This is a genomic window from Paenibacillus sp. 4624 (genome assembly GCF_050435065.1).
In the GTDB taxonomy this organism is placed as follows: Bacteria; Bacillota; Bacilli; order Paenibacillales; family Paenibacillaceae; genus Paenibacillus; species Paenibacillus amylolyticus_D.
Map to the genome: position 1 here is coordinate 1 of NZ_JBNDJR010000021.1, position 55,961 is coordinate 55,961.

The 55,961-nt window shown below is 46.0% G+C and carries 69 protein-coding genes and 1 other annotated feature (1 of these 70 running past the window's edge); of the genes, 68 read left to right on the forward strand and 1 reads right to left on the reverse strand.

What is annotated here, in order from left to right:
- The first annotated feature begins 241 nt into the window (after positions 1-241).
- The 8 genes from ABIE27_RS29015 to pssA all read left to right on the forward strand — a co-directional run bounded on the left by ABIE27_RS29015 (position 242) and on the right by pssA (position 10,214).
- Entirely contained in the window at positions 242-1,426 is a 1,185-nt protein-coding gene (locus tag ABIE27_RS29015; RefSeq protein ID WP_123067447.1) for a GNAT family N-acetyltransferase, read from the forward strand.
- A gap of 501 nt (positions 1,427-1,927) precedes the next feature.
- Positions 1,928-2,389: a CtsR family transcriptional regulator gene (locus ABIE27_RS29020; RefSeq protein ID WP_090924702.1), complete on the forward strand. Its 462-nt coding sequence runs from the start codon at positions 1,928-1,930 to the stop codon at positions 2,387-2,389.
- Positions 2,390-2,420: 31 nt separating this feature from the next.
- Entirely contained in the window at positions 2,421-2,939 is a 519-nt protein-coding gene (locus tag ABIE27_RS29025; RefSeq protein ID WP_090924701.1) for a UvrB/UvrC motif-containing protein, read from the forward strand.
- Between the two features lie 28 nt (positions 2,940-2,967).
- On the forward strand, positions 2,968-4,038 hold the full coding sequence (locus ABIE27_RS29030) for a protein arginine kinase (protein WP_123067449.1): 1,071 nt from the start codon (positions 2,968-2,970) through the stop codon (positions 4,036-4,038).
- Between the two features lie 195 nt (positions 4,039-4,233).
- Entirely contained in the window at positions 4,234-6,696 is a 2,463-nt protein-coding gene (locus tag ABIE27_RS29035; protein WP_123067450.1) for an ATP-dependent Clp protease ATP-binding subunit, read from the forward strand.
- A gap of 287 nt (positions 6,697-6,983) precedes the next feature.
- On the forward strand, positions 6,984-8,351 hold the full coding sequence (radA, locus tag ABIE27_RS29040; protein WP_123067451.1) for a DNA repair protein RadA: 1,368 nt from the start codon (positions 6,984-6,986) through the stop codon (positions 8,349-8,351).
- A gap of 13 nt (positions 8,352-8,364) precedes the next feature.
- A complete protein-coding gene (gene disA, locus ABIE27_RS29045; RefSeq protein WP_123067452.1) occupies positions 8,365-9,441 on the forward strand; it encodes a DNA integrity scanning diadenylate cyclase DisA in 1,077 nt (358 codons plus the stop codon).
- A gap of 41 nt (positions 9,442-9,482) precedes the next feature.
- Positions 9,483-10,214 carry a CDP-diacylglycerol--serine O-phosphatidyltransferase gene (gene pssA, locus ABIE27_RS29050; RefSeq protein ID WP_429352088.1) on the forward strand — a complete coding sequence of 244 codons (732 nt, stop codon included), beginning with the start codon at positions 9,483-9,485 and terminating at the stop codon, positions 10,212-10,214.
- A gap of 154 nt (positions 10,215-10,368) precedes the next feature.
- On the opposite strand, the gene ABIE27_RS29055 is transcribed toward pssA, so the two are convergent.
- Positions 10,369-10,764 carry a DUF1573 domain-containing protein gene (locus ABIE27_RS29055; RefSeq protein ID WP_090924695.1) on the reverse strand — a complete coding sequence of 132 codons (396 nt, stop codon included), beginning with the start codon at positions 10,762-10,764 and terminating at the stop codon, positions 10,369-10,371.
- Between the two features lie 173 nt (positions 10,765-10,937).
- Here ABIE27_RS29055 and ABIE27_RS29060 point away from each other — a divergent pair, with 173 nt between their 5' ends.
- From ABIE27_RS29060 to ABIE27_RS29355, 60 genes are all read left to right on the forward strand, one after another.
- The gene (locus ABIE27_RS29060) at positions 10,938-12,023 is read left to right on the forward strand and encodes a PIN/TRAM domain-containing protein (RefSeq protein WP_123067454.1); all 1,086 of its coding nucleotides are present in this window, start codon (positions 10,938-10,940) and stop codon (positions 12,021-12,023) included.
- Between the two features lie 102 nt (positions 12,024-12,125).
- Positions 12,126-12,818, forward strand: a complete 693-nt coding sequence (gene ispD / locus ABIE27_RS29065) for a 2-C-methyl-D-erythritol 4-phosphate cytidylyltransferase (protein WP_429352089.1) — start codon at positions 12,126-12,128, stop codon at positions 12,816-12,818.
- Positions 12,815-13,291, forward strand: coding sequence for a 2-C-methyl-D-erythritol 2,4-cyclodiphosphate synthase (gene ispF, locus ABIE27_RS29070; RefSeq protein ID WP_123067456.1), 477 nt, complete (start codon positions 12,815-12,817; stop codon positions 13,289-13,291). Before ispD ends, ispF begins: the two co-directional genes overlap by 4 nt.
- 33 nt (positions 13,292-13,324) lie before the next feature.
- Positions 13,325-14,779 carry a glutamate--tRNA ligase gene (gene gltX / locus ABIE27_RS29075; RefSeq protein ID WP_429352090.1) on the forward strand — a complete coding sequence of 485 codons (1,455 nt, stop codon included), beginning with the start codon at positions 13,325-13,327 and terminating at the stop codon, positions 14,777-14,779.
- A 529-nt stretch (positions 14,780-15,308) separates the two neighbouring features.
- Entirely contained in the window at positions 15,309-15,962 is a 654-nt protein-coding gene (gene cysE / locus ABIE27_RS29080) for a serine O-acetyltransferase (RefSeq protein ID WP_090924690.1), read from the forward strand.
- 65 nt (positions 15,963-16,027) lie between these two features.
- Positions 16,028-17,428, forward strand: a complete 1,401-nt coding sequence (gene cysS / locus ABIE27_RS29085; protein ID WP_123067242.1) for a cysteine--tRNA ligase — start codon at positions 16,028-16,030, stop codon at positions 17,426-17,428.
- Positions 17,425-17,946 carry a Mini-ribonuclease 3 gene (locus tag ABIE27_RS29090; protein WP_429352091.1) on the forward strand — a complete coding sequence of 174 codons (522 nt, stop codon included), beginning with the start codon at positions 17,425-17,427 and terminating at the stop codon, positions 17,944-17,946. Before cysS ends, ABIE27_RS29090 begins: the two co-directional genes overlap by 4 nt.
- 51 nt (positions 17,947-17,997) lie before the next feature.
- On the forward strand, positions 17,998-18,744 hold the full coding sequence (gene rlmB, locus ABIE27_RS29095) for a 23S rRNA (guanosine(2251)-2'-O)-methyltransferase RlmB (protein WP_123067243.1): 747 nt from the start codon (positions 17,998-18,000) through the stop codon (positions 18,742-18,744).
- A 5-nt stretch (positions 18,745-18,749) separates the two neighbouring features.
- Positions 18,750-19,271 (forward strand): NYN domain-containing protein, encoded by a 522-nt coding sequence (locus tag ABIE27_RS29100; protein ID WP_123067244.1) that lies wholly within the window; start codon positions 18,750-18,752, stop codon positions 19,269-19,271.
- A gap of 172 nt (positions 19,272-19,443) precedes the next feature.
- Positions 19,444-20,088, forward strand: a complete 645-nt coding sequence (sigH, locus tag ABIE27_RS29105) for an RNA polymerase sporulation sigma factor SigH (RefSeq protein ID WP_024633601.1) — start codon at positions 19,444-19,446, stop codon at positions 20,086-20,088.
- A gap of 310 nt (positions 20,089-20,398) precedes the next feature.
- Positions 20,399-20,548 carry a 50S ribosomal protein L33 gene (rpmG, locus tag ABIE27_RS29110; protein ID WP_072735843.1) on the forward strand — a complete coding sequence of 50 codons (150 nt, stop codon included), beginning with the start codon at positions 20,399-20,401 and terminating at the stop codon, positions 20,546-20,548.
- A gap of 21 nt (positions 20,549-20,569) precedes the next feature.
- Positions 20,570-20,761, forward strand: coding sequence for a preprotein translocase subunit SecE (gene secE, locus ABIE27_RS29115; RefSeq protein WP_024633600.1), 192 nt, complete (start codon positions 20,570-20,572; stop codon positions 20,759-20,761).
- Positions 20,762-20,783: 22 nt separating this feature from the next.
- Positions 20,784-21,317 (forward strand): transcription termination/antitermination protein NusG, encoded by a 534-nt coding sequence (gene nusG / locus ABIE27_RS29120; protein WP_024633599.1) that lies wholly within the window; start codon positions 20,784-20,786, stop codon positions 21,315-21,317.
- A 68-nt stretch (positions 21,318-21,385) separates the two neighbouring features.
- Positions 21,386-21,811, forward strand: coding sequence for a 50S ribosomal protein L11 (gene rplK / locus ABIE27_RS29125; RefSeq protein ID WP_017692062.1), 426 nt, complete (start codon positions 21,386-21,388; stop codon positions 21,809-21,811).
- A gap of 94 nt (positions 21,812-21,905) precedes the next feature.
- On the forward strand, positions 21,906-22,598 hold the full coding sequence (gene rplA, locus ABIE27_RS29130; protein ID WP_123067245.1) for a 50S ribosomal protein L1: 693 nt from the start codon (positions 21,906-21,908) through the stop codon (positions 22,596-22,598).
- A gap of 68 nt (positions 22,599-22,666) precedes the next feature.
- Positions 22,667-22,813 (forward strand) — a sequence feature (ribosomal protein L10 leader region).
- 23 nt (positions 22,814-22,836) lie between these two features.
- Positions 22,837-23,340, forward strand: a complete 504-nt coding sequence (gene rplJ, locus ABIE27_RS29135; RefSeq protein WP_123067246.1) for a 50S ribosomal protein L10 — start codon at positions 22,837-22,839, stop codon at positions 23,338-23,340.
- Between the two features lie 70 nt (positions 23,341-23,410).
- Complete coding sequence (gene rplL / locus ABIE27_RS29140) at positions 23,411-23,773, forward strand: 50S ribosomal protein L7/L12 (protein ID WP_090924684.1); 363 nt, start codon at positions 23,411-23,413, stop codon at positions 23,771-23,773.
- A gap of 104 nt (positions 23,774-23,877) precedes the next feature.
- Entirely contained in the window at positions 23,878-24,480 is a 603-nt protein-coding gene (locus tag ABIE27_RS29145; protein ID WP_123067247.1) for a class I SAM-dependent methyltransferase, read from the forward strand.
- Between the two features lie 413 nt (positions 24,481-24,893).
- Positions 24,894-28,439 carry a DNA-directed RNA polymerase subunit beta gene (rpoB, locus tag ABIE27_RS29150; protein WP_429352092.1) on the forward strand — a complete coding sequence of 1,182 codons (3,546 nt, stop codon included), beginning with the start codon at positions 24,894-24,896 and terminating at the stop codon, positions 28,437-28,439.
- Positions 28,440-28,552: 113 nt separating this feature from the next.
- Positions 28,553-32,167 carry a DNA-directed RNA polymerase subunit beta' gene (gene rpoC, locus ABIE27_RS29155; RefSeq protein WP_123067249.1) on the forward strand — a complete coding sequence of 1,205 codons (3,615 nt, stop codon included), beginning with the start codon at positions 28,553-28,555 and terminating at the stop codon, positions 32,165-32,167.
- Between the two features lie 202 nt (positions 32,168-32,369).
- The gene (locus tag ABIE27_RS29160; protein WP_090924680.1) at positions 32,370-32,618 is read left to right on the forward strand and encodes a ribosomal L7Ae/L30e/S12e/Gadd45 family protein; all 249 of its coding nucleotides are present in this window, start codon (positions 32,370-32,372) and stop codon (positions 32,616-32,618) included.
- Between the two features lie 150 nt (positions 32,619-32,768).
- Entirely contained in the window at positions 32,769-33,191 is a 423-nt protein-coding gene (gene rpsL, locus ABIE27_RS29165; protein ID WP_017692070.1) for a 30S ribosomal protein S12, read from the forward strand.
- Between the two features lie 86 nt (positions 33,192-33,277).
- On the forward strand, positions 33,278-33,748 hold the full coding sequence (rpsG, locus tag ABIE27_RS29170) for a 30S ribosomal protein S7 (RefSeq protein WP_123067250.1): 471 nt from the start codon (positions 33,278-33,280) through the stop codon (positions 33,746-33,748).
- Between the two features lie 48 nt (positions 33,749-33,796).
- Positions 33,797-35,875, forward strand: a complete 2,079-nt coding sequence (gene fusA, locus ABIE27_RS29175) for an elongation factor G (RefSeq protein WP_123067251.1) — start codon at positions 33,797-33,799, stop codon at positions 35,873-35,875.
- Positions 35,876-35,970: 95 nt separating this feature from the next.
- The gene (gene tuf / locus ABIE27_RS29180; RefSeq protein ID WP_123067252.1) at positions 35,971-37,161 is read left to right on the forward strand and encodes an elongation factor Tu; all 1,191 of its coding nucleotides are present in this window, start codon (positions 35,971-35,973) and stop codon (positions 37,159-37,161) included.
- Positions 37,162-37,594: 433 nt separating this feature from the next.
- Positions 37,595-37,903, forward strand: a complete 309-nt coding sequence (gene rpsJ / locus ABIE27_RS29185; protein ID WP_017692074.1) for a 30S ribosomal protein S10 — start codon at positions 37,595-37,597, stop codon at positions 37,901-37,903.
- A gap of 48 nt (positions 37,904-37,951) precedes the next feature.
- Positions 37,952-38,575, forward strand: coding sequence for a 50S ribosomal protein L3 (gene rplC, locus ABIE27_RS29190; protein ID WP_123067253.1), 624 nt, complete (start codon positions 37,952-37,954; stop codon positions 38,573-38,575).
- Between the two features lie 25 nt (positions 38,576-38,600).
- Entirely contained in the window at positions 38,601-39,224 is a 624-nt protein-coding gene (rplD, locus tag ABIE27_RS29195; RefSeq protein WP_110899280.1) for a 50S ribosomal protein L4, read from the forward strand.
- Positions 39,224-39,514: a 50S ribosomal protein L23 gene (gene rplW, locus ABIE27_RS29200; RefSeq protein ID WP_090924675.1), complete on the forward strand. Its 291-nt coding sequence runs from the start codon at positions 39,224-39,226 to the stop codon at positions 39,512-39,514. Before rplD ends, rplW begins: the two co-directional genes overlap by 1 nt.
- Positions 39,515-39,545: 31 nt before the next feature.
- On the forward strand, positions 39,546-40,376 hold the full coding sequence (gene rplB / locus ABIE27_RS29205; RefSeq protein WP_111271026.1) for a 50S ribosomal protein L2: 831 nt from the start codon (positions 39,546-39,548) through the stop codon (positions 40,374-40,376).
- A gap of 71 nt (positions 40,377-40,447) precedes the next feature.
- Positions 40,448-40,726, forward strand: a complete 279-nt coding sequence (gene rpsS / locus ABIE27_RS29210; protein ID WP_056697694.1) for a 30S ribosomal protein S19 — start codon at positions 40,448-40,450, stop codon at positions 40,724-40,726.
- Between the two features lie 35 nt (positions 40,727-40,761).
- Positions 40,762-41,094, forward strand: coding sequence for a 50S ribosomal protein L22 (rplV, locus tag ABIE27_RS29215; RefSeq protein WP_090924674.1), 333 nt, complete (start codon positions 40,762-40,764; stop codon positions 41,092-41,094).
- A 15-nt stretch (positions 41,095-41,109) separates the two neighbouring features.
- On the forward strand, positions 41,110-41,775 hold the full coding sequence (gene rpsC / locus ABIE27_RS29220; RefSeq protein WP_090924673.1) for a 30S ribosomal protein S3: 666 nt from the start codon (positions 41,110-41,112) through the stop codon (positions 41,773-41,775).
- A gap of 2 nt (positions 41,776-41,777) precedes the next feature.
- A complete protein-coding gene (rplP, locus tag ABIE27_RS29225) occupies positions 41,778-42,212 on the forward strand; it encodes a 50S ribosomal protein L16 (protein WP_076292170.1) in 435 nt (144 codons plus the stop codon).
- Positions 42,202-42,399 carry a 50S ribosomal protein L29 gene (gene rpmC / locus ABIE27_RS29230; protein ID WP_017692083.1) on the forward strand — a complete coding sequence of 66 codons (198 nt, stop codon included), beginning with the start codon at positions 42,202-42,204 and terminating at the stop codon, positions 42,397-42,399. Before rplP ends, rpmC begins: the two co-directional genes overlap by 11 nt.
- Positions 42,400-42,447: 48 nt before the next feature.
- Positions 42,448-42,714, forward strand: a complete 267-nt coding sequence (gene rpsQ / locus ABIE27_RS29235; RefSeq protein ID WP_056697701.1) for a 30S ribosomal protein S17 — start codon at positions 42,448-42,450, stop codon at positions 42,712-42,714.
- Between the two features lie 36 nt (positions 42,715-42,750).
- The gene (rplN, locus tag ABIE27_RS29240) at positions 42,751-43,119 is read left to right on the forward strand and encodes a 50S ribosomal protein L14 (protein ID WP_024633579.1); all 369 of its coding nucleotides are present in this window, start codon (positions 42,751-42,753) and stop codon (positions 43,117-43,119) included.
- A gap of 41 nt (positions 43,120-43,160) precedes the next feature.
- A complete protein-coding gene (rplX, locus tag ABIE27_RS29245) occupies positions 43,161-43,514 on the forward strand; it encodes a 50S ribosomal protein L24 (RefSeq protein WP_017692086.1) in 354 nt (117 codons plus the stop codon).
- Positions 43,515-43,546: 32 nt separating this feature from the next.
- Positions 43,547-44,089 (forward strand): 50S ribosomal protein L5, encoded by a 543-nt coding sequence (gene rplE / locus ABIE27_RS29250; protein WP_111271027.1) that lies wholly within the window; start codon positions 43,547-43,549, stop codon positions 44,087-44,089.
- A 74-nt stretch (positions 44,090-44,163) separates the two neighbouring features.
- The gene (locus ABIE27_RS29255; protein WP_013312154.1) at positions 44,164-44,349 is read left to right on the forward strand and encodes a type Z 30S ribosomal protein S14; all 186 of its coding nucleotides are present in this window, start codon (positions 44,164-44,166) and stop codon (positions 44,347-44,349) included.
- 32 nt (positions 44,350-44,381) lie between these two features.
- Positions 44,382-44,780, forward strand: a complete 399-nt coding sequence (gene rpsH, locus ABIE27_RS29260) for a 30S ribosomal protein S8 (RefSeq protein ID WP_123067254.1) — start codon at positions 44,382-44,384, stop codon at positions 44,778-44,780.
- Between the two features lie 30 nt (positions 44,781-44,810).
- Positions 44,811-45,353 (forward strand): 50S ribosomal protein L6, encoded by a 543-nt coding sequence (gene rplF / locus ABIE27_RS29265; protein ID WP_090924669.1) that lies wholly within the window; start codon positions 44,811-44,813, stop codon positions 45,351-45,353.
- Between the two features lie 117 nt (positions 45,354-45,470).
- The gene (gene rplR / locus ABIE27_RS29270; RefSeq protein WP_017692090.1) at positions 45,471-45,839 is read left to right on the forward strand and encodes a 50S ribosomal protein L18; all 369 of its coding nucleotides are present in this window, start codon (positions 45,471-45,473) and stop codon (positions 45,837-45,839) included.
- A 27-nt stretch (positions 45,840-45,866) separates the two neighbouring features.
- On the forward strand, positions 45,867-46,364 hold the full coding sequence (gene rpsE, locus ABIE27_RS29275) for a 30S ribosomal protein S5 (RefSeq protein ID WP_024633574.1): 498 nt from the start codon (positions 45,867-45,869) through the stop codon (positions 46,362-46,364).
- 12 nt (positions 46,365-46,376) lie between these two features.
- Positions 46,377-46,562, forward strand: a complete 186-nt coding sequence (gene rpmD, locus ABIE27_RS29280) for a 50S ribosomal protein L30 (protein ID WP_090924668.1) — start codon at positions 46,377-46,379, stop codon at positions 46,560-46,562.
- A gap of 45 nt (positions 46,563-46,607) precedes the next feature.
- A complete protein-coding gene (gene rplO / locus ABIE27_RS29285) occupies positions 46,608-47,048 on the forward strand; it encodes a 50S ribosomal protein L15 (protein ID WP_123067255.1) in 441 nt (146 codons plus the stop codon).
- Positions 47,048-48,346: a preprotein translocase subunit SecY gene (gene secY / locus ABIE27_RS29290; protein WP_090924666.1), complete on the forward strand. Its 1,299-nt coding sequence runs from the start codon at positions 47,048-47,050 to the stop codon at positions 48,344-48,346. Before rplO ends, secY begins: the two co-directional genes overlap by 1 nt.
- A gap of 90 nt (positions 48,347-48,436) precedes the next feature.
- Complete coding sequence (locus tag ABIE27_RS29295) at positions 48,437-49,081, forward strand: adenylate kinase (protein ID WP_090924665.1); 645 nt, start codon at positions 48,437-48,439, stop codon at positions 49,079-49,081.
- A gap of 3 nt (positions 49,082-49,084) precedes the next feature.
- Complete coding sequence (gene map, locus ABIE27_RS29300; protein WP_123067256.1) at positions 49,085-49,837, forward strand: type I methionyl aminopeptidase; 753 nt, start codon at positions 49,085-49,087, stop codon at positions 49,835-49,837.
- A gap of 10 nt (positions 49,838-49,847) precedes the next feature.
- Positions 49,848-50,156 carry a KOW domain-containing RNA-binding protein gene (locus tag ABIE27_RS29305; RefSeq protein ID WP_123067257.1) on the forward strand — a complete coding sequence of 103 codons (309 nt, stop codon included), beginning with the start codon at positions 49,848-49,850 and terminating at the stop codon, positions 50,154-50,156.
- Positions 50,157-50,159: 3 nt separating this feature from the next.
- The gene (gene infA / locus ABIE27_RS29310) at positions 50,160-50,375 is read left to right on the forward strand and encodes a translation initiation factor IF-1 (protein ID WP_017692098.1); all 216 of its coding nucleotides are present in this window, start codon (positions 50,160-50,162) and stop codon (positions 50,373-50,375) included.
- 152 nt (positions 50,376-50,527) lie between these two features.
- Entirely contained in the window at positions 50,528-50,641 is a 114-nt protein-coding gene (gene rpmJ / locus ABIE27_RS29315; protein ID WP_003333770.1) for a 50S ribosomal protein L36, read from the forward strand.
- A gap of 20 nt (positions 50,642-50,661) precedes the next feature.
- Entirely contained in the window at positions 50,662-51,030 is a 369-nt protein-coding gene (gene rpsM / locus ABIE27_RS29320) for a 30S ribosomal protein S13 (protein WP_095293406.1), read from the forward strand.
- Positions 51,031-51,049: 19 nt separating this feature from the next.
- Entirely contained in the window at positions 51,050-51,445 is a 396-nt protein-coding gene (rpsK, locus tag ABIE27_RS29325; protein WP_123067258.1) for a 30S ribosomal protein S11, read from the forward strand.
- Between the two features lie 136 nt (positions 51,446-51,581).
- Positions 51,582-52,526, forward strand: coding sequence for a DNA-directed RNA polymerase subunit alpha (locus ABIE27_RS29330; RefSeq protein ID WP_024633566.1), 945 nt, complete (start codon positions 51,582-51,584; stop codon positions 52,524-52,526).
- Positions 52,527-52,560: 34 nt separating this feature from the next.
- A complete protein-coding gene (gene rplQ / locus ABIE27_RS29335; protein WP_017692102.1) occupies positions 52,561-52,926 on the forward strand; it encodes a 50S ribosomal protein L17 in 366 nt (121 codons plus the stop codon).
- Positions 52,927-53,086: 160 nt separating this feature from the next.
- Positions 53,087-53,860 carry a tRNA pseudouridine(38-40) synthase TruA gene (gene truA, locus ABIE27_RS29340; protein ID WP_123067259.1) on the forward strand — a complete coding sequence of 258 codons (774 nt, stop codon included), beginning with the start codon at positions 53,087-53,089 and terminating at the stop codon, positions 53,858-53,860.
- Between the two features lie 204 nt (positions 53,861-54,064).
- Positions 54,065-54,502: a 50S ribosomal protein L13 gene (rplM, locus tag ABIE27_RS29345; RefSeq protein WP_024633564.1), complete on the forward strand. Its 438-nt coding sequence runs from the start codon at positions 54,065-54,067 to the stop codon at positions 54,500-54,502.
- A 19-nt stretch (positions 54,503-54,521) separates the two neighbouring features.
- Positions 54,522-54,914 carry a 30S ribosomal protein S9 gene (rpsI, locus tag ABIE27_RS29350; protein ID WP_090924661.1) on the forward strand — a complete coding sequence of 131 codons (393 nt, stop codon included), beginning with the start codon at positions 54,522-54,524 and terminating at the stop codon, positions 54,912-54,914.
- A gap of 790 nt (positions 54,915-55,704) precedes the next feature.
- Positions 55,705-55,961: the beginning of a phosphoadenylyl-sulfate reductase gene (locus ABIE27_RS29355; RefSeq protein WP_429352093.1), read on the forward strand. It continues 436 nt past the right edge of the window; the window shows 257 of its 693 coding nt (coding positions 1-257); its start codon is at positions 55,705-55,707; the stop codon falls past the right edge of the window.

The window sequence follows — 55,961 nt, forward strand, 5'->3', positions numbered from 1 at the left end:
GCGCCGATGGTACTTGGACCGCAGGGTCCTGGGAGAGTAGGACGCCGCCAAGCAAAGAACCACTGCCGATGATGTTCGGTGGTGGTTTTTATTTTATATTTATGATTCAGGAGATGTGAATGTTACATCTCTTGTTTGACTTTAAAGGGAACCTCTGAGACACTCAACTGTAAGAAAAGGGTTCAAGCGGCCCTTTGTACAGAAAGGACTTACATTAGAAGAAAAAGAGGTGCAGGTTAATATGGAAATTCGCAAATTAACGATCGACGATTATGAGGCGTGTATGGCGCTTTCCGAGTATGCATTTCAATTTAAATTAACAGAGGATCAGTTGGAGAAGCGTCGCCGGGATTTTGCTAGGCATAATGTATTGGGTGTTTATGCGGACGGTCAGGTTGGAGCCAAACTTCAGATTATTCCTTTTCAGACGTATATCCACGGAAGGTCTTTTGAAATGGGTGGAATTGCAGGTGTAGCCACTTGGCCGGAGTACAGACGTAAGGGATGGGTAGCAGGGTTGCTGAAATACGCACTAGAAGAAATGAATCGGAATAAACAAAGTGTATCTTTCCTGCATCCGTTTTCGTTTTCCTTTTATCGAAAGTATGGCTGGGAAACCTATGTTGAATATAAGAAATACAGATTGTCTACAGCAGAGCTGCCGGCCAAGCAGCTGACACCAGGCACGATCAAACGTGGAAATGCTGAGCTTGTCGAATTGAAGCAGGTGTATGATGCTTATGCATCGCGCTATAATGGGACTATGAATCGTGATGATACGTGGTGGGAACATTCAGTTTATGTCAAAAAAGGTAGCCAGCGAGCTGTTTACTATGATGAAGCAGGAGCACCGCAAGGTTATATATTCTACGAAGTCAAGGAAAGTAAATTCACCATTGGAGAAATGATTCATCTGAATGAAGAAGCGAGACAAGGGCTGTGGACGTTCATTGCCAATCACGATTCCATGATTGATGAAGTAACTTTACAAGCACCTGCAAGTGACTTGCTTTCATTTCAACTGGACAATCCACGAATTGGGCAAGAGGTAGTGCCTTACTTTATGGCAAGAATTGTGAGCGTGGAGCAGTTTATTTCGCAGTACCCTTTTGCAAGTCAGGACTCACCCTTACAGATTTGGCTTGAAGTTGAAGATTCACACGCTCCATGGAACGAAGGCGTATGGGAATTAAACGTGGCTATGAACGGAACCGCTTCAATATGGAAAAAGGCTAAATCCGATGATGAGGGTTCGCTGAATCAGCCGATTCGTCTTAGTATTCAATCCCTCTCAGCCGTGTTAATGGGTTATCGCAGACCGGCAGAGTTGGCACAGATCGGTAGAATGGAAGGGCCGGTGAGCGCAATCCAAGCGCTGGAAAAGGCAGTTCCGGAGCGTGAAACCTACTTGCTTGATTTCTTTTGAGCAACAGTCCATATCGAAAACGACTTCATTCGAACAGATACGAAGCGTAATTGGAAGCAATCAGAACTTCTCCCGATGTCCGGGAGAGGTTTTTTTGTGTCAGGCGAATATTTCGTGTAAAATCGTAAAAAATGAATAGTGCCCCCACTTGGCAAAACAGTAAAATATGCTATAATGTATATAAAGTCAAAGAAAGTCAAAGTCAACTCAAGGTTAAATCCGCATGATTCTAATTTTGAATATGTGCTATTTATTTTTACCTGCGATATGATTTTAAGCTTTCTTACTGCTCTCTGATGAAAAGGACCGTAAGTTGGAACATGTCATTGGAAGATCAAGGGGATATTCAAGGACCTTCGTGCTTCCTTTGTTCCCCTGTTTAACACTTAAGATAGCAAGATTCGCTGTTTCTCTGAGTGGTTAAATGGGTGGAGAAGGTGTACTCTGTGGGGGCGTGTGGTCCTTATTGACTTAACGTTTCAGACAGTGGAGGATGATTGGATGCGTAATATCTCTGATATTATTGAACGATATCTGAAGGGTATTTTGCATGAAAGTCCCGAAGGAATGATTGAAATTCAGCGTAATGATCTGGCAGATCAGTTTTCATGTGTACCTTCCCAGATCAATTATGTCATCAGCACTCGTTTCACTCTTGAAAAAGGGTATCTCGTCGAGAGTAAACGTGGGGGTGGTGGGTATGTTCGTATACAACGCATTGAATTACCTGCCCAATCCGCCCTGCACAACCATCTGCATCACAGTATTGGTGACGAGATTGGACAGACTGCTGCGGAAGGCTTGATTTATCAACTGGAAGAAGCGCGTTTCTTAAGTAAGCGGGAAGCCGGGTTGATGCGTGCGGCTGTGTCGAGAGAGGTTCTTATGGTCAAACTTCCTTACCGGGATCAAATTCGTGCCAGAATGTTGAAGGCAATGCTAATATCTTTGCTCGGTAAATGAAAACTATCGGGATCAAAGGAGGTACATCTATATGCTGTGCCAAGAATGTAATAAACGTCCGGCTACACTTCATTTCACTAAAATTGTAAATGGAGAGAAGACGGAATTCCATATTTGTGAATCATGCGCCCGTGAGAAGGGGGAGATGATTCCTGGAACAGCAGGAGGATTTTCCATTCACAACCTGCTATCAGGAATACTTGATTTTGATCCGGCAGGCAAAAGTTCAGGTGCTGCTCCTGCTAAAACGCTACAATGTGAAGAATGTGGCATGACGTATGCCCAGTTCAGCAAAGTTGGCCGTTTTGGCTGTAGCTCCTGTTATAAATACTTTGACAGCCGTCTGGACCCTTTGTTCAAGCGAGTGCATGGTAGTACATCGCATGTAGGTAAAGTTCCTGCCAGAGCAGGCGGGCGTATTAAGGTGAAACGGCAAATTGCCGATCTGAAGCAAAATCTGCAGCAGAGCATTGCTCAAGAAGAGTTCGAAGAGGCCGCTCAGATTCGTGACCAGATTCGGGAACTTGAAAAAGAAATAGCTCAAGAGTAAAGTTTGTCATAAGTAGGAGGGAAGCATGATGCCTAATCTGCGTTTTACAGAGAAGGCGCTCAGTGACTGGATGCGCAGTGAAGCTGCCGATTCAGAGATCGTGATCAGCAGCCGTGTCCGGATTGCGCGTAACCTTCAGCATATCCCGTTTCCAATGCTGGCTTCGGATGAGCAATCGGAAGAGGTGCTGAATAAGCTGAGCGAAGTACTTCAGTACGATGACGTACACGCCTTTGGTGATTTTACTACACTCGATCTGATCGATATTGACGAACTCGACAAGCGTGTGCTGGTGGAAAAACATCTGATTAGTCCGAGTCTGGCGAATGAATCGACCAACGGAGCCGTGATCCTTAGTGAGGATGAATCAGTAAGCATTATGATTAATGAGGAGGATCATCTGCGTATCCAGTGCCTCTATCCGGGGTTCCAAGTGAAAGAAGCTTGGGAGAAAGCTTCCGCTATAGATGATGCTTTTGAAGCGCACGTGGATTATGCGTTTGATGATCGAAGAGGGTATCTGACCAGTTGCCCAACGAATGTTGGGACGGGTGTCAGGGCATCTGTTATGATGCACCTTCCCGCATTGGTCATGACACAGCAGATCGGCCGTATTCTCAGTGCCGTGTCCCAAGTGGGATTAACGGTTCGAGGGATTTATGGAGAGGGTAGCGAGGCGATGGGCAACTTGTTCCAGATTTCCAATCAGATTACACTTGGACAGACGGAGCAAGAAGTGATCGATAACCTCCACGGTGTTGTTTTACAGATGATTGGTCATGAGCGTACCGCAAGAGAACGGCTCATTACCGATTCCAGACTGCGTATTACGGATCGAGTGATGCGTTCCTACGGGATTTTGTCCCATGCAGCGATTGTAGACACGAAGGAAGCGGCGCAACGTTTGTCGGATGTGCGGCTTGGCTTAGATCTTGGGTTGTTGGAAGGATTATCGATTCCAGTGATGAATGAGTTGAATGTGATGACTCAGCCAGGATTTTTACAAAAAACGTTTGGGGATATGCGTACGGATGAGCGTGACATCTACCGTGCTCAGTTAATTCGTGATACCATCAATGCAACTAAAAGTTCTGGGTAAACCTTCCTTGATCATGACTATGGGTTTCATGCCGCATCTGCGGCTTTTATATAATAAGGTTTCCATCTAGAATGAAGTTACCAATGATTTTATTCGCAGCATGGCTGCAAACAAAAGTGATATGAAGAATACGAAGGGGTATCCGATTCGAATGGAATCCCTCGTTTTATCCAAAACCATGGAGGTGCAGGAGATATGATGTTTGGAAGATTTACGGAACGGGCCCAAAAGGTGCTCGCACTCGCGCAGGAAGAAGCTGTCCGTCTCGGTCACAATAACATCGGTACGGAGCATATTTTGCTCGGCCTCATTCGTGAAGGTGAAGGCATTGCTGCCAAAGCACTGATCGGCCTGGGACTCGGATTGGAAAAAATTCAGGATGAAGTAGAAACGCTGATTGGCCGTGGCCAAGAGCAACCTACGAACATTGCATATACGCCACGTGCGAAAAAAGTAATTGAATTGTCGATGGATGAGGCCCGTAAACTCGGTCACACCTATGTTGGCACAGAACATATTCTTCTCGGATTGATCCGTGAAGGTGAAGGGGTTGCGGCACGTGTGCTCAATAACCTTGGCATCAGCTTGAACAAAGCGCGTCAGCAAGTACTGCAATTGCTTGGTAGCAGTGAAGCTGTTTCCAGCCACAACGGCACACCTGCCAATGTGAGCACACCAACACTGGACAGCCTCGCTCGTGATTTGACGGCCTATGCCAGAGAGAATAACCTTGACCCGGTTATTGGCCGTAGCAAGGAAATTGAGCGTGTTATTCAGGTATTGAGTCGTCGTACCAAAAATAACCCGGTATTGATCGGTGAACCGGGTGTAGGTAAAACAGCAATTGCTGAGGGGCTTGCCCAGAAAATTATTGCAAACGAAATTCCCGAAACATTGCGTGATAAACGTGTAATGACACTGGATATGGGTTCGGTTGTTGCTGGAACCAAATATCGCGGTGAGTTCGAGGATCGATTGAAAAAAATCATGGATGAAATTCGCCAGGCGGGCAACATTGTCCTGTTCATTGATGAGCTGCACACACTGATTGGTGCAGGTGGCGCAGAAGGCGCGATTGATGCATCGAACATTTTGAAACCAGCTCTTGCTCGGGGTGAATTGCAGTGCATCGGTGCAACAACACTGGATGAGTACCGCAAATATATCGAGAAGGATGCTGCGCTAGAGCGTCGTTTCCAACCGATTACAGTAGATCAACCATCACCGGAAGAAGCTATTCAAATTTTGCATGGTCTGCGTGATCGTTACGAAGCGCATCACCGTGTGAAAATTACGGATGAAGCGATTGTGCAAGCCGTCAAATTGTCGGATCGTTATATCACAGATCGTTTCTTGCCGGACAAAGCGATCGACTTGATCGATGAAGCAGGATCAAAAGTAAGATTGAACTCCTATACGATTCCGCCAAACCTGAAACAATTGGAGAGCCGTCTGGAAGATATCCGTAAGGAAAAAGACGCCGCGGTTCAGAGTCAAGAGTTCGAGAAGGCAGCGGCACTGCGTGATACGGAACAAAAAATTCGTGAAGAGCTCGATACAACGAAAAATCAATGGAAAGAAAAGCAAGGCCGTACCGATTCCGAAGTCACTCCAGAGGATATCGCTCAAGTCGTAGCCAACTGGACAGGAATTCCGGTGAACAAGCTGAAAGAAGAAGAGACACAACGTTTGATGACTTTGGAGTCCATTCTTCATGAACGTGTAATCGGTCAGGATGAAGCAGTTAAATCGGTCAGCCGTGCCGTTCGCCGTGCACGTGCAGGACTTAAAGATCCGAAACGTCCGATGGGTTCATTCATCTTCCTTGGTCCAACCGGTGTAGGTAAAACCGAGCTGGCTCGTGCACTCGCTGAAGCGATGTTTGGTGATGAAAATGCCGTAATCCGGATTGATATGTCCGAGTATGGTGAGAAACACTCCACGGCACGACTGGTTGGAGCGCCTCCAGGTTATGTTGGATATGAAGAAGGCGGTCAGTTGACAGAGAAAGTTCGTCGCAAACCGTACTCCGTGGTCCTGTTGGATGAAGTGGAAAAAGCTCACCCAGAAGTATTCAACATTTTGCTGCAAGTGCTTGAGGATGGTCGTCTGACGGATTCCAAAGGCCGTGTTGTTGACTTCCGTAATACACTAATCATCCTGACATCCAACGTGGGTGCAGAAGCGATCAAACGTAATTCCACTCTTGGCTTCACAGCTGTGGTGGATGCAGGAGCAGATTACGATAATATGAAGGGCAAAGTGATGGATGAGCTGAAGAAAAGCTTCCGTCCTGAGTTCTTGAACCGGATCGATGAAATCATCGTATTCCACTCTCTCGAAGAGAAACACATCGCTGAGATTGTAACTCTTATGAGCGAGGATCTACGCAAACGTCTTAATGAATACGAGGTTGATTTTGAACTCACAGATAACGCTAAAGCCTTCTTGGCGAAAGCTGGCTTTGATCCTGCTTACGGTGCACGCCCACTTCGCCGGGCAATCCAGAAGCACATTGAAGATAAATTGTCTGAAGAGTTGCTTACAGGTAATGTGACCAAAGGGGATTCCTTACTCATCGACGAAGAGAATGGTGCATTGTCTGTAACGAAAAAGGAAGCAGTAGTTCCATCCAATGAGGAGATTGAAACGAAATAAATGTGACGTATGTGGCTGAATGAATTCAGGTAGACGCATATGTAGAACTTCCCTGGCTTTGGCCGGGGAGGTTTTTTCGTATGTGCGGGTATATAAAGGGGATGTGTGAAGATTTGATTGAGATGAAGCGATGTTGATGAGGAACATGTGTAAAGTTTGCGATAATCCTTTACGAAAAATCTCAAACAATGGTAAACTTTTAGTAACCCTGTATGTCAGGGCAATGAGTAAATTTTGTCGAATAATGCAAAATGCTGCTAAAATAAAAAATCAATAGGAGTGCTGAAGTGGCCAAAGTAAAAACCAAGTTTCAATGTACGGAATGTGGCTATGAAGCCCCCAAATGGTACGGAAAATGTCCTGGCTGTCAGTCCTGGAATTCGATGATAGAGGAAACTGAAACGGTAGTCAAAACACAAGGGAGAAATTCTCCTCTGTTTGACAGTAAAGATAAACCGCTTCCTATCATAGATATAGATAGCGGTCAGGAGCCGCGTGTACAGACTGGAATTGGGGAACTGAACCGTGTATTGGGCGGCGGCATTGTGCCAGGTTCGCTAGTTCTGGTGGGGGGCGACCCGGGGATTGGAAAATCAACGTTGATGTTACAGACGTCTCATGCGCTGACTCATTCGGGGTTGCGAGTGTTATACGTGTCCGGAGAAGAATCTGTGAAACAAACAAAATTGCGCGCAGACCGCCTCGGTGCACTGTCGCCGGAATTGTATGTGCTGTGTGAAACCAATATGGAACGGGTAGAGGAAGCGGTGGATCAGATCCAGCCGCATTTTCTTGTCATCGACTCCATTCAGACAGTCTATCTGCCCGAAGTTACCAGTGCACCAGGAAGCGTAGCACAGGTAAGGGAATGTACGTCCAGGTTTATGCGGATTGCCAAAGGACGGGGCATTGCAACGGTTCTTGTAGGGCATGTTACCAAAGAAGGTGCCATTGCCGGACCGCGTATGCTGGAGCATATGGTGGACTGTGTGCTTTATTTCGAAGGAGAGCGGCATCATACGTATCGTCTCCTTCGTGCGGTGAAGAACCGTTTCGGTTCCACTAACGAGATTGGCATATTTGAAATGGGGGAAGATGGTCTTCGGGAAGTCGGTAATCCCTCCGAGTTATTTTTATCTGAACGTCCGCTTGGGGTAGCTGGGTCTACCGTTGTGGCGAGTATGGAGGGTACACGGCCATTGCTGGTGGAGTTGCAGGCCTTGATTTCCACGACACACTTCCCTTCTCCTCGGAGGATGGCAACAGGTATCGATCATCATCGGCTAAATTTGATTATAGCGGTTCTTGAAAAACGCATGGGTATGTTCCTGCAGACACAGGATGCCTATCTGAACGTAGCTGGCGGGGTAAGGCTGGATGAGCCCGCGGTCGATCTGGCTGTGGCCGTTAGTATTGCCTCCAGCTTGAGAGATGTGCCAACCAAGCCGGATGATGTCATCTTTGGCGAGATTGGCCTCACCGGTGAAGTTCGTGCCGTATCCAGGGCAGAACAACGTGTGAAAGAAGCCGCGAAGCTGGGCTTCAAACGAGTTATTTTACCAGAAAAAAGCTTAAAGGGCTGGAAACATCCTCGCGGGATACAACTGATCGGTGTGAATACCGTGGCAGATGCACTAGCGGTTGCTTTAGATTAGGGGGCATAACAAGATGAAGGATTCAAGCCAACTGGACAATATGAATGATTTGTTAAGGCTGATCGCACCAGGTACACCTTTCCGCGAAGGTCTGGAAAATGTGCTGCGCGCCAAGACGGGCGCACTGCTTGTTGTAGGATACAGCCCTGAAGTAATGGAAGTAGTGGATGGGGGATTTTCGATTAACTGTGATTTCTCCCCGAACTACCTGTATGAGCTTGCCAAAATGGACGGAGCCATTATTCTGAGTGAGGATTTGAAGCGGATTTTGTATGCCAACACACAACTGATTCCAGACTCATCCATCTCTTCCTCAGAGACGGGCATTCGTCACCGGACCGCAGAGCGAGTGGCAAAACAAACCGGTAAGCTGGTGGTTTCCATCTCACAGCGCCGGAACATTATTACCCTGTACCAGGGAACCCTTCGATATTCGCTTAAGGAAATCGGGGTTATTTTGACCAAAGCCAATCAGGCTATTCAAACGCTCGAGAAGTATAAAGCCGTCTTGAAACAATCTCTTACGAATCTGAGTGCTTCCGAATTTGAGGAACTCGTTACGATTCCCGAGGTGGTTAACGTTATTCAGCGTACTGAAATGGTGCTGCGGATCAAAACCGAGATTGAACGATACATCGATGAGCTAGGTAATGAAGGAAGGCTCATTTCGATGCAAATGGAAGAACTCGTGGGTACTACAGAGGAAGAAGCGTGGTTGCTGTATAAAGACTATGCTCGTGATGACAGTGATGACAAGATTCGTGAAATTATCTTGGGCTTAAAAAGGTTGTCGGACGATGAATTGCTTGATGCACATCATATTGTACGATTGCTTGGTTACCCTTCATCTGCGGCAACTTCTGAAGATTCGGTTGCCCCACGCGGATATCGGGTATTAAATAAGATCCCTCGTCTGCCTAATGTGATTATTCATAACCTGGTGGATCAGTTTGAGCAATTACCTCATGTCATCATGGCAACGATTGAAGAACTCGATGAAGTGGACGGTATTGGTGAGGTTCGTGCCCGTACCATCAAGGAAGGTCTCAAACGTCTGCAAGAGCAGATGTTTATTGACAGACAGATGTAGAGATCGTTTATAACGGCTTTTAATGGATGAGGTGAAACAACATGTTAACCAGATTCATTCCAAATCTTTTTACCTTAGGTAATCTGTTTCTGGGTATGCTGGCCATTTTGCTGGCGATTAACGGAAAGTACAGCTCGGCCGCGATTATGGTTATCGTTGCAATGCTGCTCGACGGTCTGGATGGACGGGTGGCAAGAGCGCTGAATGCACAAAGTGAATTCGGCAAGGAGCTTGATTCCCTATCGGATATGGTTTCGTTTGGTGCGGCGCCTGCATTGATTATTTTTATGGTGTCCTTCCAAGATTCCATGCCGATCTTTGCCTGGATCGCTACGGCCGCTTTTCCGATCTGTGGTGCGATTCGTTTGGCGAGATTTAACGTTCGTCCAGGCATTCCGGGGTATTTTACAGGCTTGCCTATTCCTGCTGCCGGTGGTGTGCTGGCAACGCTCTCCCTATTTCACAAGGATATTGGGCCCATCAGCATGATGATTGCTACGTTACTGTTGTCTTATCTGATGGTCAGCTCACTGAAATATCCCAATTTCAAAAAAGTCGGACTGCCTCGCAAGGCGATCTGGATCGCCCCGTGGGTTGTGTTGCTTGCGGTTGCGCTGGCTGTTCTTTTCCCGGACCAACTCTCCAAGCTGATTTTTATTCCACTTGTGTTATATGCCCTATATGGCATGAGACACAGTGTGAGAACTGCTGCTTCTCGTAATCGTGCCAAAAAACGCAAGGACAGGAAATCATCGCGTTCTTCCGATAATTAGAAAGGGTAGGGTACTTAAGTACCCGCCACTCGGCAAAATCTAATACCCTAATGAGTTCGAAAATATAAAAAGCACGTACATTTCCTAAAAAGGAGTGTACGTGCTTTTTGTTTGTATTCTTTGATCTATGACCAAGTAACGAAAGACGGATTAGCTAAGACAGATTAAACATCCCAAGCGTCGAACATTTCTGTGATTCGTGATTCACGACCTCTTCCATGTTGATGTCCAGCAGATTGCAGAGTGCAGACATATAGAACAGGTTCCGCCCCAACTCGGAGCTGATCACCTCTTTGCAATTCTCACACAATTCACCTTCCACATGCGTTTCCAGCAGGCCCTTGGCTTGAGAGATATCACTCTCGGGGGCGTATTTCTGTTTGGTGGCGTGCAGCTCAATGCAGCCGCATTCGGTAATGGCTTTGGACACAGCGCGGTTAACAGAGGCTCCGGCTTGTCCCGTTTTGGACAGTACATCAATCAGGCTGCGATGGCGCAGCAACAGTTCGGAAACTTGATCCTGAAAAGCCTGTAAACTTAGCGTACTCATTTTGCCACTCACCTCGGGATATGAATTGAATTCATTATATGCCAATAAAAGTATTACTTTCAACTGACGAATGCAAGATTTCCAAAAACTTCATGCTGACGCGATTAGCTTTTCAATAATTGGATCATACTGGATATGAAAATGAAGAAAGATTTGAGGAGGTGCAGGAACTCATGTGGAGAAAAGGCATTTTAACTTTTACTGGATTGTGCGGCGCATGGTTCGGCTACACGGCTTATCATCTGGCAGGCAAGTCCATTCCTTGGATGGCTGAATGGATTCAATCAGCAGGACTGCTGGGTGCAGGCGTATCAACACTGCTGGGAGCAGTACTGTTCATGTCCGTATGTACGATCGGCGGAACAATGATGGCAAACCGTTTGAACAGTGGTATTGATTCTTTAGCAAGAATTCCTATGAATGAGCTAGCTGCTGGCGCGGCAGGTATCTTGGCTGGACTACTCGCAGCATTACTGCTGTATCCTTGTCTGGCTTGGCTCGGAACCGCAGGAGAGGTGCTGCAAGTGGCCCTCACGGTGGTTGCTGCATATTCGGGTTACAGCTTGGCTATGGCCAAGAAAGACGATCTGGCGGCATTCTGGAAGTCAGGACGGTGGGGGCACCCTGAGCCCGAAGAGCAGCGAAGAATGGAAGAACATAAAATTTTGGACACCAGCGTCATTATTGATGGCAGAATCGCAGATATCTGCAAGACCGGATTTATCGAAGGCACGATTGTTATCCCAGAATTTGTACTGGAAGAGTTGCAGCATATTGCAGATTCATCGGATCTGCTCAAGCGTAACCGCGGGCGCCGTGGACTGGACATTTTGAACAAAATCCAGAAGGAGCTTGATGTACAGGTGTTGATCTACGAAGGCGATTTTGAGGAAATCTCCGAGGTAGACAGCAAACTGGTCAAGCTTGCTAAAGTATTGCAAGGCAAAGTTGTCACCAACGACTTTAACCTGAATAAGGTCTGTGAGCTCCAGGGGGTATCCGTGCTCAACATCAATGATTTGGCGAACGCGGTGAAACCAGTTGTACTTCCGGGGGAAGAGATTATGGTGCAGATTATCAAGGACGGCAAGGAGCATGGACAAGGCGTAGCTTATCTGGATGATGGAACGATGATTGTGGTGGAAGGCGGGCGCGAGTATATCGGCATGATGATGGAAGTTCTCGTGACCAGCGTATTGCAGACGTCTGCGGGTCGAATGATTTTTGCCAAGCCGAAACTGTTGGAAAAAGCCCAATAAAAGCGGTATGATGGGTAGTGTATCGTTGTACGATGATGGATATCGAAGCAGATATGAATTGTTGCCCAGCGATAAACTGACAGACAAGGCAGGGATTGCGGCATGGATAAAGGGTGGGGCGTTGTCATTGTGTCGGCAGGCCGGGGGACCCGAATGGGAACGACCGAGAGCAAACAATTTTTGCTGCTACAGGACAAGCCCGTTTTCATACATACGCTTGAAGTATTTGCGGCTTTGGACGAGATCCGTGAGATCATTCTGGTTACAGGTGCTGCTGATGTTGAACGATGCCTGAAATGGGTAAAAGAACACCAGTTGGATTCGCGTGTCCGCGTAATCCCCGGAGGGAAAGAGAGACAGCATTCGGTCCATGAAGGCCTTAAGGCGCTTGGCACGGATGGGGTACTTGTTCACGACGGGGTACGTCCTTTTGTGACCCGTGAGCAGATCAGAGAATGTATGGCCGCATCCGCATCAGGTGAGGGCGCTGTTCTCGCTGTGCCGGTGAAGGATACGATTAAACAAGTTAATGCGGAAGGTATCGTTACAGCGACGCCGGATCGCAGCAGTCTGTGGAGCATTCAAACCCCGCAGGCTTTTCGTCTTTCTTCCCTGCTGGAAGCATACGAATCTGCGGAACGTGATGGGTTTCTGGGGACGGATGATGCCATGCTGGCTGAGCGCCAGGGAATGTCGGTTAAGGTTGTGAAAGGCAGTTATACCAACATTAAACTAACGACACCGGAAGATTTACAGTATGCCGCGTTTTGGCTTGAGGGAGAGAAGAAGCGATGATACGTGTAGGACAAGGATTTGACGTGCACCAGTTGGTTGAAGGTAGACCGTGTATTATTGGCGGGGTAACAATTCCTTATGAAAAAGGGCTGCTGGGTCACTCGGACGCAGACGTGCTGCTGCATGCGATCAGCGATGCTATTCTTGGCGCGCTGGCACTTGGGGATATCGGCAAGCATTTCCCGGACACCGATCCGGAATTCAAGGATGCTGACAGCTTGAAATTACTCGAGCACGTATGGCAACTTGTGAAGGATCGTGGTTATAAGCTTGGTAATATCGATTCAACGATTATTGCCCAGAAGCCTAAGATGGCACCGTATATCCCGCAGATGGCTGAGGTAATTGCCAAAGCACTGGAAGCGGAAGTGACACAAGTGAACGTGAAGGCAACGACAACCGAGCAACTGGGGTTTCCTGGACGGGGAGAGGGAATTGCAGCCCAATCCGTTGTATGCCTGGTACGTGTGTGATATTATCAATCAATTAGAGACGGAGGGGATCATATGAGCACAGAAATTCGGGTGCGCTACGCACCAAGCCCAACGGGACACCTGCATATCGGGAACGCTCGCACGGCGCTGTTTAACTACTTGTATGCCAAACATAATAACGGAAAATTTATCATTCGTATCGAAGATACGGACGTAAAACGGAACATTGCGGGCGGAGAAGAAAGTCAGCTGAAATACTTGAAATGGCTCGGCATCGAGTGGGATGAGAGTATTGATGTAGGCGGAGACTACGGGCCGTACCGTCAGACGGAGCGTCTGGATCTGTATCGCAGATACACGCAAGAACTGCTGGACAAAGGTCTGGCTTATCGTTGTTACTGCACGGAAGAAGAACTCGAACAGGAGCGCGAAGAGCAGTCGGCCCGTGGAGAGACCCCGCGTTACTCCGGCAAACATCGTGACCTGACACCAGAGCAGATTGAGGCATTTGAAGCGGAAGGCCGCGTGGCGAGCATTCGTTTCCGTGTACCGGCAGACCGCACTTATACATTCAACGATATGGTTAAAGGCACAATCTCGTTCAACAGCAAGGAATCAGGCGACTTTGTCATTGTGAAAAAGGACGGCATTCCCACGTACAACTATGCCGTTGCCGTGGACGATCACTTGATGAAGATCTCCCATGTATTGCGCGGGGAAGATCATATCTCCAATACGCCACGTCAGCTGATGATCTATGAAGCGCTCGGCTGGGAGCCGCCGCAATTCGGTCATATGACGCTGATCGTGAACGAAAATCACAAAAAACTGAGTAAACGCGATGAATCCGTGATTCAGTTTATTGAGCAATATGATCAACTCGGCTATCTGCCAGAAGCAATGTTTAACTTCATCTCCCTGCTTGGCTGGTCCCCAGAAGGAGAAGAAGAAATCTTCTCACAAGAGCAGTTGATCTCCATCTTTGATACGAAGCGTCTATCCAAGAGCCCGGCCGTATTCGATACACATAAGCTGGCGCACTTGAATAACCATTACATCAAAAATGCGGACCCTGCACGAGTTGCCGAGATGGCTATTCCGCATCTGCAAAAAGCAGGACGTCTCCCTGCGGAGCTGTCATCTGAACAAAAAGAGTGGGCATATACGCTCGTACATCTCTATCAGGAGCAAATGAATGCGGCATCCGATATCGTAGAACTGTCGGAAGTGTTCTTCCGTTCCGAAGTTGAACTGGAAAGCGAAGGCGCTGCGGTGCTTGCTGAAGAGCAGGTTCCAACCGTATTGAAGGCATTTGCGGATAAAGTGCAGGCAAGTGACGAATTTACGCCGAGTAAAATGGCTGCATTGATCAAGGAAGTGCAGAAGGAAACAGGCTTCAAGGGCAAACAGCTCTTTATGCCAATCCGTGTTGCTTTGACTGGACAGACACATGGACGTGATCTCAATCAGACCATTGTGCTACTGGGCCGCGATACTGTCACCCAGCGTTTGCTGGCACGAGTGTAACTATCTATCCATTAGTTCAACCTATGTAATTGGATTCTGCCGGTTGTCAGTGAGAAGGCTTTTCGCTATAATAGCAACACAAGGTTGAATTGTCATAATACGTTCATATAGAACAGCAAAGACCGGGAGAAGTAAGCTGATTTGGACAGATCCAGAGAGGATGGCCCCACACATGTACAGAGATTATATCTGTTCAAATGAGTGGTGGCTGCAAGCCATCCACTGTCCAGCAGTCTGAAATGCACCCGTGAGCTGCACCGTCGAATCCGGCCCCGCTTCTATTCATAGAATAGAGGAAAACGTCAGGATAGATGGCGACGACTGGTTCCCGTTACCGAGCCGCCAGAGGGTTCATTCATTTTATTCAAGAATGAGGAATGAGCCAAGCAGAGTGGGACCGCGACTAACGCCTCTGCAGCTTCGTGCTGCAGGGGCGTTTTTTGTTTATGCGAGTGCGCAAGTATACTACCAAGGAACACGCCGTCCGGCGAACCCGGAGGACGAGAACCGGAACAAGAGGGGAACGAGCATGTTCAAAAAGATCAGATCCGATATCCAGACGGTCTTTGAAAATGATCCGGCCGCCCGGAGTTGGTTTGAAGTCGTATTTACGTATTCAGGGCTGCATGCCATATGGGCCCATCGATTTGCTCACAATCTATACAAACGAAGATGGTACTCGCTTGCCCGGTTCGTATCACAGGTTAGTCGGTTTATGACAGGGATAGAGATTCATCCTGGAGCTACGATTGGGGAACGTTTGTTCATTGACCACGGGATGGGCGTTGTTATTGGAGAAACCTGTGAGATTGGTGACGATGTCGTGATCTATCAGGGGGTAACTCTTGGCGGAACAGGGAAAGAAAAAGGAAAGAGACACCCCACGATTGGTAATAATGTGGTTATCTCATCTGGTGCAAAGGTGCTGGGATCATTTCGTGTTGGGGATCAAAGCAACATCGGAGCAAACTCCGTTGTACTGAAAGAAGTCCCTGCAAATAGCACGGTGGTAGGGATTCCAGGTAGAATCGTCAAACAGGATGGACGGAGGGTGGATCGTCTTAATCAACAATTGCCCGATCCGGTCATTGATTCATTGCGCAGCATGCAGCGCGAGATTGAACGGCTGCAGGAAGAAGTGCGAACTTTGCAAAATACGCGAGAATCTGAGAAATGCACATAACTCCATCGATCAACATAAACCATGGAATCAAGTAAAAGTAGTTTAGAACGAAAGGAAAAGTGACTATGACGCTTCAGATTTATAATACGATGAGTCGCACCAAAGAGGAGTTTGTTCCGCAAGAGCCTGGCAAAGTGAAAATGTATGTATGCGGACCAACCGTTTATGACTACATTCATATCGGCAATGCACGTCCGGTGATCTTTTTCGACACAGTTCGTGGATATCTGGAGCAGACCGGACATGAAGTGAATTATGTCGTGAACTTCACCGATGTCGATGACAAACTGATTCGCAAAGCAGAGCAACTGGGCACCGACGTTCCGCATGTGGCTGAAACATTTATTGCCGCTTATTACGCGGATCTGGAAGGACTCGGGATTCCTAAAGCCAGCAGTAATCCACGGGTAACAGAGAATATGCCGCTTATTATCGATTTTATCGGTGAACTCGTTGAAAAAGGTTTCGCATATGAAAATGGCGGTGACGTATATTATCGAACAGGAAAGTTCGAAAAATACGGTCAATTGTCGAAACAGAACCTGCAGGAGTTGCAATTCGGTATTCGGATCGGTGTAGATGAACGGAAGGAACATCCGGAAGATTTTGTGCTTTGGAAAGCGGCCAAACCAGGCGAGATTTTCTGGTCCAGCCCTTGGGGAGACGGTCGTCCAGGCTGGCATATTGAGTGCTCTGCCATGGCGAGAGAATACCTTGGCGACACGCTTGATATTCACGGGGGAGGACAGGATTTGCAGTTCCCTCACCATGAATGCGAATGCGCGCAGTCTGAGGCAATCACAGGTTCACCTTTGGCGAATTACTGGATGCATAACGGTTTTATTCGTATTGATAACGAAAAAATGTCGAAATCTCTCGGTAACGGTGTTCTGGTAAAAGATCTGCGTAATCAGTACAAACGTGAAGCGATTCGTTACTTTATGTTGTCTACCCATTATCGTAACCCGCTAAATTTCACGGAAGATACGATGGAACAGGCGCAAAACAGTGTGGATCGGATTGCGAATGCAGTAGGTAACCTGAAACATCGCCTAGGAGCTGTGTCTGTTAATCAGGAGCTTACACCGGAATTTTCAGCAAGACTAGACCAGATTCGACAGCAATATCATGAAAAAATGCAGGATGATTTTAATACACCGGATGCAATCACGGCGTTGTTCGAGTGGGCTGCGGAAGCGAACCAGTTGTTGCAGCAAGATGTGGTCAATGCCGCTGAAATTCAGGCACTGCTTGAGCTGTTCGGAGAACTCAATGCTGTGCTTCGAATCTACACGGACGTTGAACCAGAGCTTCTGGATGAGGACATTGAACGCTTGATCCAGGAGCGTGTGGAGGCACGTAAGTCGAAGAACTGGGCTCGTGCAGATGAAATTCGTGATGAACTATCTGCTCAAGGGATTCTGCTGGAGGATACCGCACAGGGAATGAGATGGCGGCGCAAATGAGTGAAGAAAAAGAGAATGTTTTGTCTGGTTCTGTCGAGCGGGGTGAACAGGCCGAGCAACGTGTAATTAATAATCAGGTTAATGAACTGGAGGGGGGATGGTTTCCTTATCCACCTTCCAGACCTGCACGATTGATTCCGCCAATCGCACTGGCTTACATCGGTGATGCGGTATATGAGGTTGCCGTGAGACAGTATCTGTTATCCAAAGCGAACATGCGTCCTAACCATCTGCACCGCAGTGCAACCAAACTGGTATCTGCCAAAGCACAAAGCCGCATACTGACAAGTATTGAGGCTGAACTGACAGAAGAAGAGCAGGATGTGGTGCGGCAAGGGCGGAATGCCAAATCGGGCAGTGTTCCCAAAAATGCAGATGTGCTGGAGTACAGACATGCAACGGCGTTTGAATGTCTGATCGGTTATCTGTATAGCAGTAGTCAGCATGATCGCATGATTCAACTGATCGGGCTGGGCATTGAGATGGCGGAGCAAGCATCTGCATCAACGTCAAAATAGCTTCAGGGTTGAAATATATATAATAAGCAATACAGAGAGGAACGAATGAGGATGGAAGAAGAATGGATTGCCGGTAAACACTCCGTAACGGAGGCGTTGCGATCAGGCCGGACCATTAATAAAATATGGATTGCTGATACGGCTCAGAAACATTTGACGCAACCGATTATTGCGGAAGCCAAAAAACAAGGGATTGTCATTCAGCATGTGGACAAGCGCAAGCTGGATCAGACGGTTCCTGGTATCCAACATCAAGGTGTAGTTGCTCAGGCAGCACCTTATGCCTATGCTGAGGTTGAAGATATTCTGGAAGCAGCCAAATCTAAAAATGAACATCCGTTTTTAATTTTGCTGGATGAGATTGAAGACCCTCATAATTTGGGTTCCATCTTGCGTACAGCGGATTGCACAGGAGCTCACGGCGTCATTGTTCCTAAACGGCGTTCAGCCTCTGTCACTGCAACGGTGTCTAAGACATCGGCAGGTGCAGCAGAGTATGTTCCAGTCGCTCGTGTAAGCAATCTGGCGCAGACAATTGATCGTTTGAAGGAAGAAGGCGTATGGGTTGTAGGTACGGATGTTACCGCGCGTGAAGGTGTATTTGGCAATGGGGTATTTACAGGGCCGGTTGCACTCGTCATCGGGAATGAAAATAAAGGTATGGGACGACTTATTCGCGAGAAATGCGATGTGCTGGTTAAATTGCCTATGCAAGGTCAGATTAATTCCCTGAATGCCTCTGTGGCAGCTGGTGTTGTTATGTATGAGGTGCTTCGTGCTCGCCAAGAGCAGGAATAGATGATATGGCTGATTCCCGTGATGTGCTTCTTGTAGACGGGTATAACATGATTGGCGGCTGGCCGGAATTATCCAAACTAGCCGAAAGTGGGTTGGAAGAGGCGCGGAATAGGCTACTCTTCCGGCTTGCGGACTATCAGGCTTTCTCCGGTCGCCGAGTCATTGTTGTGTTTGACGCCTACCTTGTGCCAGGACTCGGTAAATCCTTTACACAGAGCAAAGTTCAAGTTCATTTTACGAAGGAAAAAGAGACGGCAGACGAATGTATCGAGAGACTCGTTCGGGAACTAAGCATGCGAAGACGCCAAATCTATGTAGCAACCAGCGATATGGTAGAGCAACATGTCATCTTTGGACAGGGAGCACTGCGTATATCTGCCAGAGAACTGCTGATTGAAGTGGAACAAAATGAAAAAGAATTGCAACAACGGGTTGCAGAGGATCGGGCAAGATCGACACGGAATACAATCGGGGGCAAATTAAGCCCGGATGTATTAAAGCAATTTGAACGCTGGAGAAGAGGCTGACAGCGGGTTTCTTACAAATTTTACAATATTGAAACTATTGACAATTATGTTATAGCTATTCTTTTTTAGGGATGCCGTGGTTGACGGTGGGAGGTACCATCATATATACTGTTCGTATATTTCATAGAGTAGAGTAACGGGGTACCTTGCGTTGCAGCCGGAGGGATTGTCTGTGAGTGTCGACCTCAAAGATATCATGTTATCCAAGTATGATTACCAAAGTGACGAAGACATTGTCGAAGCGGTCCGTGAAGGCGAGAGCGAAGCGCTGGAGTTTTTGATCAACAAGTATCGCAACTTTGTACGCGCCAAGGCAAGATCTTATTTTTTGATCGGAGCTGACCGGGAAGATATTATTCAAGAAGGAATGATTGGCCTTTACAAATCCATTCGTGATTTCAAAGGGGACAAGCTTGCTTCTTTCAAGGCATTTGCCGAACTGTGCATTACGCGACAGATTATTACGGCGATCAAGACAGCCACACGTCAGAAGCATATTCCGCTTAATTCTTATGTATCTCTGGACAAGCCCATTTATGATGAAGAGTCTGATCGTACGTTACTCGATGTGATTTGTGGAACTCAGGTCAGTGATCCGGAAGAATTGATTATTAACCAGGAGGAGTTCGTAGGCCTGGAAGATAAAATGTCCGAGATTTTGAGTGACCTGGAACGTAAAGTACTGATGTTGTACCTTGACGGGAGATCTTATCAAGAGATTGCAGTGGATTTGGATCGTCATGTAAAATCTATCGATAATGCATTGCAGCGTGTAAAGCGCAAACTTGAAAAGTACCTGGAAGTTCGAGATAATTGAACAAAGGTTGTTGTCGTTGATGGAAAAGGCTCGGTGTTTGAGTCTTTTTTTATTGTCTGTAGTTTATATTGTTAAGGTTTGATAAATAATAGTAATCGCTCGGTTCATACTGGAGCAGTGAAAAAATCAGAGATGAGAGATACGTTGCGTTTTGTGCGGAATTAATACCCATCTACGAAAGGTTATTCTTTCGTTGACATGCTTATACCCTTGTGATAAAGTGTTTTAGGTAGGCCTATTTTACGGCTTTTTTTTCAGGATCAATTTAGAGACTCTGCTTCAATGTGGAAGTCTTCGGGAGGTGTACATCATGCGGGTAATTATTACTTTGGCTTGTACGAACTGCAAACAAAGAAATTACACTACGACAAAAAACAAGCGTAATCACCCCGACCGCATGGAGATGAAGAAATTTTGCAAGTTTTGTAACGAGCAGACTTCTCATCGCGAAACCAGATAGTTTTTTGGAGGTGTAGTCGGCGTGAAACGTAGTTTCAAATCTCTGATTTCCTTTTTCTCTGAAAGCTGGGCTGAACTTAAAAAGGTTCGCTGGCCTAATCGTAAAGAGCTGACGAACTACACGTTAATCGTACTTGGTACTGTTGTGGTTATGACGCTGTTTTTTTGGGTCGTAGATATCGGCATCTCCGCTGTGATCGAAGCGATTATTTAAGAAGGGTCCCAGGTGGCTTGATATGGAAAAAAGATGGTACGTCGTTCATACCTACTCAGGGTATGAAAATAAGGTCAAAGCCAATTTGGAAAAACGCGTAGAGTCCATGGGCATGGAAGACAAGATTTTCCGCGTTCTTGTTCCGATGGAAGAAGAAGTGGTAAACAAAGACGGTAAGAAAAAGACCGTTATGCGTAAAGTTTACCCCGGTTATGTCTTGGTCGAAATGGTTCAGACGGATGATTCTTGGTATGTTGTTCGCAATACACCAGGTGTTACCGGCTTTGTCGGTTCGACAGGTTCCGGTTCCAAACCAACAGCCTTGTTGCCAGAAGAAGTGGAACAAATTCTGAAGCACATGGGTATGGTTGAACCTAAGCCTAAAATTGAATTCGATATTAAGGAATCCGTACGCATTAAAGTCGGTCCTTTTGCGAATTTTGTGGGCTCCGTGGAAGAGATTTTGGTAGACAAGAGCAAGCTCAAGGTACACGTTAACATGTTTGGACGGGAAACACCGCTTGAGTTGGAATACACCCAAGTGGAGAAGATATAGTTTCTTCAAGTTTCTTGTGGGAGGGCTGTGAGGCCCGTTAACCACTATTTTGCAAGGAGGTGTCTATCATGGCAAAAAAGGTAATCAAAATGGTAAAACTGCAGATTCCAGCAGGTAAAGCAAATCCAGCACCACCAGTAGGTCCGGCATTGGGTCAAGCAGGTGTCAACATCATGGCATTCTGTAAAGAATTCAACGCTCGTACAGCTGATCAAGCAGGATTGATCATTCCAGTTGAAATTTCTGTATTCGAGGACCGTTCCTTTACATTCATCACTAAAACTCCACCTGCAGCAGTTCTGTTGAAAGTGGCAGCGAAAGTTGAAAAAGGATCCGGCGAGCCGAATAAGAAAAAAGTTGCTACCGTTAAACGTGATGCGGTACGTCAAATCGCGGAAACAAAAATGCCTGACCTGAATGCTGCTGACGTTGAGTCCGCAATGCGTATGGTTGAAGGTACTGCCCGCAGCATGGGTATCACCATCGAAGACTAATTTTCACACGAAACATGGCTTCGTAAAGCCGGCCGATTCGCGGCCGGTCAATGTGGGAGGTATATCCGCTAAAACCACAAAGGAGGAATAAAACATGGCTAAACACGGTAAAAAATACCTGGAAGCTGCTAAGCTGATCGACAGCGAAGCGACTTACGAGCCTTCAGAAGCTGTAGAGCTTGTGAAAAAGGCAGCTACTGCAAAATTCGATGAGACTATCGAAGCAGCAGTTCGTTTGGGTGTAGACCCTCGTAAGCAAGACCAGGCAGTACGTGGTGTTGTTGTCTTGCCACACGGTACAGGTAAAACACAACGCGTATTGGTATTTGCAAAAGGTGACAAAGCGAAAGAAGCGGAAGCGGCTGGCGCGGACTATGTTGGTGATGCAGACATGATCAACAAAATCCAACAAGGCTGGTTCGAATTCGACGTCTGCGTAGCGACACCGGATATGATGAGTGAAGTAGGTAAATTGGGCCGTCTGCTCGGCGGTAAAGGCCTGATGCCTAACCCTAAAGCCGGAACGGTAACTTTCGATGTAACTAAGGCTGTTCAAGAAATCAAAGCCGGTAAAATCGAATATCGTCTGGATCGTGCAGGTCAAATTCATGCACCGATCGGTAAAGCTTCTTTCTCTTCCGAGCAATTGAATGAGAACCTCAAAGCTCTCATGGATGCTCTGAACCGTGCTAAACCGGCGGCATCTAAAGGTGTTTATCTGAAGAACGTAAGTCTTTCTTCTACGATGGGCCCTGGCGCACGCGTGAACGCAGCAGCTTTTAGATAAAATGTTCTTGACAGGTTCGCCCTGTTCTGATATTCTATAAAAGTTGTGAGTCCGAGTGACTGACCGTTGACATTTGAATATGCTTGCCGTAGACAGTAGGTGCCCTGTGGCTTAATTTCCTACCGAGGTGTGATTATACAACTTGAACGATGCAAATCGGTTGCGAGTATATATCAAGCCTTCGTGATTCTACGGAGGCTTTTCTTAATGGGATAAATTTGATCAGGAGGTGTACAGATTGGCAAACGCAAAAGTGATTCAAGCAAAACAAGAGTCCGTTGATGTTGTAACAGCAAAATTGCGCGAAAGCGTGACAACCGTTGTTGTTGACTACCGCGGATTGAACGTTGCCCAAGCTACTGAACTGCGCAAGCAGCTTCGTGAAGCCGGAATCGAATTCCAAGTGCTGAAAAACACATTGCTTCGCCGTGCAACTGCAGCAGCAGAATTGACAGAACTCGATAGCGTTCTGACAGGTCCTACTGCGATTGCATTCAGCGGAGAAGATGCTGTAGCTCCAGCCAAAATTCTGAACGACTTCGCGAAAAAGAACGATGCACTGAAATTGAAAGGTGCTGTCGTAGAAGGTCGCGTAATTGGAGAAGAAGAAGTTAAAGCGTTGGCAGAACTGCCATCACGCGAAGGTCTCCTCTCTATGCTCCTCAGCGTGCTTCAAGCGCCAGTGCGCAACTTCGCGCTTGCGGTTAAAGCTGTTGCAGACAAAGAAGAACAAGGCGCATAAGCTACTTGATCTGAATACTGCCTAACAGTAATGGAATACAAAAAATAAAATTATATATGGAGGTTCAATCATGAGTAAAGAGCAAATCTTGGAAGCAATCAAAGGCATGACTGTACTGGAACTGAACGATCTTGTTAAAGCAATCGAAGAAGAATTCGGCGTAACTGCTGCAGCTCCAGTAGCTGCTGTAGGTGGCGGCGCTGCTGCAGCTGAAGCTGAGCAATCCGAGTTCGACGTAATCTTGGCAAGCGCTGGCGCTTCCAAAATCAACGTTATCAAAGCAGTTCGCGAAATCACTGGTCTTGGCTTGAAAGAAGCTAAAGAAGTAGTTGACAACGCTCCAAAAGCATTGAAAGAAAAAGTTTCTAAAGAAGAAGCAGAAACAATCAAAGCTAAGCTTGAAGAAGCTGGCGCTACAATCGAAGTTAAATAATTTAGCTTATCCAAGCTGAATGAATAAAACAACAAACCCCTTGACTTATATCAAGGGGTTTGTTGCTGTAAATGTAACTGTAACTGTGGAAAGTGAGTGAGTGCATGTCCAATCATTATTATTCGGACAAACCACAAGTAGCACATGATCGCAAGGCTGCGGAAACGGTACTTCGCGGAATGAGTCTGCGATTGGTGACGGATGCTGGTGTTTTTTCCAAAAATGGAATCGATTATGGCAGCAGGGTATTGATTGATGCGATGGAACTGCCGTCAGGCGCTCATGTTCTCGATGTGGGATGTGGTTACGGGCCAATCGGGCTTACAGCGGCAAAACTTGTACCGGATGGGCATGTCACCATGATCGACATCAACGAAAGAGCGATTGAGCTTTCCAAAGAAAATGCCAGAGGGAATGGCATTGCCAATGTTACTATACTGCAGAGCAATCTACTGACTGAAGTAAAGCAGCAGGATTTCGATGTGATCTTAACTAATCCTCCAATTCGAGCTGGCAAAGAAACGGTTCACACGATCTTTGAGCAGGCGTATGACCATTTGAAGGTAGGCGGATCGTTATGGATTGTTATTCAAAAGAAACAAGGTGCACCTTCTGCGAAAGCGAAGTTGGAATCGTTGTTTACACGAGTGGAAGAAGTGACGAAGGATAAGGGCTACCGAATTTTCAAAGCGGTGAAAGAAGAGTAGAGGAACTGTGAGAGGTTCATTCGAATTTGTAAAGTAAGCAGGGGATCATTTTTTTTGCAATAGGACTATTGACTTGAAATTCAAGCCGTGGTATAGTTGTAAAATGTCAGTATTAAGATGCCCTACTTGGCTTTAGCTAACTAAAAATGTCAACCTTTTTTTACGCCGAACCGGGCTTATTATGCCTATGTTTGGCGTATAATATGTACATTTTGGGCAAACTGGGGATAAGAATGATTTGGAAAGACATCCGCCGATCAAAGTTGCTCTTTTATCGAACGACATTTCGAGTAAGGGCTTTTCTTTATTTGCGGGTGCATTGCTTTGCTCTGTATGTGTACCATTATAAGGTTACAAACAGAGGTTCGCAACGAAATTTTTAAAGTGAGTAGACATTGAGGGGTGAGTTTAAGTTGGCAGGACATCTTGTTCAATATGGTCGACGCACTCGGCGCAGTTATGCACGAATTAACGAGATACTCGAAGTTCCGAACCTGATTGAAATCCAACAAAAATCGTATGATTGGTTTTTGGAGGAAGGGTTGCGCGAAATGTTCCAGGATATCTCGCCGATCCAGGATTTTACAGGTAACTTGATTTTGGAATTTATCGATTACAGTCTCGGAGAACCGAAGTATACAGTAGACGACGCGAAAGAGCGTGACGTTACTTATGCAGCACCACTTCGGGTGAAAGTCCGGCTCATTAATAAGGAAACCGGAGAAGTCAAAGAGCAGGAAGTATTCATGGGAGATTTCCCGCTGATGACCAGCACCGGCACATTTATTATTAATGGTGCTGAACGGGTTATTGTCAGCCAGTTGGTTCGCTCTCCTAGCGTTTACTTCAGTACCAAAGTAGATAAGAACGCGAAAAAAACGTATACCGCTACAGTAATTCCTAACCGCGGCGCTTGGTTGGAGCTGGAGATGGACGCGAAGGATGTTGTTTATGTCCGGATCGACCGTACACGTAAAATTCCGGTTACGGTTCTCCTGCGTTCCCTTGGTTTTGGCACAGACGCTGAGATTCTGGATTTGCTCGGTAATGACGAATATATCCGTAACACACTGGACAAAGACAACACGGATTCCACCGAGAAAGCTCTCATCGAGATCTATGAGCGCCTTCGTCCAGGCGAGCCACCAACGCTGGATAACGCGAAAAGCTTGCTCGTTGCACGTTTCTTTGATCCAAAACGTTATGACCTTGCAAACGTAGGTCGTTACAAAATCAACAAAAAACTTCACATCAAAAACCGTTTGTTTAATCAGCGTTTGGCTGAGTCTTTGATCGACGCTGAAACAGGCGAAATCATTGCAGAAGCAGGTCAAATGGTAGACCGTCGTTTGCTCGACGAAATCATGCCTTACCTGGAGAAAAGCGTCGGCTTCCGCACATATCACGTGGGCAACGGCGTTTTGGATGCCAATGATATCCCGATGCAAACCATTGATGTGTTTTCACCAATTGAAGATGGTAAAGTGGTTAAGCTGATTGCCAATGGCGACATTGACAAGTCCGTGAAAAACATCACGCCAGCGGATATCATCTCTTCCATCAGTTACTTCCTGAACTTGTTGCACGGCATCGGAAGCACGGATGATATCGACCACCTGGGTAACCGTCGTCTGCGTTCTGTGGGTGAACTTTTGCAAAACCAGTTCCGTATCGGTCTATCCCGTATGGAGCGTGTGGTTCGTGAAAGAATGTCCATCCAGGATGCAAATGTCATTACACCACAGGCATTGATCAACATCCGTCCGGTAATCGCATCGATTAAAGAGTTCTTCGGTAGCTCCCAATTGTCACAGTTTATGGATCAAACGAACCCACTGGGCGAGTTGACGCATAAACGTCGTCTGTCCGCACTCGGACCGGGCGGTTTGACTCGTGAGCGTGCCGGCATGGAAGTCCGTGACGTCCATCCATCCCACTATGGACGGATGTGCCCGATCGAGACACCAGAGGGACCAAACATCGGTTTGATCAACTCCTTGTCGACGTTTGCGCGTGTGAACGAATATGGCTTCATTGAAGCTCCATATCGTTGGGTTGATCCGAAGACGGGTGTTGTCACTGAGCAAATTGATTACCTGACAGCAGACGAAGAGGACAACTATGTTATCGCTCAGGCGAATGCGAAGCTGAACGAAGATAGCACTTTTGCAGAAGAAGCGATCATTGTACGTTACAACAAACAGTCGGATAACATCCTTACGATGCCGAGTGAACGAGTGGACTACATGGACGTATCACCTAAGCAGGTTGTATCGGTCGCTACAGCGCTCATTCCGTTCCTTGAGAACGATGACTCCAACCGTGCCCTCATGGGATCAAACATGCAACGGCAGGCGGTTCCACTCTTGATTCCTAAAGCTCCGCTTGTAGGAACAGGTATGGAGCACAAAGCTGCGAAAGACTCCGGTGTATGTATTGTTGCCGATTATGACGGAATTATTGAACGTTCCTCCGCGAACGAGATCTGGCTTCGTCGTGTTGAAGAGGTAGACGGTCAAGAAGTCAAAGGCGATATCGTTAAATATAAATTACACAAATTTATGCGTTCGAACCAAGGAACATGCATCAACCAACGTCCGATCGTAAAAAGAGGCGCTGCTGTTAAAGCTGGCGACATCCTTGCTGACGGTCCTTCGACGGAAATGGGTGAACTTGCTCTTGGGCGCAACGTAGTAGTTGCCTTCATGACATGGGAAGGTTACAACTATGAGGATGCGATCCTACTCAGCGAAAAACTCGTTAAAGAAGATGTATACACATCCATCCACATCGAGGAATATGAATCGGAAGCTCGTGATACCAAGCTCGGACCAGAAGAGATCACACGTGATATCCCTAACGTTGGGGAAGAAGCGTTGCGTAATCTGGATGAGCGCGGTATTATCCGCATCGGTGCTGAAATTGCTGCTGGCGACATTCTCGTTGGTAAAGTTACACCAAAAGGCGTAACCGAACTGACTGCAGAAGAACGTCTCTTGCATGCAATCTTTGGTGAAAAAGCACGTGAAGTACGTGATACATCCTTGCGTGTACCTCACGGTACCGATGGTATCGTCGTTGACGTGAAAGTATTTACCCGTGAAAACGGAGATGAACTGCCACCAGGTGTGAACCAGCTCGTTCGTGTTTATATTGCCCAAAAACGGAAAATTTCCGAGGGTGATAAGATGGCCGGACGTCATGGTAACAAAGGGGTCGTGGCCCGCATCTTGCCAGAAGAGGATATGCCTTTCCTGCCAGACGGTACACCGGTTCAAATCGTCCTTAACCCACTGGGCGTACCTTCCCGTATGAACATCGGTCAAGTGCTTGAAGTTCACTTGGGTATGGCAGCAATGCAGCTGGGTATCCACGTAGCAACACCTGTATTCGACGGTGCGAAGGAGTATGACGTCTTCGATACAATGGAAGAAGCAGGTATGCAACGTAACGGTAAAACCGTCCTGTATGATGGCCGTACTGGTGAAGAGTTTGAACGTGAAGTTACCGTTGGTGTCATGCACATGATCAAACTGGCACACATGGTTGACGATAAAATCCATGCCCGTTCCACAGGTCCTTACTCACTTGTTACGCAACAGCCGCTGGGTGGTAAAGCCCAATTTGGTGGACAGCGTTTCGGAGAGATGGAAGTATGGGCGCTTGAGGCATATGGTGCCGCTTATACTCTGCAAGAAATCTTGACGGTTAAATCCGATGACGTTGTTGGTCGGGTGAAAACGTACGAGTCCATTGTCAAAGGTGAGAACGTACCGGAACCAGGTGTTCCTGAGTCGTTCAAAGTATTGATCAAAGAGCTGCAAAGCTTGGGTATGGACGTTAAGATTTTGAGTGAAGATGAGCAAGAGATTGAAATGAAAGAAATGGACGATGAAGATGACGCTGCGAGCGATAAGCTCAGCCTCAACCTTGAGGGTACAGAGGTCGGAGCGGAATAATCGCTTCGGGCGCATGATGACCGGCGTTTTTCATCAGGCTCACGTTTTGCTCCGGCTTCGGCTGGAGCAAGCGTAACCTAGAATACAGGAATTAGGTTAAGGAGGGTTGCTCCTTGTTGGACGTCAACAATTTCGAATACATGAAGATCGGGCTTGCTTCCCCAGAGAAAATTCGTTCTTGGTCCCGCGGAGAAGTGAAAAAACCGGAAACGATCAACTATCGTACGTTGAAACCGGAAAAAGAAGGGCTGTTCTGCGAAAAGATTTTTGGCCCTACAAAAGACTGGGAATGTCATTGCGGTAAATACAAACGCGTTCGTTATAAAGGCGTTGTCTGTGATCGCTGTGGCGTTGAAGTAACACGTGCGAAAGTCCGTCGTGAACGGATGGGCCATATTGAGCTTGCTGCTCCGGTATCGCATATCTGGTACTTCAAAGGTATTCCGAGCCGTATGGGTCTCGCATTGGATATGTCTCCAAGATCTCTCGAAGAGATCATTTATTTTGCATCATATGTAGTAACTGATCCAGGAGAAACTCCACTGGAGAAAAAACAGCTGTTGTCCGAGAAGGAATATCGCAGCTACCGTGAAAAATACGGATACGGCTTCCAAGCCGGCATGGGTGCAGAAGCAGTTAAAAAATTGCTTCAAGACCTTGATGTAGAGAAAGAGCTTGAATTCCTGAAGGAAGAGCTCCGCACTGCACAAGGACAACGTCGTAACCGTGCAATTAAACGTTTGGAAGTAATCGAAGCATTCCGCAACTCTGGCAACAACCCAGAGTGGATGATCATGGATGTACTTCCTGTCATTCCGCCGGAACTTCGTCCGATGGTACAACTGGATGGTGGACGTTTTGCTACGTCTGACTTGAACGACCTGTACCGCCGTGTAATTAACCGGAACAACCGTCTGAAACGTCTGCTTGACCTGGGCGCGCCAGATATCATCGTGCAAAACGAAAAACGGATGTTGCAGGAAGCAGTTGACGCTTTGATCGATAACGGTCGTCGTGGACGTCCTGTTACAGGTCCGGGTAACCGTCCTTTGAAATCTCTCAGCCACATGCTGAAAGGTAAACAAGGACGTTTCCGTCAAAACTTGCTCGGTAAACGTGTTGACTACTCCGGCCGTTCCGTTATCGTTGTCGGACCTTACCTGAAAATGTATCAGTGCGGTCTGCCTAAAGACATGGCACTGGAACTGTTCAAGCCTTTTGTGATGAAAGAGCTTGTGAATAAAGGGCTAGCCCACAACATCAAAAGCGCAAAACGTAAAGTTGAGCGTGTAAGTCCTGAAGTATGGGATGTTCTTGAAGAAGTAATTAAGGAGCATCCAGTTCTCCTGAACCGTGCCCCTACGCTTCACCGTCTCGGTATTCAGGCGTTTGAACCGATTCTGGTTGAAGGTAAAGCGATTCGTCTTCACCCGCTCGTATGTACGGCATACAATGCCGACTTTGACGGTGACCAAATGGCCGTGCACGTTCCATTGTCCGCTGAAGCTCAAGCGGAAGCACGTATCCTGATGCTTGCATCAGGTAACATTTTGAACCCGAAAGACGGCAAACCGGTTGTAACTCCTTCCCAGGATATGGTTCTTGGTTCGTACTATCTAACGATGGACAACAAAGAAGAGAAGGGTACAGGTATGGTTCTGCGTACAGTCAATGAGGCTGTATCTGCATACCAACGGGGTACTGCTGGACTGCATGCGCGTGTCGCTATTCCGGTTAGAGCACTTGGTAAAACAAGCTTCACGGAAGAGCAACAAAAAGGTATGTTGTTGACAACGGTCGGCAAAATTATCTTTAATGAAATTTTCCCGGCAAGCTTCCCTTATATCAATGATGCGACTCGCGCAAACCTGTATCAAGGTACAGCGGATCATTCATTTGTTTATGAGAAAGGTGCTGACTTGAGAGAAGCTATTATGAATGCTCCTCAAGCTGGCGGTGTCGGCAAAGAATACCTCGGTTCCATCATCGCTCGTTGTTTTGAAATTTATCATACAACCGAAACTGCGGTTATTTTGGATAAGATCAAACAACTTGGATTCACGTACTCGACGCGTGCTGGTATTACCGTAGCCGTGTCCGACGTTGTCGTTCCACCTGAGAAATTTGAAATCCTCAGACAGTCCGAAGATAAAGCTCAGATCGTTACAAACCAGTATCGTCGTGGTTTGATTACGAATGAAGAGCGCTATGACCGTATCATTGATATCTGGTCAAAATCTAAAGACGACATCACGGATATCCTGATGAAATCCATGGATCGCTACAACTCGATTATGATGATGGTTGACTCCAAAGCACGGGGTAACAAATCACAAATCACTCAATTGGGTGGTATGCGTGGTCTGATGGCCAACCCGTCTGGTCGTATTATCGAACTCCCAATCAAATCGAACTTCCGTGAAGGACTGACAGTACTCGAGTACTTTATTTCCACTCACGGTGCGCGTAAAGGTCTCGCGGATACAGCCCTGCGTACAGCCGACTCAGGTTATCTGACTCGTCGTCTCGTAGACGTAGCCCAAGACGTAATTGTGCGTGAAGACGATTGTGGTACAGATAAAGGCTTTACAGTTAGTCGTATCCAGGATGGTAAAGAGGTTATTGAAGATCTCTACGACCGTATTGAAGGCAGATACTGCTTCGAAACTGTCCGTCATCCGGAAACAAAAGAAATTATCGCTGGCCGCAATGAGTTGATCGACTCTGACAAAGCAGAAGCGATTATCAAAGCTGGCGTAACTAAATTGCAAATCCGTTCCGTTCTCAGCTGCCGTGCAAGTCATGGTGTCTGCAAGAAGTGTTATGGTCGCAACCTTGCGACAGGTAAACACGTGGAAATTGGTGAAGCGGTTGGTATCATTGCTGCACAATCCATTGGTGAGCCAGGAACACAGCTTACAATGCGTACGTTCCATACCGGCGGCGTAGCCGGAGACGACATCACGCAAGGTTTGCCGCGTATTCAGGAGTTGTTTGAGGCCCGTAATCCTAAAGGTCAAGCAACGATCAGTGAGATTGACGGTGTGGTTAAAGAGATTCGCGAAGCGAAAGATCGTCGTGAAATCGAAATTCAAGGCGAAGCAGAATCCAAAGTGTACTCTGTTACTTACGGTTCCCGTGTCCGCGTAAGCGAAGGCATGGAAATTGAAGCGGGTGACGAGTTGACAGACGGTTCTATCGACCCGAAAGAAATGTTGCGCATTAAAGGCGTACGTGGCGTACAGAACTACATTTTGCAGGAAGTACAGCGCGTATACCGTAACCAGGGCGTAGAAATCAATGACAAACACGTTGAAGTTATGATCCGTCAAATGTTGCGTAAAATCCGTATCGTTGATGCGGGAGATACAACGCTGTTGCCGGGATCATTTGTAGATACGCATGAGTATGAAAGAGCGAACAAAATTGCGATTCTGAGTGATAAAGAGCCTGCGGTTGCAAAACCAATCTTGCTCGGTATTACAAAAGCATCCCTTGAAACAGACTCCTTCCTCTCTGCGGCATCGTTCCAAGAGACAACACGTGTACTGACAGATGCAGCGATCAAAGGTAAAGTCGATCAGTTGCTCGGTCTAAAGGAAAATGTTATCATCGGTAAGTTGATCCCTGCTGGTACGGGTATGAACCGTTACCGCAGTATCAAATTTGCTGAGCCTGAAGATGGCCAATCTTCTGTAGAAGAATTGGAGCCAGTTTCGGTAGACTAAGATAGATTTCCTCTTTCTTAGGAATTAAAGAATGTGTATGTCAGGAAGCGACGTTTGTAATATCCAAGCGGACGAATCCTGATATACACAAACTTTATAAAAACTTTTTGAAATAACATTGACAAATGCTTGCGCTAGATGATAATATATCAAAGGTGCGTGGGCAGCTGATTGTAATTGGTCCTATTCGGAGGAATGTATGATGTCTAATGAAAAAGGCTTGCAAGATGCTCATGTCAAGATTGGTACCAAACAGACCATGCGGACAGTGCAGACAGGGATGGCTTCAGAAGTCTATGTCGCAGAAGATAGTGATCCGCAGCTCACTTCCAAAATCATTGCTTTGTGTGAACAACACAATGTGAAGTACACGAAAGTGGACACTATGAAAAATCTCGGCAAAGCGTGCGGGATTGGAGTGGGAGCAGCGATGGCTGCTGTCGTAAAATGATACGGTAAGGAACGTTTTTGTCCGAGAACATTTAAGGATTCTCTAAGGCAAAAACTTTTCATTTGTCTTTTTATGAACCGCCTGGGTCTGTGGGCTTAGATAAAGGTTTGTAAAGAAACATTAATAATTGAGGAAGGGGGTGGCAATCACATGCCAACTATTAACCAACTGGTTCGTAAAGGACGTCAAGCTAAAGTTGAAAAGTCAAAATCACCAGCTTTGCAAAAAGGGTTCAACGCTTTGAAACGTGAATCCACTAACATCAGTGCCCCACAAAAACGTGGTGTCTGCACTCGTGTAGGTACAATGACGCCTCGTAAACCGAACTCTGCACTTCGTAAATATGCCCGTGTTCGTTTGACGAACCGTCTCGAGGTAACTGCTTATATCCCGGGAATTGGACATAACCTTCAAGAGCACAGTGTGGTATTGATCCGTGGAGGTAAAGTAAAAGACCTTGCAGGGGTTCGTTATCACATCGTTCGTGGAGCTCTCGATACTGCAGGTGTTAACAACCGTATGCAAGCTCGTTCTAAATACGGCGCGAAACGTCCAAAAGCTAAAAAAGCCTAATTATGATAAGCAGATTGCCTGAAAGCCTTCTGGCTTAGGTCTAGAAGGTACAGGAACTGCTGAACAAGAAAGAAAGGGGGATATCCATGCCACGCAAAGGTCCAGTTACGAAAAGAGACGTGTTGCCAGATCCGGTATACAACTCCAAGTTGGTTACTCGTTTGATCAACCGCATCATGCTCGACGGAAAACGCGGTGTTGCTCAAAGCATTCTGTATAATGCGTTCAAGTTGATTCAAGAACGTACGGGTAATGACCCGATGGAAGTGTTTGAAGCAGCAATTAAAAATATCATGCCAGTCCTGGAAGTTAAAGCTCGCCGTGTCGGCGGTTCCAACTACCAAGTACCAATCGAGGTAAAACCAGAGAGACGTACTTCTTTGGGATTACGTTGGCTCGTGAACTACTCCCGCAACCGCGGTGAGAAAACAATGGAAGAGCGTTTGGCGGCTGAGATCATCGACGCTTCCAACAACACAGGCGCTTCCGTTAAAAAACGTGAAGATACGCACAAAATGGCTGAAGCGAACAAAGCGTTTGCTCACTACCGTTGGTAGGATTCAGTTCACAAAAATAAACTTCAATTTTGAAGGGAGACCCATTTCATGGCTAGAGAGTTCTCCTTGAAAAATACACGTAATATCGGGATCATGGCTCATATTGATGCGGGTAAAACCACGACAACTGAGCGGATCTTGTTTTACACAGGACGTACGCACAAAATCGGTGAAGTTCACGAAGGCGCTGCGACAATGGACTGGATGGAACAGGAGCAGGAGCGCGGAATTACGATTACATCCGCTGCGACTACCGCTGCTTGGAAAGGTCACCGCGTAAATATCATTGATACCCCGGGACACGTTGACTTCACTGTTGAAGTTGAGCGTTCCCTTCGTGTATTGGACGGAGCAGTAGGTGTATTCAGTGCGAAAGAAGGCGTTGAGCCTCAGTCTGAAACTGTATGGAGACAGGCTGATAAGTACGGCGTACCTCGTATCGCATATGTAAACAAAATGGATATCATCGGTGCTGACTTCTTGAACGTTGTATCTGACATGCGTGATCGCCTTCAAGCGAACGCTGTTGCGATTCAACTTCCAATCGGTGCTGAAAATGATTTCAAAGGTATCATCGATATCGTTGCACAACGGGCTCATATGTACAAAGATGACCTGGGACAAGATATTGAAGAAACCGAAATTCCTGCAGAGTTTGCAGACCAAGTTGAAGAACTGCGTAACGAGCTCATTGAGCGCGTTGCAGAGCTGGATGAAGAATTGACAATGAAATACCTGGAAGGCGAAGAGATCACAGTTGATGAGATCAAAGGCGCTCTCCGTAAAGGTGTAGTAGAAGTTAAAATTTTCCCAGTTATCTGTGGTTCATCATACCGTAACAAAGGTGTTCAACTGATGTTGGACGCTGTTATCGATTACTTGCCAGCTCCAACCGATGTTCCTTCTATCACTGGACACCTTGAAGATGGAACTGAAACGGTTCGTAAGTCTTCCGATGAAGAGCCATTCTCTGCATTGGCCTTCAAAATCATGACTGACCCTTACGTTGGTAAATTGACATTCTTCCGCGTATATTCCGGCGTACTTCAATCCGGATCTTATGTATTGAATGCAACTAAAAACAAACGTGAGCGTATCGGTCGTATCCTTCAAATGCACGCAAACAGCCGTCAAGAAATCACTGAAGTTTACTCTGGTGATATCGCAGCAGCGGTTGGTTTGAAAGATACAGGTACAGGTGATACACTATGTGATGAGAAACACCCGGTTATCCTGGAATCGATGAATTTCCCTGATCCGGTAATCGAAATCGCTGTTGAACCTAAAACCAAAGCTGACCAAGATAAAATGGGTGTAGCTCTCGGTAAGTTGACGGAAGAGGATCCAACTCTTCGCGCTCATACTGACGAAGAAACAGGCCAAACAATCTTGGCGGGTATGGGTGAGCTTCACCTTGATATCATCATCGACCGTATGCGTCGTGAGTTCAAGGTGGACACTACTGTGGGTAAACCACAAGTAGCTTACCGCGAAACATTCCGTGCTCCAGCGCGCGTTGAAGGTAAATTCGTACGTCAATCCGGTGGTCGTGGCCAATACGGTCACGTATGGGTTGAATTCGAACCTCTCGAGCCGGGTACAGGCAGCCAGTTCGAAAGTAAGGTTGTCGGTGGTTCCGTACCAAGAGAATACATTCAACCTGCACTGGCAGGGATTGAAGAGCAAATGAAAAACGGCGTTATCGCAGGCTTTCCGCTTGTAGACGTTAAGGCTACTATCGTAGACGGATCTTACCATGATGTCGATTCCAACGAGATGGCATTTAAAATTGCCGGATCAATGGCGCTGAAAGCAGCGAAAGACAAATGTAGTCCAGTTCTGCTTGAGCCTATCATGAAAGTAGAAGTAACTGTTCCAGAAGAGTACATGGGTGACGTAATGGGTATGTTGAATTCCCGTCGTGGCCGCATTGAAGGTATGGATTCCCGTAGTGGAGCTCAAATCATCCGTGCTAAGGTACCTCTCTCTGAGATGTTTGGTTACTCTACAACTCTTCGTTCCGGTACTCAAGGACGCGGCGTGTTCTCCATGGAACTCTCTCACTATGAAGAAGTCCCTAAGAGCATCGCTGAAGAGATCGTTGCCAAAACAAAAGGCACCGAGTAGTTTTCTCACACTGAATGCTTGTGCTTGAAACCTGGTTTGAAGCACTGCATTCAGTGAAAACATAAAATTATAAATTTTAAGGAGGCCACGTTCAAATGGCAAAGGCTAAATACGAACGTAATAAACCACACGTTAACATTGGTACTATTGGTCACGTCGATCATGGTAAAACAACTCTGACTGCTGCAATCACAACTGTATTGTCTAAAACTTACGGTGGTGCGGCAATTGCTTTTGATCAAATCGATAAAGCTCCAGAAGAGCGCGAGCGCGGTATCACAATCTCAACTTCACACGTTGAGTATGAAACTGACACTCGTCACTACGCTCACGTAGACTGCCCAGGTCACGCCGACTATGTTAAAAACATGATCACTGGCGCGGCACAAATGGACGGAGCTATCCTGGTAGTATCCGCAGCTGACGGCCCAATGCCACAAACTCGTGAGCACATCTTGCTCTCCCGTCAAGTAGGCGTACCTTACATTGTTGTTTTCTTGAACAAATGTGATATGGTTGAAGACGAAGAGTTGTTGGAACTGGTTGAGATGGAAGTTCGCGACCTTCTTAACGAATACGAGTTCCCAGGTGATGACACTCCAATCACTCGTGGATCCGCTCGTGAAGCTCTGCAAAACCCTGATGGTGAGTGGGCTCAAAAAATCGTTGAGATGTTCAAAGAAATCGACACTTACATCCCACTGCCTGAACGTCAAACTGACAAGCCTTTCTTGATGCCTGTCGAGGACGTATTCTCCATCACTGGTCGTGGTACCGTTGCTACAGGTCGTGTAGAGCGTGGTACTGTTAAAGTCGGCGAAGAGATCGAGATCGTTGGTATCACTGAAGAAACTAAAAAATCCGTAGTTACGGGCGTTGAGATGTTCCGTAAATTGTTGGATTCCGCACAAGCGGGTGACAACATCGGTGCATTGTTGCGTGGTGTTGACCGTACTCAAATCGAGCGTGGTCAAGTACTTGCTAAACCAGCATCTGTTAAACCACACACAGAATTCACTGCTCAAATCTACGTTTTGACTAAAGAAGAGGGTGGCCGTCACAAGCCTTTCTTCACTGGATACCGTCCACAGTTCTACTTCCGTACAACTGACGTAACGGGTATCATCAACTTGCCAGAAGGCACTGAAATGGTAATGCCTGGTGACAACATCACGGTTACTGTTCAACTGATTTCTCCTATCGCGATCGAAGAAGGAACTAAGTTCTCTATTCGTGAAGGTGGACGTACAGTTGGTGCGGGTTCCGTAGCATCGATCCAAAAATAATTTGGCTTTTGCCAAATGAGTATAAGCAACAGTGTACTGTAACGAGTAACATTGTATTGTAACGAAGCTTCGGAAGAGTTCTTTATCCGACATCGGATAAAGAACTCTTTTATTATGTTAACGTTTCGGAACCTGCGTCATCTAAAATAAACAAAATTCATCTTATAGATTGATAGGTTAGGCAGCCTGGATATTGGGGAGAACATTGTACTAAACAGAGTCAATTCTTTTGAAAAGACCAGTTTAAATGTTTTTTTTAAATATGCTTGCAATATGCCCATCTTTTCTATATAATAATGAATGTTGTTCTTGTGACGTTGCGATGATGTGAGAGGTTACTGACACACCCGGCCCCTTTGCCATGGGAGAGTGGTTAGAAAATTTTCACGGAGTATGTCCGATAAAAAATTGGGCGATAGAAGGAGGGACTAAAATGGCAAAGCAAAAAATTCGTATTCGTTTGAAAGCTTACGACCACAGAATTCTTGATCAATCCGCGGAGAAAATCGTTGAAACAGCAAAACGTTCGGGTGCAGGTGTATCCGGTCCGATTCCGCTTCCTACTGAAAAACAAATCATTACTATTCTTCGTGCGGTGCACAAGTACAAGGATTCTCGGGAGCAATTCGAGCAACGCACTCATAAGCGTTTGATCGATATCGTTAACCCGACTCCACAAACTGTGGATGCCTTGATGCGCTTGGATCTGCCGTCCGGTGTAGATATCGAAATTAAATTGTAATATATAGCAACAAAACAAGACCACGTATAAAGGAAAAGAGGTGTCAACATGAAAGGTATCTTAGGAAAAAAACTTGGAATGACTCAAGTGTTTACCGCTGAAGGTAACGTAGTTCCAGTAACGGTTATCGAAGCAGGTCCTTGTGTTGTTTTACAAAAGAAAGATATTGAGAACGATGGCTACGAAGCAGTTCAAATCGGTTTCTCCGATAAGAAAGAGAAAAATGCTAACAAGCCAGAAGCAGGACACGCTAAAAAAGCGAATACTGCACCTAAGCGCTACGTTCGTGAGCTTCGCGGCATCAACATCGCGGAATATGAAGTTGGCCAAGAATTGAAAGCTGACATTTTCGCTGAAGGCGAGTTCGTTGACGTAACAGGTATTTCTAAGGGTAAAGGTTTTGCCGGCGTTATCAAACGTTGGGGACAAAGCACTGGACCTATGTCACACGGTTCGCGTTACCACCGTGGCCCAGGTTCGATGGGTTCGATCCAAGCTAACCGCGTTCCTAAAGGCAAACGCCTGCCAGGACACATGGGACATGATACGGTTACAATCCAACGTCTTGAGGTTGTTAAAGTAGACGCTGAACGTAACGTGATCCTCGTGAAAGGTTCCATTCCTGGACCGAAGAACAGTCTTGTAAAAGTCAAAGAAACGGTGAAAAAATAACCACTGAAGAAAGGAGGAACACAAAATGCCAAAAGTATCAGTTTACAATGTAGATGGTAGCCAAGTAGGTGAAGTTGAACTGAATGATGCGGTATTCGGTATTGAGCCGAATCAACACGTTCTGTACGATGCAGTTCTTATGCAACGCGCTTCCCTTCGTCAAGGTACCCACAAAGTAAAAGGACGTTCTGAAGTACGTGGCGGTGGACGTAAGCCTTGGAAACAAAAAGGTACAGGTCGCGCTCGTCAAGGTTCGATTCGTTCTCCACAATGGAAAGGCGGCGGTATCGTATTTGGTCCAACTCCACGGAGCTATGCGTACAAACTGCCTAAGAAAGTTCGCCGTCTGGCGATCAAATCTGCCCTTTCATCCAAAGTGCAAGACAATGACATTATCGTTTTGGACGCTCTGACATTGAGCTCGCCTAAAACTAAAGAATTTGCAGCTATCTTGAATAATCTTAAAGTAGGCCGCAAAGCTTTGATCGTAGCACCTAGCTATGATGATAATGTAGCTCTTTCCGCACGGAATATTCCTGGCGTGAAATTCGTAGCTGCTGACGGCATTAATGTTCTTGACGTGCTTGGGCACGACAAACTGATCATTACGAAAGAAGCAGTTCAGAAGGTAGAGGAGGTGCTCGCGTAATGAAGGATCCTCGTGATATTGTAAAACGTCCGATTATTACGGAACGTACTGCTGACATGATGAACGACTTGAAATATGTATTTGAAGTCGATATCCGCGCAAACAAAACCGAGATCAAAAAAGCGGTAGAAGCTATTTTCGGCGTGAAAGTGAAAAACGTGAACACACTTCGTGTTCCAGCTAAACCGAAACGGTACGGACGTTATTCCGGATATACAAGCGAATGGAAAAAAGCGTTTGTAACACTGACGCAAGACAGCAAATCGCTTGAGTTCTTTGAAACTGTATAATTGAAATCTTTGAAGTAAGGAGGGAAAACTAGTGCCAATCAAAAAGTATAAACCAACATCCCCGGCAAGACGGAACATGTCCGTTTCTACATTTGAGGAAATTACAACAGATAAGCCGGAGAAATCGTTGTTGGCCCCGCTGAGCAAACAAGCAGGCCGCAACAACCAAGGTAAAATTACAGTTCGTCACCACGGTGGTGGACACAAACGTAAATACCGTATCATCGACTTCAAACGTACTAAAGATGGAATACCGGGCCGCGTTGCTACAATTGAGTATGACCCGAACCGTACTTCCAACATTGCATTGATTCACTATGCTGATGGTGAGAAACGTTACATCATCGCACCTAAAGGTCTGAAAGTTGGAGATCAAGTATTCTCTGGTCCTGACGCAGACATTAAAATTGGTAACGCACTGCCGCTTGAAAACATTCCAGTAGGTACCGTTATCCACAACATCGAGTTGAAACCAGGTAAAGGCGGACAATTGGTCCGTGCTGCTGGTACAGAAGCTCAATTGCTTGGTAAAGAAGAAAAATACGTTTCTGTTCGTCTCTCTTCCGGAGAAGTTCGTCGTATTTTGAAAGTTTGCCGCGCAACAATCGGATCCGTTGGTAACCAAGACCACGAGCTTATCAAAATCGGTAAAGCCGGTCGTAGCCGTTGGTTGGGACAACGTCCTGAGGTTCGTGGTGTGGTAATGAACCCTAACGATCACCCTCACGGTGGTGGTGAAGGTCGTGCTCCAATCGGACGTAAATCGCCAATGTCACCATGGGGTAAACCTACTCTTGGTTTCAAAACGCGTAAGAAAAATAAAGCTTCTGATAAATACATCATCCGTCGCCGCACGAAGTAATACACACTGTGCATAACTTCGTGAGGCATCTACGGATGCATAAAAGCTATGTTTGAAGGGAGGATCTCCACATGAGTCGCAGTTTGAAAAAAGGGCCATTCATTGATGGCTACATGCTCAAGAAGGTAGAAGAGATGGAAGCATCAGGCAAGAAGAACGTTATCAAAACCTGGTCCCGTCGCTCTACAATTTTCCCACAATTCATCGGACACACATTTGGCGTTTACGACGGTCGTAAACACGTGCCAGTGTATGTAACTGAGGACATGGTCGGACACAAACTGGGTGAGTTCGCTCCAACCCGTACGTACAAAGGCCATACTGATGATGACAAGAAAACAAGAAGATAAATGAACATCTCTAATGTTTGAGAGGAGGTTACACAATGGAAGCAAAAGCACATGCTAAGTTTATCCGGATTGCTCCTCGTAAAGTTCAACTCGTTGTTGACTTGATTCGCGGCAAGCAAGTAGGTGAGGCGGTTGCCATTCTCCGTCACACTCCGAAATCCGCTTCTCCAGTTGTTGAGAAGTTGCTTAACTCCGCTATTGCGAATGCGGAACACAATTATTCTTTGGATGTTAATAACTTGGTGATCTCGCAAGCTTACGTAAACCAAGGACCAACGATGAAACGTTTCCGCCCTCGTGCAATGGGACGTGCAAGTCGTATTAACAAACGTACTAGCCACATTACTTTGGTGGTATCTGAAAAGTAGAAGGAGGGAAAACGTGTGGGCCAAAAGGTAAATCCAGTCGGACTTCGTGTCGGAGTTATCCGTGACTGGGAATCTAAGTGGTATGCAGGCAAAGACTTCGGCGATCTTTTGATGGAAGACGTGAAAATTCGTGAATTCCTGAAAAATAAATTGAAAGACTCCGCTATGTCTCGTGTTGAGATTGAGAGAGCGGCTAACCGCGTAAACGTAACGATTCACACAGCGAAACCAGGTATGGTAATCGGTAAAGGTGGATCTGAAGTTGAGAATCTTCGTAACCAAATTACGAAAATTGCTGGCGGTAAAAAAGTACACATCAATATTTCTGAAATTAAGAACCAAGACCTGGACGCGATCCTGGTAGCAGAAAGCATTGCACAACAATTGGAACGTCGTGTTTCTTTCCGTCGTGCTCTGAAACAAGCTATTCAAAGAACTATGCGCTCCGGTGCTAAAGGTATTAAAACTCAAGTAGGCGGACGTCTTGGCGGTGCTGAGATTGCACGTTCTGAAGGCTACAGCGAAGGAACTGTTCCACTGCACACACTGCGTGCTGACATTGACTATGGTACTGCAGAGGCTCATACTACTTACGGACGTATCGGCGTAAAAGTATGGATCTATCGTGGAGAGGTTCTTCCTACGGCTAAGAAACAAGCTGCTAAGGAAGGAGGCAACTAATCATGTTGGTACCAAAACGTGTAAAACACCGTAAGCAACAACGTGGACATATGAAAGGCCAAGCAAAAGGCGGAACTACGCTGAACTTTGGCGAATACGGTCTGCAAGCTACGGAACCGGCTTGGATTACGAACCGTCAGATCGAAGCGGCTCGTATTGCGATGACTCGTTACATCAAACGTGGTGGTAAAGTCTGGATCAAAATTTTCCCTGACAAACCAATCACTCAAAAGCCTCTCGAGGTTCGGATGGGTAGCGGTAAAGGTAACGTAGAAAAATGGGTTGCAGTAGTGAAACCAGGTAAGATCATGTTTGAACTTGCTGGTGTACCGGAGGATATTGCTCGCGAAGCGATGCGTCTTGCCGCTCACAAACTGCCAATCAAAACGAAGTTCGTGAAACGTGAAGAATTGGGTGGTGAAGCAAATGAAAGCTAGTGAATTTCGCAACCTAACCTCTGCTGAAATCGAGCAAAAGATTGCCGGATTTAAAGAAGAACTCTTTAATCTCCGCTTTCAACTCGCTACCGGTCAGCTGGATAACCCGACTCGAATCCGTGATGTGCGGAAAGAAATAGCTCGTGCTAAAACCATCATCCGTGAAAGAGAACTGGGAATCGGTTAATTAGAGGTCGGATGTACATTCCGTCTGTAATCAGGAAGGAGGCCAACAATGAGCGAAGAGCGTAATGCACGTAAAGTTCAAACTGGTAAAGTTGTCAGTGATAAAATGGACAAAACGATTGTTGTTGCTGTAGAAACCTACAAAAACCACAAATTGTATCATAAACGCATTAAAGTTACTAAAAAGTTCAAAGCGCATGACGAAGAAAACACTGCGAAAATCGGTGACACGGTGAAAATCATGGAGACTCGTCCGCTTTCGAAAGATAAACGCTGGAGACTTACTGAAGTCGTTGAAAAAGCGGTTATCATCTAATTGCATGATCAGCATAGCTGGAAGGAGGAATACTAAATGATTCAACCATTTACACGTTTGACTGTAGCCGACAACTCCGGTGCGAAGGAACTGATGTGTATCCGCGTACTCGGCGGTACGGGACGTCGTACAGCTCAAATCGGTGATCTGATCGTTTGTTCTGTAAAACAAGCAACACCAGGCGGCGTTGTCAAAAAAGGTGATGTAGTTAGAGCGGTTGTCGTTCGTACTAAACGTTCTGTACGTCGTAAAGACGGTTCCTACATCGGTTTTGATGAAAATGCAGCTGTTGTTGTAAAAGACGACAGAAGCCCGCGTGGAACACGTATTTTCGGACCTGTTGCTCGTGAACTTCGCGAGAAAGATTTCATGAAAATCGTTTCCTTGGCCCCAGAGGTTATCTAATAGATTAAGCTCGTGATGTTTAGAAACAGGAGGTGTACGAAATGCCAAGAGTGAAAAAAGTTCTGGAATCCCATAACAACAAACTTCACGTTAAAAAGGAAGATACGGTTATGGTGATCAGCGGTAAAGACAAAGGTAAAAAAGGCCGTGTCATCGCTGCTTATCCTCGTGAAAACCGCGTCCTTGTGGAAGGTGTTAACATGGTGAAAAAACACCAGAAGCCTAACCAGCAAAACCCGCAAGGCGGCATTATCGAGAAGGAAGCTCCGATTCACGTTTCCAACGTGATGCACATCGATCCAAAGAGCGGAAAAGTAACCCGTGTTGGTTACAAAGTGTTGGATAACGGTAAGAAAGTGCGCGTTGCAAAACGTTCCGGAGAAATTATCGACTAATTGAACCGAATGAGAAAGGAGGGCTATGATTCATGGCATCAAGAATGAAAGAACGTTACCTGCAAGAAATCGCTCCTGCTTTGATGCAGAAGTTTAACTATACAACGGTAATGCAAGTGCCGAAAATCGAGAAAATCGTTATCAACATGGGTGTGGGCGACGCTGTCCAAAACTCGAAAGTGTTGGATTCCGCAGTAAACGATTTGCAACTGATCGCAGGTCAAAAACCTGTAATCACTCGTGCGAAAAAATCAATCGCAGGTTTCAAACTGCGTGAGAACATGCCTATCGGTGTGAAAGTAACATTGCGCGGTGAGCGTATGTATTACTTCCTCGATAAATTGTTCAACGTTACACTTCCACGTGTACGTGACTTCCGCGGTGTATCGAGCAAAGCGTTCGATGGTCGTGGTAACTACACTCTGGGTCTGAAAGAGCAATTGATCTTCCCAGAGATCGAGTATGATAAAGTAGACAAAGTCCGCGGTATGGATATTGTCATCGTAACAACGGCGAAAACAGACGAAGAGTCCCGCGAATTGCTTACGCAACTGGGAATGCCTTTCGTTAAATAATGTTGGCATAAACGTTCCGGGTGTCTGGAAAGACTCCCTTTTCTCCGAAATTATTTAGGAGGTGTCAGGCTAAAGTGGCAAAAACTTCGATGAAAGTTAAACAACAACGTACACCAAAGTTTAAAGTACGTGCTTATACACGCTGTGAGCGTTGCGGTCGTCCACATTCGGTACTGCAAAAGTTCAAAATTTGCAGAATTTGCTTCCGTGAATTAGCTTATAAAGGCCAGATCCCTGGCGTGAAAAAAGCAAGCTGGTAAAAAGTCCTGAACGGGAAGGAGGTTAACTCACAATGACTATGTCTGATCCAATTGCAGATATGCTTACTCGTATTCGTAACGCGAACACTGTTCGTCACGAAACGGTAGAAATGCCTGCTTCGACAATGAAAAAACAAATCGCCGATATCCTGAAGCGTGAAGGTTTCATCCGTGACGCTGAATTTATCGAAGATAACAAACAAGGGATTATCCGTGTTTTCTTGAAATACGGTCAAAATAACGAGCGTGTTATCACTGGTCTGAAAAGAATCAGTAAACCAGGTCTTCGTGTTTACACGAAAAGCAATGAAGTACCTCGTGTACTTGGCGGCCTTGGAATCGCGATTATCTCGACATCCAAAGGTGTTATGACGGATAAAGAAGCTCGTCAATCGAAATCCGGCGGAGAAGTCGTCTGCTACGTTTGGTAATATAACGTCACAAGATAGGAGGTGCAACATATGTCTCGTATTGGTCGCAAACCAATTACAGTACCAAGTGGTGTAGACATCACTTTGGACAATACCGTTATCACGGTAAAAGGACCTAAAGGAACTTTGACTCGTGAACTTCACAAAGACATGAAGGTTACAGTTGAAAACAACGAAATTACAGTTGTGCGTCCTTCCGATAACAAAACTCACCGTTCTTTGCATGGCACAACGCGTAGCGTTGTCAGCAACATGGTAAGTGGCGTAACTGAAGGATTCGCTAAATCTCTGGAGTTGGTTGGGGTCGGATATCGTGCAAGCAAATCCGGAGATAAAATCGTTCTGAACGTTGGTTACTCTCACCCGGTTGAAATTACACCGGAAGCGGGAATCGAATTCGAAGTACCTTCGAATACGAAAATCATTGTTCGCGGTATCGATAAAGAGCGCGTAGGTGCTTACGCTGCTAAAATTCGTTCCGTTCGTGAACCTGAGCCGTACAAAGGTAAAGGTATTAAATATGAAGGCGAGCGTATCATCCGTAAGGAAGGTAAAGCCGGTAAGAAGAAATAAGATTTCTCTTACCGCCTTTTCGCGGCTTTCGGCTTGCTTGCTTCGTTTGTTTCTAATATACCCCGTGGCTTCTGTTATGAAGCCAGCGAGGTAACCTGAAAGGAGTGAATCCCTGAGATGATTACGAAACCAGATAAAAACAAGGCTCGTCTGAAAAGACACCTTCGTGTTCGTAAGAAAATCCAAGGAACGGCTGCACGTCCTCGTTTGAACGTTTTCCGTTCTGGTAAACATATGTACGCTCAAATCATCGATGATGTAGCTGGTGTAACAATCGCTTCCGCGTCTACTGTAGACAAAGAATTGAGCACTGACATCAAAAATGGTGCATCTGTTGAATCTGCTCGTAAAGTTGGCGAACTCGTTGCTAAACGTGCAAAAGATAAAGGTGTTTCCAATATCGTATTTGACCGTAGCGGATATCTGTATCATGGTCGTATTGCAGCCTTGGCTGAAGCGGCGCGTGAAGCAGGACTTGAGTTTTAAGATATTTTTCAAAAGGAGGTTAACGACTTGCGTGTAGATCCGAATACTTTGGAACTGTCTGAAAGAGTAGTAAACATTAATCGCGTAGCTAAAGTAGTAAAAGGCGGACGCCGTTTCAGCTTTAGCGCACTGGTTGTAGTCGGCGACGGCAACGGCTGGGTTGGAGCGGGTATCGGTAAAGCGGGCGAAGTACCTGATGCAATTCGCAAAGGTATTGAAGATGCTAAGAAAAACCTTGTACACGTTCCACTCGTAGGAACTTCGATTCCTCACTTGGTAACAGGTAAGTTCGGCGCAGGACGCGTTCTGTTGAAACCAGCATCTGAAGGTACTGGTGTTATCGCTGGTGGTCCTGTACGTGCGGTTCTCGAACTTGCTGGTGTAGGTGACATTTTGACAAAATCTCTGGGTTCTTCGAATTCCATGAACATGGTCAATGCGACTTTGGAAGGTTTGTCCCGTTTGAAGCGTGCTGAAGACGTGGCTAAACTGCGCGGAAAATCCGTCGAAGAGCTTCTGGGTTAGGAGGGAATTCTCATGGCTAAATTAGAAATTACCCTCGTCCGTAGCTTGATCGGACGTCCGGAGACGCAAAGAACAACTGTGAAAACATTGGGATTGCGCAAAATCAACAGCAAAGTGATCCAAAACGATAATCCTGCCATCCGTGGTATGATTAACAAAGTAAGTCACTTGGTAGCTGTCAAAGAAGTAGAAGCTTAATAAACGGGTATACACCCACAAATCTTTAAGGAGGTGCAACGAACGATGAAGTTACATGAGCTCTCACCATCTCCTGGATCGCGTAAAGAACGCAAACGTGTTGGTCGCGGTCCAAGTAGTGGTACAGGTAAAACATCAGGTCGCGGTCATAAAGGACAAAACGCTCGTTCGGGCGGTGGTGTTCGTCCAGGCTTCGAAGGTGGACAAAATCCATTGTATCGTCGCTTGCCAAAACGCGGTTTCGTAAACCCAACTCGCAAAGAATATGCAGTTGTTAATATCGAAGACCTGAATAGTTTGCCTGCGGGTACTGAAGTAACTCCAGAATTCTTGATGACGAGCGGCGTTGTTAAAAACGCTAAATCCGGAATCAAAGTCCTGGGTAACGGTGAAGTCACTGTGAAGCTGACTGTTAAAGCTAACAAGTTTTCTCAATCTGCGGTAGAGAAAATTGAAGCTGCCGGCGGTACAACCGAGGTGATTTAATGTTCAAGACCCTAAAGAATATCTGGCGGGTTGAGGATCTGCGCAAAAGGGTATTATTTACCCTTTTTGTACTGATCATTTACCGCATCGGCTCCTTTGTTCCCGTTCCAGGTGTTAACAAAGATGTGTTCGAAGCGACAAATTCTGCGGGTAAAGAAGTTTTTGGACTTCTCAATACGTTCTCGGGTGGAGCACTGTTCCAGTTCTCGATATTTGCACTCGGGATCGTTCCTTACATCACTGCGTCTATCATAGTACAGTTGCTTTCCATGGACGTTATTCCTAAATTAGCGGAGTGGGCAAAGCAAGGTGAACAAGGTAAGAAGAAATCGGCACAACTGACTCGTTATTTAACGATCGGGCTGGCATTGATTCAAGCGTTTGGTACGTCGATCGGATTTAACCGCTTGTACAATACAGACATGATCCCTAATGCTACGTTTGCTGATTATATCTTGATCGCGATTGTACTTACGGCCGGTACGTCATTCCTGATGTGGCTTGGTGAGCAGATCACCGAGAAAGGCATCGGAAACGGAATCTCGATTTTGATCTTTGCGGGTATCCTGTCAACAGTGCCTAACATTATCAAACAAACGATCGAGTCCGACTTCATCCAACCTGATCAATTGTTCATGAACATCCTTAAAGGTGTAATCATCGCGATTGTCATCGTGCTGATTATCATCGGGGTCATTTACATTCAACAGGCGATTCGGAAGATTCCTGTTCAGTACGCAAAACGTGTCGTAGGAAACAAAATGTACGGTGGACAGAATACACATATCCCGCTGAAGATTAATGCAGCTGGTGTTATCCCTGTCATCTTCGCATCATCGCTGTTGATGTTCCCAACGATTATTGCCAACTTCTGGGCTAATCATGGTTGGGCACAGTGGATCGGTCAAAACTTGACTACACACAAACCACTTGGTATGGTGCTGTATGTCGTGATGATCTTCGGATTCACATTCTTCTATACTTTTGTACAGATGAATCCACAGCAGATGGCTGATAATATGAAAAAGAACGGCGGTTACATTCCGGGTATTCGCCCAGGTAAAGCAACCGAGAAATATCTGACCCGTGTCATGACTCGTTTGACAATGGCCGGAGCCATCTTCTTGGCAGTCATTTCCGTTCTGCCTGTATTCTTAGGGGCACTTTCTGGTTTGCCTCAATCAGCGCAAATTGGAGGAACTTCCCTCCTGATCGTTATCGGTGTTGCGCTGGATACGATGAAGCAAATCGAAAGCCAATTGATCAAACGCCACTACAAAGGTTTTATCAATAAATAGGCAATAGGTTCCGGTTGAGTAAAGATTTACTTGCCGGCACCTATTGTGCTGTTTGTTGATGTAGGGTAGTCTTGGAGGGAGTGACATAACGTGAACATCCTATTCATGGGCCCTCCGGGGGCAGGAAAAGGTACGCAAGCAGACGTCATTGTGAAAGAGTTCGGTATTCCCCATATTTCAACAGGCGATGCATTTCGCCTTGCGATTAAACAGGGAACTCCCATTGGCCTGAAAGCCAAGGAATATATGGATCAAGGATTACTTGTACCAGATGATGTAACCATCGGCATCGTTGAAGAACGTTTGCAACAGTCGGACTGCAGAGAAGGATTCCTCTTGGATGGATTTCCAAGAACTCTGTCTCAGGCAGAAGCACTGGATGGCATCCTGGAACGACTGAACTCAGGTCTTGATCATGTGATCAACCTGAAAGTGGATCGCAACAAATTGCTCGCTCGTTTGACGGGGCGTCGTATTTGTAAAAACTGTGGTTCGACTTATCATGTCGTATTTAATCCACCGAAGCAGGATGGTATCTGTGATAAATGCGGCGGCGAGTTGTACCAGCGCTCTGATGATAACGAAGAGAGCGTAGGCACTCGTTTGGACGAATATATCAACAAAACAGCACCACTCCTCACGTTCTACGAAACTAAAGGCCTTCTTCGTCAAATCGACGGAGAACAGGATATCGATCAAGTTTCTCAAGAAATCGTGTCCTTGTTGAGAGGTTAATTGATGATCATTGGTAAGTCCGAAACGGAACTGGGTTTGATGAGGGAAGCTGGGAGAATTGTTGCAGAAACGCATCGTCTTTTGGCAGAGCACATTGTTCCTGGTATTACGACTGGTGAACTTGACCATATGGCTGATCAATTTATCCGCAGTCAAGGAGCTGTGCCGTCTTTCAAAGGTTATAACGGTTTCCCTGCCAGTGTGTGCGCTTCAGTGAATGAAGAGTTGGTACATGGATTTCCCGGCAAACGCAAGTTGAACGAGGGCGATATCGTTACGTTTGACATTGGCGCGCAGTACCAAGGGTATCATGGAGATTCTGCCTGGACCTATCCAGTCGGTCGTATTTCAGAAGAAGCTCGTCGTCTTCTGGACGTTACCGAGGCTTCATTATACGCAGGACTAGCGCTGGTAAAACCAGACGTTCGCTTGTTTACAATATCTCATGCAATTCAGAAATATATCGAAGATGAAGGGTTTTCCGTCGTTCGTGAATATGTCGGTCACGGCATTGGAGCGAATCTGCACGAAGAACCATCGATTCCGAACTATGGTCTTCCTGATCGTGGACCAAGGCTAAAGGCTGGTATGGTGCTGGCTATTGAGCCAATGGTTAACGCAGGCAGACGGTATGTGAAAACGTTGGAAGATAACTGGACTGTCGTTACAGCTGATGGATCGTTATGTGCCCACTTTGAACACACCGTAGCAGTTACACCTGAAGGTATGGAAATTTTCACAAAACTGAATGCGTAGGTGATTAGGCATGAACAATCCGTCGAATCCGCAGCTCGGTCAACTTGTGAAGATCCGTAAAGGCCGCAATGCGGACCAAGCCGCAGTAATTGTTGCTATAGTAGACAATAGGTTCGTATATATCGCGGATGGAGACAAACGTAAGTTTGACCAACCCAAGAAGAAGAATGTTCTTCATCTTGAACTTCAACCGATGATTAGCAGCGAGGTTGTAAACAGTTTAAACGAGAGTGGTCGGGTGACAAACGGAAAGCTCCGCTATGCGGTTCATTCGTTTCTGGAATCCACCAACATTCAAGCTGAAGAGAAAGGAGACTGACTAATGGCCAAGGAAGATGTCATTGAAGTGGAAGGCACGGTTCTTGAACCACTGCCGAATGCAACGTTCAAGGTTGAGCTTGAGAATGGTCATCAAATTCTCGCTCACGTTTCCGGAAAATTGCGGATGCACTTCATCCGTATCCTGACTGGAGACAAAGTAGTTGTTCAGTTATCGCCTTATGATCTAACAAAAGGTCGTATAACTTACCGTAAATAGTAGTAGACAGTTGCAATGAACTGTGAAGCTTATGAAGCGGGTTTTGCCCGGCAAAACTTGCGAAAGCTTCGAAGCCGGTTTTACAATAGTAGAACGAGGTCAATGCTTACGAAGAGGGTTTTGCTAAGCAGAACTTTGAGGAGGTAATTCACATGAAGGTAAGACCTTCGGTCAAGCCGATTTGCGAAAAATGCAAAGTCATTCGCCGCAAAGGGAATGTAATGGTTATCTGTGAAAATCCAAAACACAAACAAAAACAAGGTTAATGAAGGGGGTGTAGCGTAAAATGGCACGTATAGCTGGTGTGGATTTGCCACGTGATAAGCGCGTTGAGATCGCCTTAACTTATATTTTCGGAATCGGTAAAACGACTTCCCAGAAAATTCTGAGCTCTACAGGCATCAATCCGGACACTCGTGTTCGCGATTTGACGGAAGATGAAGTCAGCAAATTGCGTGAAAGTATCGACAAAGAGGTCAAAGTAGAAGGTGACCTGCGTCGTGAAATCTCTTTGAATATTAAACGTTTGACGGAGATCGGTTGTTACCGTGGAGTTCGTCATCGTCGTGGTCTGCCTGTTCGTGGACAACGTACGAAAACGAATGCTCGTACTCGTAAAGGTCCTCGTCGTACTGTAGCAAACAAGAAGAAATAATAAGGGGGGATAAGAGAAAATGGCTAAACCGAAAAAAGTCGTACGTACTAAACGTCGTGACCGTAAAAATATTGAATCTGGCGTGGCACATATCCGTTCCACTTTCAATAACACTATCGTTACTATTACGGATCCTCACGGAAATGCAATTTCGTGGGCAAGCTCCGGCGGCCTCGGGTACAGAGGTTCCCGTAAATCGACTCCGTTTGCTGCACAAATGGCTGCTGAAGCTGCTGCCAAAGCTGCAATGGAGCATGGGATGAAATCCGTTGAGGTTATGGTTAAAGGACCAGGCGCAGGCCGTGAAGCAGCGATCCGCTCTTTGCAAGCTGCTGGTCTTGAAGTTAACCTGATCAAAGACGTAACTCCAGTCCCGCATAACGGATGCCGTCCTCCAAAACGTCGTCGTGTCTAATGAGATTTGCCCCTGCGTGTGGTATACTTCCGGCACAATCTGCTAATAATGGTTGTTTAGGCATACTACTACATGTTTTCGCAAGAGAAGGTAAATGTTTCATAAAGGACCGACGTTTTGAAGGAGGGGTATTGCAGTGATAGAAATCGAAAAGCCGAAAATTGAGACGGTAGACGTCAACGATGATGGCACCTATGGGAAATTCGTAGTAGAACCGCTGGAGCGCGGATACGGTACGACGCTTGGAAACTCGCTTCGCCGAATCCTGCTCTCATCACTGCCGGGTGCGGCAGTGTCTTCGGTTCAAATCGATGGCGTTCTGCATGAATTTGCTACAGTTCCTGGCGTAATGGAAGACGTTACAGAGATTATCCTTAACCTGAAAGCTTTGTCGCTCAAAATTCATTCTGACGAGGAGAAAGTGCTCGAGATTGATGCTGAAGGCGAAGGAGCAATCACGGCTGGAGACATTCGTGCTGATTCCGATGTGGAAATCCTTAACCCGGATCTTCACATTGCTACGCTTGGACCAGGTTCGAGACTTCACATGCGTATTTTTGCCAATCGCGGTCGCGGCTACGTCCAGGCAGATCGGAATAAACGCGATGACCAGCCGATCGGCGTCATCCCTGTCGATTCCATCTTCACCCCGATCAGCCGCGTTAACTACGCTGTGGAAAATACGCGTGTAGGCCAAGTAACCAACTATGACAAGCTCACGTTGGAAGTTTGGACTGACGGAAGTATTCGTCCTGAAGAGGCTGTAAGCCTTGGCGCTAAAATTTTGACCGAGCATCTGATGCTCTTCGTGGGTCTTACAGACGAAGCGAAGGATGCAGAGATCATGGTTGAAAAAGAAGAAGACAAAAAAGAAAAAGTACTCGAAATGACGATCGAAGAGCTGGATCTCTCTGTTCGTTCCTACAACTGCCTCAAACGTGCTGGTATTAATACCGTACAAGAGCTGACTACGAAAACGGAAGAAGACATGATGAAAGTCCGTAACCTCGGACGCAAGTCTTTGGAAGAAGTTCAAGAGAAGCTTGAGGAACTTGGTTTGGGATTACGTACAGAAGAATAGACAGCTGAGTGCTTGAAGTGAAGGAGGGAAAACAATGGCATACCAAAAGTTGGGCCGTAATTCCAGCGCACGTAAAGCTTTGTTCCGTGACCTGGTAACCGACCTGTTCTTATACGAGCGCATTCAGACAACTGAAGCGAAAGCAAAAGAGGTTCGCTCTATTGCTGAAAAACTGATCACTAAAGCGAAAAAGGGAGATCTTCATGCCCGTCGCCAAGTGGCAGCATATGTTCGCCGCGAAACTATCGATGGTGAGCAAGATGCAATCCAAAAACTGTTTAGCGAATTGTCCGGTCGTTACGCTGAGCGTCCAGGCGGATACACACGTATCCTGAAACTGGGACCTCGTCGTGGTGACGCAGCGCCTATGGTTTACTTGGAACTGGTAGACCGCGCGTAATACAGATGTGAGATGAGGAAAGGGGACAGAGTCCAAGATTCTGGGTAAACCCTTTTTTTCTCTTCATTCCGGAATTCGTGCTGTAAATGAAGCTCCGTAAGGGGCTTCTTTTGCTGTTCGGGATAGGCTTATGTATAGTATGGAACAAAGGTGTGGTAATATGCGCAACTTATGTATGACGGTAACTTACGATGGCACGGCCTACTACGGCTTTCAAGTACAGCCAGGAGGTAACACCATTCAGGACCACCTTGAGGATGCCATTCGTGCGTTGACTGGTGAGACGGTGAAAATCACGGGTTCAGGCCGAACAGATGCAGGCGTTCATGCCCGCAGACAAATCTTCAATTTTCCTACAGCGTCCCAGATTCCAGTGGAACGTTGGTGTATTGCACTCAACTCCAGATTGCCATCTGACATTGTTGTTATTGATGCAATGGAGGTACCGCTAGATTTTCATTCTCGTTATGCGGCGAAAAAGAAAACCTATCGATATACGGTCAATGCAAACCAATTCCCGGATGTCTTTAACAGAAGACTGCAGCATCATCATCATGCCAAGCTGGACATCACTGCTATGGAGGAGGGCCTGCGTCATTTCATAGGCACATATGACTTTACTTCCTTTGCTTCACGCAAGTCTCAGAAAGAGAATCATGTACGTTCGGTATACGAAGCATGGATAGAAGTGGACCGTTCAATGTGCAGGGACCATCCTCGCGATCAAGGTGTCATTCACATTTATGTGAGTGGTAACGGCTTTTTGCAACATATGGTGCGTATTATTGTCGGGACGTTGCTGGAGATCGGAGAGGGCAAACGGAAAGCCTCTGATGTGCCGAATATGATTGCTGCATGCAATCGTTCTGCTGCAGGACCTACTGCAGTTAGTTGCGGTTTAATGCTCTGGGATCTTGAATACAAAAAAGATTAAATTTGATGAGTAAAATGCTTAAATTATACTTGCGATTTGGTCTCCTATCATGTAATATAAAAGTTGTGTTTTCTTAATGGCTTTCCCACAGCCCCAATTAAGATGTTCACATCGCAACAACTATCCATCAACACCTAAAGTTATCACTTAACGAACGAAGATAAATGAAAATGATGATTTTGAACATTTAAGGAGGAACTTTTCATGCGTACTACGTACATGGCGAAGCCTAACGAAGTTGAGCGCCAATGGCACATCATTGATGCTGAAGGCAAAACCCTCGGACGTTTGGCGAGCGAAGCAGCTGCTTTGATCCGCGGCAAACATAAGCCACAATTCACTCCACATGTGGACACTGGCGATTTCGTTGTTATCATCAATGCAGAGAAAATTGTATTGACTGGTAAAAAAATGCAAGGTAAAAAATACTACCGTCACTCGATGCACCCAGGTGGTTTGAAAGTAACTACTGCAGAAGAGATGGTTAAAAACAAACCTGAACGTATGTTGGAATTGGCAGTTCGCGGTATGCTTCCTAAAACTCGCATGGGCGAGAAAATGAAGCTGAGACTTAAAGCGTACAGAGGCACTGAGCATCCACACGCAGCACAAAAACCAGAAGTTTACGAACTTCGCGGTTAATTAAAAGGAGGACAGTTTCATGGCACAAGTACAATACTATGGGACAGGTCGTCGTAAACATTCGGTAGCACGTGTTCGCCTTGTACCGGGTGAAGGACGCATTGTCATCAATAAACGTGATATTAATGAATACTTTGGTTTGGAAACACTCAAACTGATCGTAAAACAACCACTGACTTTGACAGAAACGCTCACTAACTATGACGTTTTGGTTATCGCTCATGGTGGCGGAATCTCCGGTCAAGCCGGCGCAATCCGTCACGGTATCTCCCGCGCTCTGCTTAAGGCAGATCCAGAATACCGTGCTTCCCTGAAAAAAGCAGGATTCCTGACTCGTGACCCACGTATGAAAGAACGTAAAAAATACGGTCTTAAAGCGGCTCGTCGCGCTCCTCAGTTCTCCAAACGTTAAGATTTTTCAAAGTCCTTGGCTTCGGCCAGGGACTTTTTTATGTTTTACAAACTAACTAGGCTGCCCAGCGCATTTGCTTACTCTACGGCAGGCAACTTGAATCCCGATGAGACGGACAGGGAATCAAGAGAATAGATGTAACAAAAGTTTTGTATTTACATGAATTATGATCTAATACATATCTATGTTAACTCCTTAATCCATATGAGATTCAAATTCATTAATACACCTCCATCCTCAAATCCCCTTCCATGGCTTGATTCTCTGTATAATCTAGTCTTAACTATGGTTAGCAAAAATCTTATCTGTGTTCATCACTAATACTATTACTCCAGATCGATATCATTTTTCTCATGTCTGAGTTATCAGTCTTTTTTATGGATACGATAAAGGGTTCTTACTTTTGCTATTTGATGGAGTTGCAGTCTCAGGCTTTCAATATTCCCGATTGAGGACGGTCCTTTGACAGGATACGCTTCCTAGTGATGAAAAATATTCCATCGTTCATCCCAAGAATCCAACAATAGCAACGATTTTCGCTCTTTAAGAACTCGAGCACTTGAAAGTTGCATTCATGAGATTTTGTATAGTTTTGCCTATATTTCATCTGAAAGCCTAATAAACACTAAAAATTGTGCGCTATTATGTTGTTTTTTTGTGAGTATAACTGATGTAATTTACCAGATGGCAGGCATTGACATCCCGAGTGAAAGATTTATACTATACATAATTCATATTAGATTAGTCGGCTTTTTGTAGTTTGTAGATCATGAATGGGGGAAATAGAACAATGAACTTGTTAGAAAAGGAAGAACTGGCTCGTACAAAAGCAGAGGAACTGGAGCGCGCTAGTCCAGAGGATATTATTCGCTACGCGGTTGAAACATTTCCTAATATCACATTTGCCTGCAGCTTTGGTGCAGAAGATGTTGTACTTGTAGATATGTTGCAAAAAATTAGCCCGTCTACTGATGTTTTTTATCTGGATACAGATTTTCATTTCCAGGAAACATATGATACCCGTGATCGGATGCAAGAAAAGTACAA

What these genes read in the sequence shown, in the direction of transcription:
- ABIE27_RS29015 (WP_123067447.1), top strand. Translation starts at nt 242, where the DNA reads ATGGAAATTCGCAAATTAACGATCGACGATTATGAGGCGTGTATGGCG.
- ABIE27_RS29020 (WP_090924702.1), top strand. Translation starts at nt 1,928, where the DNA reads ATGCGTAATATCTCTGATATTATTGAACGATATCTGAAGGGTATTTTG.
- ABIE27_RS29025 (WP_090924701.1), top strand. Translation starts at nt 2,421, where the DNA reads ATGCTGTGCCAAGAATGTAATAAACGTCCGGCTACACTTCATTTCACT.
- ABIE27_RS29030 (WP_123067449.1), top strand. Translation starts at nt 2,968, where the DNA reads ATGCCTAATCTGCGTTTTACAGAGAAGGCGCTCAGTGACTGGATGCGC.
- ABIE27_RS29035 (WP_123067450.1), top strand. Translation starts at nt 4,234, where the DNA reads ATGATGTTTGGAAGATTTACGGAACGGGCCCAAAAGGTGCTCGCACTC.
- disA (WP_123067452.1), top strand. Translation starts at nt 8,365, where the DNA reads ATGAAGGATTCAAGCCAACTGGACAATATGAATGATTTGTTAAGGCTG.
- pssA (WP_429352088.1), top strand. Translation starts at nt 9,483, where the DNA reads ATGTTAACCAGATTCATTCCAAATCTTTTTACCTTAGGTAATCTGTTT.
- ABIE27_RS29055 (WP_090924695.1), bottom strand. Translation starts at nt 10,764, where the DNA reads ATGAGTACGCTAAGTTTACAGGCTTTTCAGGATCAAGTTTCCGAACTG.
- ABIE27_RS29060 (WP_123067454.1), top strand. Translation starts at nt 10,938, where the DNA reads ATGTGGAGAAAAGGCATTTTAACTTTTACTGGATTGTGCGGCGCATGG.
- ispD (WP_429352089.1), top strand. Translation starts at nt 12,126, where the DNA reads ATGGATAAAGGGTGGGGCGTTGTCATTGTGTCGGCAGGCCGGGGGACC.
- ispF (WP_123067456.1), top strand. Translation starts at nt 12,815, where the DNA reads ATGATACGTGTAGGACAAGGATTTGACGTGCACCAGTTGGTTGAAGGT.
- gltX (WP_429352090.1), top strand. Translation starts at nt 13,325, where the DNA reads ATGAGCACAGAAATTCGGGTGCGCTACGCACCAAGCCCAACGGGACAC.
- cysE (WP_090924690.1), top strand. Translation starts at nt 15,309, where the DNA reads ATGTTCAAAAAGATCAGATCCGATATCCAGACGGTCTTTGAAAATGAT.
- cysS (WP_123067242.1), top strand. Translation starts at nt 16,028, where the DNA reads ATGACGCTTCAGATTTATAATACGATGAGTCGCACCAAAGAGGAGTTT.
- ABIE27_RS29090 (WP_429352091.1), top strand. Translation starts at nt 17,425, where the DNA reads ATGAGTGAAGAAAAAGAGAATGTTTTGTCTGGTTCTGTCGAGCGGGGT.
- rlmB (WP_123067243.1), top strand. Translation starts at nt 17,998, where the DNA reads ATGGAAGAAGAATGGATTGCCGGTAAACACTCCGTAACGGAGGCGTTG.
- ABIE27_RS29100 (WP_123067244.1), top strand. Translation starts at nt 18,750, where the DNA reads ATGGCTGATTCCCGTGATGTGCTTCTTGTAGACGGGTATAACATGATT.
- rpmG (WP_072735843.1), top strand. Translation starts at nt 20,399, where the DNA reads ATGCGGGTAATTATTACTTTGGCTTGTACGAACTGCAAACAAAGAAAT.
- nusG (WP_024633599.1), top strand. Translation starts at nt 20,784, where the DNA reads ATGGAAAAAAGATGGTACGTCGTTCATACCTACTCAGGGTATGAAAAT.
- rplK (WP_017692062.1), top strand. Translation starts at nt 21,386, where the DNA reads ATGGCAAAAAAGGTAATCAAAATGGTAAAACTGCAGATTCCAGCAGGT.
- rplA (WP_123067245.1), top strand. Translation starts at nt 21,906, where the DNA reads ATGGCTAAACACGGTAAAAAATACCTGGAAGCTGCTAAGCTGATCGAC.
- rplL (WP_090924684.1), top strand. Translation starts at nt 23,411, where the DNA reads ATGAGTAAAGAGCAAATCTTGGAAGCAATCAAAGGCATGACTGTACTG.
- ABIE27_RS29145 (WP_123067247.1), top strand. Translation starts at nt 23,878, where the DNA reads ATGTCCAATCATTATTATTCGGACAAACCACAAGTAGCACATGATCGC.
- ABIE27_RS29160 (WP_090924680.1), top strand. Translation starts at nt 32,370, where the DNA reads ATGTCTAATGAAAAAGGCTTGCAAGATGCTCATGTCAAGATTGGTACC.
- rpsL (WP_017692070.1), top strand. Translation starts at nt 32,769, where the DNA reads ATGCCAACTATTAACCAACTGGTTCGTAAAGGACGTCAAGCTAAAGTT.
- rpsG (WP_123067250.1), top strand. Translation starts at nt 33,278, where the DNA reads ATGCCACGCAAAGGTCCAGTTACGAAAAGAGACGTGTTGCCAGATCCG.
- fusA (WP_123067251.1), top strand. Translation starts at nt 33,797, where the DNA reads ATGGCTAGAGAGTTCTCCTTGAAAAATACACGTAATATCGGGATCATG.
- tuf (WP_123067252.1), top strand. Translation starts at nt 35,971, where the DNA reads ATGGCAAAGGCTAAATACGAACGTAATAAACCACACGTTAACATTGGT.
- rpsJ (WP_017692074.1), top strand. Translation starts at nt 37,595, where the DNA reads ATGGCAAAGCAAAAAATTCGTATTCGTTTGAAAGCTTACGACCACAGA.
- rplC (WP_123067253.1), top strand. Translation starts at nt 37,952, where the DNA reads ATGAAAGGTATCTTAGGAAAAAAACTTGGAATGACTCAAGTGTTTACC.
- rplD (WP_110899280.1), top strand. Translation starts at nt 38,601, where the DNA reads ATGCCAAAAGTATCAGTTTACAATGTAGATGGTAGCCAAGTAGGTGAA.
- rplW (WP_090924675.1), top strand. Translation starts at nt 39,224, where the DNA reads ATGAAGGATCCTCGTGATATTGTAAAACGTCCGATTATTACGGAACGT.
- rpsS (WP_056697694.1), top strand. Translation starts at nt 40,448, where the DNA reads ATGAGTCGCAGTTTGAAAAAAGGGCCATTCATTGATGGCTACATGCTC.
- rplV (WP_090924674.1), top strand. Translation starts at nt 40,762, where the DNA reads ATGGAAGCAAAAGCACATGCTAAGTTTATCCGGATTGCTCCTCGTAAA.
- rplP (WP_076292170.1), top strand. Translation starts at nt 41,778, where the DNA reads ATGTTGGTACCAAAACGTGTAAAACACCGTAAGCAACAACGTGGACAT.
- rpmC (WP_017692083.1), top strand. Translation starts at nt 42,202, where the DNA reads ATGAAAGCTAGTGAATTTCGCAACCTAACCTCTGCTGAAATCGAGCAA.
- rpsQ (WP_056697701.1), top strand. Translation starts at nt 42,448, where the DNA reads ATGAGCGAAGAGCGTAATGCACGTAAAGTTCAAACTGGTAAAGTTGTC.
- rplN (WP_024633579.1), top strand. Translation starts at nt 42,751, where the DNA reads ATGATTCAACCATTTACACGTTTGACTGTAGCCGACAACTCCGGTGCG.
- rplX (WP_017692086.1), top strand. Translation starts at nt 43,161, where the DNA reads ATGCCAAGAGTGAAAAAAGTTCTGGAATCCCATAACAACAAACTTCAC.
- rplE (WP_111271027.1), top strand. Translation starts at nt 43,547, where the DNA reads ATGGCATCAAGAATGAAAGAACGTTACCTGCAAGAAATCGCTCCTGCT.
- rpsH (WP_123067254.1), top strand. Translation starts at nt 44,382, where the DNA reads ATGACTATGTCTGATCCAATTGCAGATATGCTTACTCGTATTCGTAAC.
- rplF (WP_090924669.1), top strand. Translation starts at nt 44,811, where the DNA reads ATGTCTCGTATTGGTCGCAAACCAATTACAGTACCAAGTGGTGTAGAC.
- rplR (WP_017692090.1), top strand. Translation starts at nt 45,471, where the DNA reads ATGATTACGAAACCAGATAAAAACAAGGCTCGTCTGAAAAGACACCTT.
- rpmD (WP_090924668.1), top strand. Translation starts at nt 46,377, where the DNA reads ATGGCTAAATTAGAAATTACCCTCGTCCGTAGCTTGATCGGACGTCCG.
- rplO (WP_123067255.1), top strand. Translation starts at nt 46,608, where the DNA reads ATGAAGTTACATGAGCTCTCACCATCTCCTGGATCGCGTAAAGAACGC.
- secY (WP_090924666.1), top strand. Translation starts at nt 47,048, where the DNA reads ATGTTCAAGACCCTAAAGAATATCTGGCGGGTTGAGGATCTGCGCAAA.
- map (WP_123067256.1), top strand. Translation starts at nt 49,085, where the DNA reads ATGATCATTGGTAAGTCCGAAACGGAACTGGGTTTGATGAGGGAAGCT.
- ABIE27_RS29305 (WP_123067257.1), top strand. Translation starts at nt 49,848, where the DNA reads ATGAACAATCCGTCGAATCCGCAGCTCGGTCAACTTGTGAAGATCCGT.
- infA (WP_017692098.1), top strand. Translation starts at nt 50,160, where the DNA reads ATGGCCAAGGAAGATGTCATTGAAGTGGAAGGCACGGTTCTTGAACCA.
- rpmJ (WP_003333770.1), top strand. Translation starts at nt 50,528, where the DNA reads ATGAAGGTAAGACCTTCGGTCAAGCCGATTTGCGAAAAATGCAAAGTC.
- rpsM (WP_095293406.1), top strand. Translation starts at nt 50,662, where the DNA reads ATGGCACGTATAGCTGGTGTGGATTTGCCACGTGATAAGCGCGTTGAG.
- rpsK (WP_123067258.1), top strand. Translation starts at nt 51,050, where the DNA reads ATGGCTAAACCGAAAAAAGTCGTACGTACTAAACGTCGTGACCGTAAA.
- rplQ (WP_017692102.1), top strand. Translation starts at nt 52,561, where the DNA reads ATGGCATACCAAAAGTTGGGCCGTAATTCCAGCGCACGTAAAGCTTTG.
- truA (WP_123067259.1), top strand. Translation starts at nt 53,087, where the DNA reads ATGCGCAACTTATGTATGACGGTAACTTACGATGGCACGGCCTACTAC.
- rplM (WP_024633564.1), top strand. Translation starts at nt 54,065, where the DNA reads ATGCGTACTACGTACATGGCGAAGCCTAACGAAGTTGAGCGCCAATGG.
- rpsI (WP_090924661.1), top strand. Translation starts at nt 54,522, where the DNA reads ATGGCACAAGTACAATACTATGGGACAGGTCGTCGTAAACATTCGGTA.